Genomic DNA, 57,671 nt, shown 5'->3' with positions numbered 1-57,671 from the left:
GGCCCGAAGCGGAGGGTCTTGGCGCCTCGATGGCTCGTGAAATCGCTCGGCATCGACTTCTTCAGCTCAATAGATCGTCTGAGCTTCCACAAAACGGGGGCCGACGAGCTCGCTGGCTATCTGGCAAAGCTCCCGAAGCTCAAGACCGTCGACTTCAGCAAATCGGATCTGAGCGATTCAGGCCTCGCCCGCCTTCGCGGCCTCGACCTCCATTTCCTGATCCTATGCGAGACGAAGGTGACTGACGCAGGCATCCGCCACATCCGCAATATGAATAATCTTAATACTCTTTATCTCGATAGAACCTCGGTTGGTGATGATGCGATGGCGGGACTAGCGACCTTGCCGATGCTGGAAGTCCTCATGGTTTCCGAAACGCAGGTCGGCGATCTTGGCGTGAGATCGATCGCGAAGCTCCCGGCCCTCAAAGTCGTGAACCTAGTCAGGTCCCAGGTCGGAGACGCGGGCGCGGTCATGCTGAAGTCGATGCCCGGGCTCAGGCCGTTGGATATCTATGGGAGTTACGTAACGCCTAAAATGATGAAGCAATTGTATCCGTCATTTTATGGAGTCAGCTCGCCGCCGGGCGCCTGACCATGTCCGGCAATAGTTGCATCAAAATATAAACAAAAGTATACAAACCTACCCCTCCAACTCCTCCACTCGCTCTACCAGCTTCGCCCCGGGCCATGCCATCAGGCTTAGGCAGACCGGCCGGAGAATCTGATCCCGCCACTCCTCACCCACGCTGACTACCGCTGGCGTGGAACCGACGAAACGTGTCACTGCGGTGGCCGACGTTCCGCATGCGCGTCGGTCCGACGGGCTGGTGGCGGACCGCCAGGCCCGTGAAACCGATCACATTCGTCGCCTGGAGCTCCCCCCGCCATGGCACTGATCACGCAGCTCGACATCAAATTCGCCGGGTCATTCCAGGCCCGCCTGGCCGTCGGTTCAGACCCGAGCGCCTCTTCTCCCACCGACCCGTTCGGAACCTACGGCAAGAAGTCGGGAGGCATGGCGGCAACGTGTGCGTAAATCGAGAAGCCGTTCGACCGAATTATCCGTCTCTCGAAGCCGGTGGACCTGCGCAACCTCCAGATCTCCCCGTGGCGTGACACCGTCGTCGTGTCCGTCAACATCACCGCCGGCGGAGTGTACCAGCCGGCACCCCCGGGAAATGCCCTCATCGGGAGGCTAGGCTCTCTGGGTCCCAAGGCGATGTTCATCGAGGACGAGGGGTACGAGTTGTTCGACGCGAAATTGATGATCGACCCGTTCCTGCTCGGCCACCCGTCCCGGTCGACGCCTGGGCACGAGAACAGTCGCGCCAGACTTCAGATCGCGCCGTGGGTAACTTTCCCGTTCATCAACGTGAGATCGATCCGGGTTCGTGCGATGTCATGGGGATCGCCCTCGAAGAGATTCCGTTCGAGCACGATCAGGTCCGCCGCCTTGCCCACCTCCAAGGAACCGATCCTGTCTTCCATGCGGAGTTGGTAGGCCGCTCCCAGGGTGTTGGCATGGACCGCCTGCGCGACCGAAAGGCGTTGATCGGCCGGTTCCAGGACCGGGCTGCCGGCTTTGCCGATGAGCTGGCGCGTCACCGCGACCTGGATCGAATCGAGCGGCTTGTAGGTGGAGACGTAGCCCGCCGCCGGCCAGTCGGTGCCGAACGAGATGCGGCCGCCGCTCTCCAGCGTGTCGCGAGGACGGTAGATCTTCCGTTGGCGCTCCCCGTAGCGATCCTTGAGGAGAACCATGGTGTCGGGATCCGAGGACATCCAGTTGGCGGAGAACTGGGAGATCACGCCGAGCTTGCCAAAACGGGGGAGATCCGCATCGTCCACGTAGACGAGGTGAGCGATGGTGTGGCGACGGTCGCGGGACGGGTTCGCCGCGATCGCCTTCTCGACCGCGTCGAGCGCGGCCCGGGCGGTGGCCTCGCCGCAGGCGTGGACATGGACGTCGAAGCCCGCCGCGTCCACCGATCCGATCAGCCGGGTCCACTCGTCCCTCGAGAACGGCGAGGCGCCCACGGCCCCGGGCCTGTCCGAATAGGGTTCCAGCAGCCAGGCGGTGTAGCCCTCCTGCGTGCCGTCGCCGATGATCTTGACGACATTCAGCCGAACCAACTCGCCGGCGACCCGCGAGTGCAAGCTCCTGAGCTCACCCACGACGCCCTCGATCGGGGGCGACTTCACGAGATAGGACGCCGCCACGCGGAAGGGCAGTTCGCCCCGCCTCTCCAGGTCGAGGTAGATACCGAGGATCGCGCCCTGATCGTCGCCCACCGGCGGCACCCCGGCGTCGAAGACGGTGGTGATCCCGGCCGCGGACGCCATCGGCAGCCAGCCCTGCAACAGCCGGCCGAAGGCGGCGGCCGAGACGGGCGCGATGGCGTTGACCAGCGCAAGGACCGCGTTCGTCTCGAGCACATAGCCCGTGGGATGCCCGTCCTTGTCTCGCACGAAATAGGAGAAGCCGGGGATGGGGTCCGGCGTGTCCCTCGTGATCTTCGCCATTTCGAGCGCCCTGGAGTTCACCCACAGGCTGTGACCGTCGATGGCGAAGAAGTAGGCGGGCCGGTCGGGCATGATGCGATCCAGTTCCTGACGGGTCGGCCCTCCCGGCGGGAACATGTCCGACCGCCAGCCGAAGCCTCGGATGTCGCCGACGGGGTTCTTCCCGACGTAGCGCTCGATGGCCGCGAGCGCCTCGCGGCGGGTCGATACCTGGAGATCCACGCCGGACGTGAGGAAGGCCCCAAGGAAGGGGTGGATGTGCCCCTCCACGAAACCGGGCATGAGGAGCCGGCCGTTCAGCTCGACCACCCGGGTCCCCGCGCCCCGGAGCCTGTCCACCGCGGCGTCGGTCCCCACGGCGGAGATGGTCTTGCCGCTCACCGCCAGGGCCTCGGCCCAGGGCTGGGCCGGGTCCTGGGTATAGACCTTGCCCCCACGGAAGATGATGTCCGCCGCACCGATCGTCTGGCCCGAGGCAGACACGGCGCAGGCGGCCGCGGTCCAGGCGATCGTGCCGCCCAGGAAGCGCCGTCGGCTCATCCCAGAGGGCGAATATGCGGACGCTTCGAGCCGGCTCAAGAATTCGTTCATGTCGCAGTCGATTTCCATTGATAAAGGCCCCTGTTTCATTGACGCGCCCGGGCGCCGATGGCGTCGACTTCGGACGTTTTCCCAAGGAGACGGCCGAGCATTCTCCGCGACCCATGCTTCGCGCCTGTCGGGGCCTTGGCCGATGACATGACGCTCAGAGTGCCTTGAGATGATCAGAAGAGCGAGCTTCACCTCGGCGATTTCTTGAGCCAAGCGTGTAAAGAAGACCTCTGCTCATCCACATACGCCAGCTTCCACCGCGTCTGAATCGGCCGCTGTCGCCGCTCGCTCCCCGGTACCCGAGGTATGTGAAGCCGACACAAAACATCAGCCAGATGACCGAGAAAACAAGGCCGATCCAGATCACTTCATAAACACCAAACGAGAGGCACGACGTCGACGGGTGAGACGGATCATAGCGAACGGAGATGGACTTCGCATTTTTGATCTCCTGATAGATCGCGTCCTGGGCTTGCCGACCGCGACTCGAGCCATTTCCGAACGCGGGTTTCGAGCCCTCATGCGTTACTCCTGCGATCGCATAGGTGTAGCGGACGTTCACCCTGCAAGTTGGCCCATCGTCCCCGCTTCCGGACGATTCTTACAGCGACCGTTCGGCGAGGTGGCGAGAAACGGTCGGCTAATACGCGGCCCGACTCGACGGCCAAGCGATCCAAAGCCCCGAACCAAGAATACATGAACCGAATTAGTAAAATCTTACAATAAACAATATTTCGATATCTATTTGATTTCTCATGAAACTATCGCCGCATAACGTCAAGCCTCGGTGATCCCGGGTCGCCGAGCGAATCGCAATCGTACCATGAACCGACTTGTCCACACACAGCCCGACCGAGAGCCAGTATTCGACACCCCTCGTTGATCCCCACCAGACTCTCACCGCGTGAGGATTTCACCACAAAGGTACAAAGGGCACAAAGAAGAGGGGCCAGAGCGAACCAAGACTCTTCGGGCCTGCTTCGATTGTTCTTTGTGACCTTTGTGCCTTTGTGGTGAAGCCTTCTTCCGGATAGGGCTCGGTGGGGATCGGCGAGGAGTCTCCAGGATTCGCGGTGTTATCTCGAGTGAACGCATGGAGTCATTGTGAGTAGGCCTCGATCCACGTTGCAGCGTAGGCCAGGGGGGCGTCCCGGGAAATGCGTAAGGAGGCGTAAGATCGGCCTCGGTCGGGTATAATGAGCCACCCCCTGAGTCGCGTGGACCGAACCCTTCGAGGCCTCGTCATGGAGTCTCCCGACCCGTCGAAGAACGCGTCCCGGACCGGGGCGTCGAAGGCGGACGATGTCCCGGTCACGGCGTCCGGGTCCGAGATGGAGACCATCGACCTCGGCCGCAAACCGGTGCTCGACGCGATCGTCCCGAACCGGACCTCGGCTACGACAATCGTCGACCTCGACGAGTGCGCGCGGGACCTGACGGAGAGCGGCCTGCTGGATCGGTCGGAAGTCGACGCGTTCCGGGAACAGATCCGCTCCCGCGAAGGACCTCGAGATGCCGAGGCGCTCGCCCGAGAGTTGGTGAAGGCCGGCCGGCTGACCAGGTACCAGGCCGGGGCGGTCTTGCAGGGGAAGACGAAGGTGCTGGTGATCGGCAACTACGTCGTCCTCGACCGGCTCGGCGCAGGGGGCATGGGGATCGTCTACAAGGCCCGGCACCGTCGCCTCAAGCGGGAGGTGGCGCTCAAGCTCCTCGCCCCCTCCGTCGCCCGGGAGCCCTCGGCCGTGCTCCGGTTCCAGCGCGAGGCCAATGCCGCGGCCAAGCTGAGCCACCCGAACGTCGTCGGGGTGCTCGACGCCGACGAATTCAAAAGTCTCCACTTCCTCGTGATGGAATACGTCGAGGGGCTCGACCTGTCGCGTCGCGTCCGAGAACTGGGCCCCCTGCCCGTCTCCCTGGCGATCGAGTGCATCATCCAGGCCGCTCGAGGGCTCAAGGCGATCTTCGAGGCCGGCATCGTCCATCGCGACATCAAGCCGTCGAACCTCATGCTCGAGCCGACCGGCAACGTCAAGCTGCTCGACATGGGCCTTGCGAGGCTCGACGAAGTCGGCGGGCCCTTCGGAGCGGAGGGGGCGGACACAGCTTTGACCCAGAGCAACGTGCTGATGGGCACGGTCGACTACATGTCGCCCGAACAGGCGTTCAACCCGAGGTCGGCCGACCATCGCTCGGACATCTACAGCCTCGGCTGCACGCTTTACTTCCTCCTGTCGGGCAAGGCCCCGTTCACCGCGGAGACGCTCGTCGGTCGGATCGTCGCTCATCGCGAACACCCGATCCCGTCCCTGGCCGAGACGCGCCCGGACGTCCCTCGACGCCTCGAGAACGCCCTGAAGCGACTCATGGCCAAGTCGCCCGACGACCGCCCCGCGACGTTCGAAGACGTGATCAGCCTGATGGAGTCGTGCAAGGGAGTCGGCCTGGACCCGGAACCCGAGGAATCTAGGCATATTTTACCCTCCGAAGAGACAACTCCTCGGCAGACTCTCCCACGCTGGCTTCGCCCCGCCGCCATCGGAGCCGGGAGTTTCGTGGTCGTCGTAGGCATACTCGCCATCGGCGTCTACCTCGGCCGATCTTCCTCCGTGAAGGTTGAGGCGAAGGTCGCCGAACCTGTTCAAAGTCCCATAGTCGCGCCTCCGCCAGCTCCGGAAGCACCCAAGCCGCCCCCTCCCACCATCGCCGCCGCGAACCCCGCGACCCCGGCGCCGCCACCGCTGACCGGTTCAGAAGACCGATCGAACGGAGCGGCCCCAGAGTCTCCTGAGCCGAAGACCATTGCCCCTTCGGTCAGTGTCGGCCTCGTCCGCGAGTTCAAGGGGCATGATCGGCGAGTGAACAGCGTCGCGGTCTCGAAGGACGGCCTTCGGGCCATCTCCGGGGGCGCCGATCGAAGGATCGGACTCTGGGACGTTGCGACAGGAACCGAGATGAGGCGGATGACGTGGGAGTCACCGGTGGAGGCTGTCGCCCTGACTTCCGACGGGAGTCTGGGACTCTCGGGTCACGACGATCGGAGCGTCCACCTCTGGGATCTCCGCTCCCAGCATGACGTCGGGTCCAGGAAGCTCGATGGGCACACCGGTCCGGTCTTCGCCGTAGCCTTCGCCCTCGACAACCGCGTCGCCCTCTCGGGCGGGGCGGATCGAACGGTCCGGGTCTGGGATATCGAGGCGGGCCGAGCCGATGGAACCCCACTCGCGCACCCGAGCCCCGTCACCGCCCTGGCCTCGTCGCGCCAAAGCGCCCTGGCCGGCTGCGAGGACGGATCGTTGTGGCTATGGGATCTCAAGTCCCGCCAGGTCGTCCGAAGACTCTTGACCCCCGGTCCTATTCTCTGTCTCTCCGTCTCCTCCGAGGGAAACCGGGCCTTGACCGGTCATCCGGACGGCCTCCTCGTCGCGTGGGATCTCGAGCACGGGAGCGAGATCGGGCGGATGGTCGGGCACGGCGACCTCGTCCAATCCGCGACCTTCCTGCCCGATGCCCGACGCGCCCTGGCCGGGAGCCAGAGCGGGTTCCTCATCCTCTGGGACGTCGAGTCCGGCACGATCCTCCATCGGTTCAACGACACCGCCGGACAACTTGGGATCGCCGTCTCCGCCTCGGGGAACGACGCCGTCACCGCCGACACTGATGGGAACCTCAGGCTCTGGCGGTTGCCAAGGTCCGTGACCGCACTTCCATGACCGAGCCATCGGCGCTCAGCCGGGAGCACGTCCCGTCGTCGCGGACTTCGACGAGCTTCGTGTCGGGCTGCTACTCGGCTTCGTCGTGCGTTCTCTCCCGGCTCGGAGGATCGGCTTGACGTGGACCTGGGTCAGAACGAGCGTCGTGGCATCCGAGTCGACCCGGCTCGCATACGCGCCGAGGACGCGGAGACCCAGCCGGGAAGGGACGTCGCCGGAGGCTTCCGGAAGGATGAGGCACTCGACGCGCTCGAGCGTACTCCGGCCGAGTTGAAGTGTCGCCAGATGTGACCTCCGAGCCGAGATCATCCGCCCGTCGACCGTCAAGACGTGGACGGAAGGGTCGCCCGGCTCGGGGCGAACGCCCGCCTCGGCGGCCGCCCGAGTCGAAAGGCAGACCTCTTCGGAGTTGAGATCGACGATCATCGGCACCTCGGCCTTACCGTTGATCGTCGCGCCCACCCAGAGGGTCGACCGGTTGCGATCGAGGGGGATCGTCTCCGACTTCAAGGACTTCTCGTGTTCCTTGAGGCGGGCGGCGATCCGCTCGAAGGATGTGATTCGGGCCTTTTCGGGAGGTAGCGACTTCAGGATCTCGAGTCGAGCCGCAGCCTCCTCGGTGCGTTCCCCCTGACCGCTCCTCTCGGCTTCGACGGCATCCCGGAGTGCCACCAGGATCCGGACGTATTCCGAGCGAGCGTCCACAAACTGACCGAGCGCTTCGATCAAGGACGAGCCAGTGTGGACCTGGGCCGACTGGATGGACTCAACCCGACTCTTGGCGGCCTGGAACGCGGCGCCGATCCGGGTCCGCTCCGCGGAGTCGGTCGTCTTGGCGAGCGAGTCGACCTGGCTCTTCTCCTTCGACGCCTGGTCGGCGAGTTGCTTCACCTGCGACTCCGCCTCGTGCTCGAGCGACTGCACTCGTCCCGAGGCGACCCCCAGTTCATGCTGGACGTCCTCGGACGCGATCGAGAGTCCCGTGATCCGGCTCATCGCTTTCAGGGCGAGCCGATCCCCGGCTTTCTTGAGGAGAGAATCCGCGTCGAGCGACCCGACCGCCATGGCCTCCTTGCCATAATCCTCGCGAGTCGTCCATTCAACGCGGGGGTCACCAGGTTTCCGAAGCGACTCGACCGCCCGCCGAATCTCCGGATCGTCTTTGAGTTCGGTGTACTGGTCGCGGAGCTTCGAAACGAGTCGCACGATCTCGGCCTGTCGTCTTTCGATAATGCCCCGTGCCCGAAGGAGTTCGGCGGACTGATCGTCGACGTGGAACTGCCCTCGGACGATCCTCGCCTCGAGCGAGACCCGAGTCTCCTGGAGGCCCGTATACATCCGGACGATCAGGCCACGTCGCTCGGCCGGCGGCATCCGATCTCGGTTCCGTGGCAGGAGCGCCTTGAGCTCCTCCGCGGTCGGGAGCTTGATCCCGGGGGGAAGCAGATTGACCAACTCCTGTGGGGGAGGCGGGGGGAGCGAAGACGGCTCGAGGCCGGGCGGGAATAGATTGAGGTCCGGAGGCGAGGTGAACGACCCCGGAGGCTTGGGGATCAACTGCCACTGCTCCTCGAGCGACGCCTGCGATTTCAGGACCTGCTGGTACTTGTGCCGGGTGTTCTCCAGTCCCGTCAAGGATCCGGAGAGGTTCTCCCGAAGCTTGGCCCATGCCTTGTAACGCCTTCGAATCTCGGCGAGTCGTGCGCCGAGATCATCCTCGTCCGCGAGCCGGTAGCTCGACCCCGTCTTCACGAATCCCTTCTCGCACAGGACGTCCTCGGGCGACGGACCTTCCGCGTTCGACGGCGACGAGCACAAGACGATGGTCAGCACACCGGCGAGGAATCCGCCAACGAGGTTGACCGTTCGAGCTCCCGTCGGTCGCATGTGCGTCCTCCCCTCGTCCGCCGTCTCGCTCGCCTCACGACTCCCTGATTATACGGATCGGAGCGAACTCGATCGAAGTGGGCCCTGCAAGAGGACTCGTCCCTGCCTGAGTGTTAGGCAGGATCCCGATAGAGCCGAGATCCGAAGAACGCCCCGACGAGCCCGGCGAGCATCGTGAAGAGGCATGGTCCAATCCGCGTGAATGGTAAGGGATCCTCGATGCCGGGCCGGAGGCGTTTGATCACGGGTGCGAACCCCGACTCGGCGGGAGCCGACTTGTCCGTATCCTGAGAGCGTTGGCTCAGAGTTCTGGCGTTATAAGCCTCTAACAGGTTTCGGAGACGCCACCGGAGCGCCTGATAATCCGGGTCGGCCTGATTGCGATTTTGGAAACGGGCCCGTGCTCGATAGTACTGAGAGTCGTAGGGATTTCGCTCCGCTTCCGGGACCATCTGGTCGTTCAGATAATTGAGAAGCGACGTCGTCGCCAACAGCTCGCTGATCGGGGAGAACCAGGGGAGGAAGGTCAAACTCGCATAGACGATCCCAAAGAGTACGAAACCGAGACACCGGATCCGCTCGCGACCGCGCCGGCACGGGACGGCGAGGACGGCGATCCCGAGCACGACGAGCGTCAGAGTCAGCATGACGCTGGCCCAGACCTCGTTCGCATTACGTAACGCAGCGAGCTCCACGGCAAACAACGCCACGGCCCTCATCATCGTGACGATCGACATTCGACGCATAAAGATTCCCCCGACCTCGATCGTAACCGAGCGTCGAGGGGTTTCCCAGGGCCCGAGCGGGCAATGAGGGGCCCGGGGCGACATCCCTACGATCCAGACGTCGACGTCATTGGATGAACTCTTTGCTGTTCAGGCGGAGCTCGAAAATGGGGAGGAGTCGACACTCCGCCGCACCTCTGGTTCTCGAAAAGAAGGAGTTCAGCCCCTCGGGTTTAAGCGTCGCCAGTTGAGGCAACGACCTCACGGCGGGGCGCAAGCCGAGAGACGACGAGCCCCAGTCGTCGGATACCCTCTTCGATCGTCGCTTCGGTTTGCAGCGAGTAACTCAGGCGAATCGTGTTGCGGCCGGTGCCGTCGGTGAAGAAGGCGCCACCGGGGACGAAGGCGACGCGTTCCTCGGCGATCGCGGCGGCCAGGAGCTCGGCGCCGTCGAAGCCTTCGGGGAGGGTTACCCAGACGAACATCCCGCCGTCCGGGCGAGTCCAGGACGTCCCTTCGGGCATCCAACGCGCCAAAGCGGCCAGCATCGCGTCGCGACGGCCGGCGTAGACCGTCCTCGCGCGGAGGACTTGCTCGTCGAAGACCTGTTCGGCCACCCGATGGATCACCATCTGGTTGAGGGTGGCACTGTGGAGGTCGCCGGCCTGCTTGGCAAGTACGAGTTTCTGGATCAGTTCCTTCGCCGCACAGATCCAGCCGACCCGCAGCCCTGGGGAGATCGTCTTGGAGAAGGTCCCGCAGTAGACAACCCGGCTCCGATCGATGTCGCCGCAACGCTCGACGTCCAGGGCGAGGCAGGGTCGGGTCGGTTCCCCCTCGAACCTGAGAGACGTATACGCAGCATCCTCGATCAGCGGCACGTCGAGCTCGGTGGCGAGGTCGAGGAGTCGCCGTCGGGCCTCCTCGTCGAGGGTCTCGCCTGTGGGGTTCGCGAAGTCCGGCACGACGTAAGCCAGGGCCGGCCGACTCCCTGCGGATGCGGCCGCCTCGCGATAGGCGTCGGTCGACGGACCACCCTCGCCTGGATCGAGGATCTCGTAGCGCGGCTCGTAGGCGCTGAACGCCTGGAGCGCCCCCAGGTAGGTCGGGGCGGCGACGAAGACGGTGTCGCCTGCCCCGATCAGGAGCTTGCCGAGGAAGTCCAGGCCCTGTTGCGAACCCGAGGTGATCAGGATGTTGTCGATCCCGCAAGGGACCCCGAGGCGCCCCATGGAATCCGCGATCCACCGCCGGAGCGGGGCATAACCCTCACTGACCGAATACTGGAGCGCCTGCGGCCCCCGTGCATCGCCCAGGATCTCGGCGTAAGCGCGAGCGACGACGTCGGTGGGAAACAGCGAGGGCTCGGGGATGCCCCCGGCGAACGAGATGATCCCGGGCTGGTGGAGGAGCTTCAAGAGCTCTCGGATCTCGGAGGCCCGGATCTTCTCCGCCCGTCCGGCAAAAGCATCATCCCAATCGATCGCGGCGAGAACGGGCATAACAAGGTCTCGGATAACCCTTCGGAAAAGTGACTTCTCGCTATCGTATCAACCGTGTCAACGCTCACCAATTCCATCTCGAAGCCAGTCGCCATCTTCGATCGGACACGGCGGCCATCAGGAAGTTCGTTTCGTGAGAATCCGGTGATCTCTTGCCGGAAAATGCGGGCGAGCGTAGACTACTCTACCCTCCTTGTGCTCACCCCCAGCGGGCCCGGGAGCGTCCAGACGACCCGGCCCAGGCGGCAGGGTCGCGACGGGACCCGCCAAGATCGGTTCGCCCGGTCGATTTGACCTCGACCTCCGGCCCCGACTCGACTATCCCCGACCTCCGAGACCCGTGTTGCCATGATTCGCCTGATCGATGCGCGGAAGAACTTCGGCCACCAGACGTTGTACGACGGGATCGACGCCTCCATCGTCCGGGGCGAGCGGATCGGCCTCCTTGGCAAGAACGGCACGGGGAAGTCGACCTTGTTCAAGGTCCTCATGAACCTCGAACACCTCGACGGCGGCAACCTCGTCCGCGACCGGAAGTGCTCCATCGGCTACTTGCCGCAGGAGATCCACCCGCTCCGCGAAGGGACGATCTTCGAGAACATGCTCGCCCATCTCGGCCCCTGGACCGAGGCCGACCGCCGGCTCAAGGCGGTCATGAAAGGGCTCGAGGACGGCGACCCGAAGGCGCTCGACGATTATGACGACGCCATGGAAGCGTTCGACACCGTCGGCGGCTACGAGATGGAGGCGAGGGCCAAGGCCATCCTCCTCGGCCTCGGGTTCTCCGTGCCCCAACTCGACGCCCCCGTCGCGACGCTCTCCGGCGGTTGGGCGATGCGTCTGGCGCTCGGCGGGCTCCTCGCGTTCCAGCACGACCTGCTCCTGCTCGACGAGCCGACGAACCATCTCGACCTTCTCAGCGTCAAGTGGTTCGAGGACTTCCTCCAGTCCTACCCCGGCGCGATCCTGATCACCTGCCACGACCGCGACTTCCTCGACCGGGTGATCACGAAGACGTTCGAGCTCGACATGAGCAAGCTCCACACCTACGCCGGCAACTACTCGGCGCACCTCCCTCAGAAGGAGCACCGGCTGGCGGTCCACCAGGCGTCGTTCGAGGGCCAGCAAAAGAAGATCCGCCAGATGCAGGACTTCGTCGACCGGAACCGGGCCAACGCCGCGACCGCCTCTCGGGCCCAGAGCCGGCTCAAAGCGATCGAGAAGATGGAGAGGATCGAGGCCCCGCAGACCGACAACTCCGCCATGCGGATCAAGCTGCCCGAACCTCCTCGGAGCGGGCATGTCGTCGCCAAGCTGAATAAGATCGGGTTCTCGTACGGCACTCGCGTCGTCTACTCCGGGCTCGACCTCGAGATCGAACGGGGCGACAAGGTTGTCCTCGTCGGACCCAACGGCGCGGGCAAGACCACGCTGATGAAGCTCCTCTCGGGCCTCCTCGAGCCGACTCGAGGCGAGCGTGTGCTCGGGAGCAACGTCTTCCCGACCTACTTCGCGCAGCACCGGGTCGAAGCCCTCGACCTCAAGGGGACGGTCATCGCAAGCCTCCGCTCGGTCCACCCATCGGCCAGCGAAGGCTCGCTCCGGCATATGCTCGGTGCCTTCCTGTTCAGCGGCGAGGCGGTCGACAAGCCCGTCGGGGCCCTCTCGGGGGGTGAGAAGACACGCCTCTGTCTCGCTCGAATCCTGACCGTCGCCCATAACTTCATCATGATGGACGAGCCGACCAACCACCTCGACATCGCCAGCCGCGACATCCTCGAAGAGGCGCTCCAGGGCTACGAAGGGACGCTCTGCTTCATCTCGCACGACGAGCACTTCATCCGCGCCGTGGCCACCAAGGTCATCGAGGTCGAGGAGGGGAAGGTGACCGTCTATCCGTGCAACTACGACAGCTACCTCTACATGAAGCTCAAGAAGCAGGACGCCGACAGCCCGTTCGCCGTCCTAACCCGTGGCCTCTCGGCGAAGTCGCCGAAGGGCGACGACTCCTCCAAGCGCCGGAACGCCTCGGTCGCCTGAGCCTGATAGTCCGTCAGCTCCGAGTCCCGGCTTTTGCTTCAAGGCCGGGTTTCTGCCACGGTCGTCGCCGACCGACGGTCTCGGAATTGCCACGACTCCTATTCACATAAAGGTCTCTTCGAGCTTCTGAGGGTCGCACTGGTTGGAACAACCAGTGTCGCGCAGCGACAAGAGGCCGGCGTCAAGCCGTCGAACTCGAAGTGGGATGGGCTCAACCCGTCTTTGACGTTCGGCGTTAGAGGAAGCTGAGGAGATCAGCCCGATGGCACGAGGAGGGAACCGCCCTAAGTGCCCCACTCGGCCGGGTGCCCGGCCTCGGAACTTCCGGGAAGCGAGCCTCTTGTCGCTTCGCGACCCCGATTGTTCCAACTGGTGCCACCCTTCTTTACATATCAGTATACCGGAGGACCCGGTGGGCAATGCCCACCCTACAACTGGTCTGACGCAAAGGGAACGGGCCGAGACGGAGACCGTCCTGTGCGGTTGGTGATCGACGGCCAACGGCTCACGGCGGGACGCACCGGCGTGGGGCGTTGCCTGGAGAGTCTGCTCGCCGAGTGGGCAGTCTCGGGACCACCACTGCCGGAGAGCCTCCTGGTTCTCCGAGATGGTGGAGCTCTCGAACGACTCCCGTCCGTGCCCGGCATGCGGGCTAAAGTCGTCGGGGAAGGCTGGCCGGGGCTGATCTGGGAGTGTTTCGGACTCGCTCGCGAGCTTCGACCGGACGACCTGCTCTTCGCCCCGGCCAATCTCGCGCCGCTCCCCTGGCGGGGGCGGACGGTCCTGGTCATCTACGACACACTCCCCTGGGTGGTCCCCGAGAGCTTCTCGCGTTCCGTACGCTGGCGATTCGGCTGGCGCTACCGGTCGGCGGCCCGTCGGGCGGAACGTATTCTCGTCCCCTCGCGGGCGACGGCCGAAGACGTCGCGCGGGTCCACGGGATCGAGCCGTCGCGAATTCGCGTAATCTACCCCGCCCCGGAGCCCGAATTTCGCCCGCTGGGCCACGACTCCGACGAGGTTCTCGAGTCACGAAGTTGGGTCGGCCTCGGCGAGGAGACTCCGTACTTCCTTTTCGTCGGCAAACGGTCGGCAAGGCGTAACGTCCCGGCGACCCTCGAGGCGTTCGCACGCCATCTCCAGGGTCACCCTTCGCACCGACTGGTCTTCGCCGGCCCCGACGAGCCGGGACCGCTGCCCGGCCCCGAGGAGGGGACGATCCGCGCCGGGCATGTCGCCGAGCCGATCCTGCGCGGACTCCTGTCCGATGCAACGGCCCTGCTCTACCCGTCGAATTATGAAGGCTTCGGCCTGCCCGTGGTCGAAGCCCTGGCGAGCGGATGCCCGGTCATAACTCTACGCAACAGCGCGTTGACCGAGGCGGGCGGCGAAGCCCCGTGGTATCTCGACAAGCCTGACGCGGACTCACTCGCCCACGCCATGTTCGCGATGGCCAACGACCCCGACGAGCGTACACGACGGATCACGGAAGGCTTTGCCCACGTCTCGCAATTCAGTCGGGCCCGCTACGCTGCCGAAGTCGAAGAAGAGCTCATCGCCATGGCTGCGAAGCGTCGATGATGCGGCCTCGAAAAGAAGAACCAATCAACAGATGACGTAGATGATCGCAGATTTTCAATCTCTTTTTTAAATCTGCGATCATCTGAGTCATCGGTTGATCAATCGCATTCCCATCTTGTTCTCAACGCATCAACCGCTCCACCTCAAACCGACGAGCGGGTCGAATCCTTGAGATCGCGTCCCAAGCTCGTTGCATCCTGCCGGACTTTGCCCCGCGGCCGGACGCGAGGGCCGGCCAGGGTGTGGGGTCGGTCGATTCGGAGACGTCGACCACGGCGATGCTCGTCGATCAGGGCGAAGTAGCGTTCGAGGTGCTCGGACTCGGACCAGATCCCGTGCCGCGAGCGATAGCCGTTCTCGCCCAGGTCGTTACGCAAGCCGTCGTCATTCGCGAGACGATCGAGGCTCGCCACCAACTGGTCGGGCGAGTTGAAGACGAGGCCGCCGCCGCTCTCGGCGACGAGTTCGGGGAGTGCCCCGAGGTCGCGGACGACGACGGGCGATCGCTCGGCGAAGGCCTCGAGGACGACGTAGCCGAACGTCTCGTAGACAAGTGACGGGACGACCACCGCGCGGGCCCCTCGGAAGAGGGCGGCGACCGTCGCGGCATCGAGCCGGCCTTCGAAGTGGACGTTCTCAATGCCCTGGGCGCGTCGGCGGAGCTCCGACTCGTACTGGCCCGAGCCGGCGATCCGGAGGTCGAGGCCCGGGAGCCTCGGCATCACGTCGATGACGTCCTGGAACCCCTTGATCTCCTCGAGCCGCCCCGCCGCGGCGATGTAGGGCCGAGGGTATGACGGGGTGGGTGCCGGGCTGGCGCCTGTGTAGTCGTGGGGCAGGAAATAGGGCAGATGCGTCATGTTCGCCGTAACCCCGCGCCGGGAGTGCTCCCGGATCGTGGAATGGCTGGGGCAGATCAGCGCATCAAGGCTCGCGAGCGAACGATCGAGGAGAGGCGTTTTACGCCAGAGCTGCGGCGGACGCTTGGCCTGGACGCAGCATCGGACGCACTGGGGTTTCTCGCAGACGGTCTTGTCGAACTTCCAGAGGACGTGTTGCGGACAGACCAGCCAATGCTCGTGCGCCGTCATGAACTTGACCGCGCCCGGCGTGGGGATCCGGAGGAGGCCCGGGCCGCCGATGAGCGAGAGGTTGTGGAAGTGGACGACGTCCGGTCGGACCTCCCGGAGGATGCGGCGGATCGCCCCCAGCTTGAAATAAGGTTGGCCGAGTTGGTGCGTCGCCAGCGGCGAGAGAGGCCCGGCCGGGCTTTCCAGGGGGTGGATCACGACGCCGGGGGCCGGCTCATAAGGCCGAGGGGTCTGATCCCCGCGCGAGAGCTCGAAGGCATCTCGGCAGTGGATGACGTGAACCTCGTGGCCGTGGCGGGCCAGGGCGCGGGACAGGCGATCGACGAACGCCGCGTCGCCGCCGAAGCTATGCGTCCCGAAAAACGTCGTGAGCATGCAGAATTTCATACCGACACCCTCGTCGCACCGGAAGACTTGCCGAGGAGGCTCATATCCATCACCCAAGGCGAGAGGTTCATCAGGATGGGGGGGCACCCAGGACGTCGGCCCGCCGCGACATCTCGGGGTGATGGGGACCGGGGACAAGGTCATCCCGTAGACCGTCTCGGCGGGCAGCAGAGACGGGAAGGCCGCGAGACCAGGTCGGATCGAATCGTCCGAAGGTCTCCAACAACGCACGGGCCGATGCAGCCCAGGTGAACTGCGAGGCACGCATCCGCGCCTCACCCGCCAGCCGTTCGCGCTCCGTCGGGTCGTCGAAGACACCGCGGATCGCCCGGGCCATCGACTCGACGTCGGTCGGGTCGAAGAAGATTCCGGCGTCGCCGACCACCTCGGGGAGCGACCCCGCGTGGCTGCTGAGCACGGGGGTTCCGCACGCCATCGCCTCGACCGGCGGGAGGCCGAAGCCTTCCATCAAGGACGGCTGTGCCAGGACGTAGGCCCGGTTGTAGAGGAACGCCAGCGCCTCATCGGGTACGAACCCGGGGAAGTGGACCCGATCTCCGAGCCCTTGCCGCACGACCTCGGCGCGGAGTTCGGGGACATGCGTGTGGAAGACGTCGCCGAAGTCGCCGACCAGGATCAGTCGAGTGTCGCCGGGGGCCCCCTGGGCAAACGCCTGGATCAGCCTCGTGAGATTCTTGTGCGGGCTCAGCCCCCCCACATAAAGCACGTATCGCGTCCCCGGCTCGACCCCGAATTGAACCAACGCGGCGTCCGATTCGGGCCCGGTCGGCATCGGGCGGAACGGGGCATCGGGCCCCTCGTAGACGACGTCGACCTGGCCGGAGGGGAGCCGGAACCAGTCGATCAGGTCACGTCGGGCCGACTCCGAGACGGTGACGATCCGGTCGGCCTGGAAGACCGCCGCGTATTCCTTGAGCGCCCAGGCGACCCGCCCCTGCCAGGTCGGGAAAACCAGTTCGGGATGTGCCAGTGCGAGTGTGTCGTGCATCGTGACCACGACGTGCGGCACGTTCCAGACGGGGAAGAAGCTATATGTCGCCGGGAAATACATGAGGTCGAGGCCCGCACGGGCGACCGCCCGACCGAGGGCAAACATGTCCCGGAACCGGCGCCGACCCGACGCCGAGGCCGCCGTGCTCGGGGCCTCGCCGAGATCCACGACGATACGCTCGAATCGCTCGGGGACTTCGACGCTCGCCGCCGAAGGTCCATCGACGAAGACTACGAACTCGTGAGAGCTCGGCGCCTCCGCGAGCGCCGCCAGCGTCTGCCTCGCGAATCGGCCGAAGCCCCGGCGGTTCGCCAGGCACGTCCCATCGATCCCGATCCGCATCGCTAGCCCCTCCCTTCAGCCGAAATAAGAATCAGAGAAGACAAAACCATCAACAAACAACACAGATCAACGTGACCAAATCACAAGATCCATTAAATGAATTCAAAAAATTCATCATGTCTTTAATTCGCATTATCCGTGTTTCATCCGTGTTCGCCGTGGCCAGATCCGATTTCGATTAGGGTTCTCGCCCAGCCAGGATCATCGTGCTATGTCCGAAGGGGAGTGCGACGCCCCAACGCCCCGCGAGGGCGGCCTCGGTGGCTGAGACGACGCCGAGTAGCCGGTTGACGGCGGGATGCGGCGTCCGGATCCGAAGGCCGCCGCCCGACGGGTGTGCCGGCCCTCCTCGACCCGAGCCTGCCATCCGCCCTCGGACCTCCTGCGCGAGTGCGGGGAGCGCATTCGCAAGGCTCGCCCGACGGACGACCAACCCCGACCGATCGATGACCGCGACGAGCTCGTCCAACCGGTAGCAAACCCCCGACTCCGGCGGGGGCGTCCGTCGACCCCTGGCGTTCGAGCGGATCAGGGCGATGCCCCCCGGCCTGAGCACTCGGCGTAGTTCCGAGGCCGCTCGGAGGTCCTCACCGACCGGCACGTGCTGAAGAACGTCGAAGCAGGTGACGACGTCGAACATCCCGTCGTCGAAGGGGAGATCCAGGGCACTCGCGCGGACCAAGGGGAAATCGTGACGTGTCCTGGCGTGCGCCAACGCCTCGGCACTCGGGTCCAGGCCGACGACGGAGTCGACGCCGGGCAAGGCCGACAGCCGGCGCATGGTCAGCCCGGTGCCGCAACCGACGTCGAGCGCCTCGAGCCCGCTCCGACCGCACGTCGCTCCGCGGATCCAGCGGGAGGCGAGCCGCCACATCCCCAGGGACCACCAGTGCGCGGCCTCGACCTCGGCGAGCCGGTCGAAGTAGGCCGGGTTGTCGATCGTCAGGGTTGCGGTCATGAGGCGATTCCTCCCCGAGCTCGTCGTAAGGCCGCCCATCGCGGCGCGAGGCCGAGCCGAGCCAGCATCCTCCAACCCCCGATGGTCGCCGCGACCTCGACCGCGAGCGAGGCCCAGCCCACTCCCCAAGGGCCTCCCCAGATGACCGCCACGGGCATGGCCACGAGCGTAAACCCCGAGAGTAAAACCATCTGGTCGAGCACCCAGGTCTCGCGACGGCAAGAGACGAGGGCCGCCTGGACCAGGCTGGCCGTCAGCAGCCAGGGCAACCGTGCGACGATCAGGGCCAGCCAAGGCCCCCCTTGGGCATAGTTCGCCCCGAAGAGGAGCGGCATCCAGTAGCCGGCCGTGAGCATGAGGATCGCCGTGCCGGGAAGGCATAAGGCCCAGGTCCGGACCAGCGAGTCCTCGATCAGCTCTCGAGCTAGGCCCGCACCGGCCGCCCAGCGGCGGGCGATCGCGGGAGCAACCGAAGCCGGGACGACGAGCCCGAGTCCGACCAGGCCGAAGACGAGCCGGCGTGCCGCCGCATAGGGACCGAGCTCGGCCCCCGCCCACCACCCGAGGGCGAGGAGGTCGGCGCCATAGAGGCTCACCCGGCCGAATCGGGTCAGGCCCGTGATCGCGCCGCGACGCGCCACGACGAGCCACGCGCGACGCCGGTATCGGGGTCGCGGGATGCCGAACCGTCGCGAATGCCAAACCAGTGGCACCGCGGCGCCGAAGGCCTCGGCGGCGACAAGGCACCAGGCCGCGGCGAGGGCATCTCGAGGACCTTGGACCAGGACAAGCGCAACGCATGCGTACCCCACGGCCCGAATCGCCTGGGATAGGGCGACGACCTTCAGTCTTCCGAGCGACCGAGGGCCGACATCGGCGACGAACGCGGAAGGGACGAGCAACAGTCCCGCGACGGCAACGACTTCACCCCGCCCCACACCGACCGACGCCGCCACGACGAGGACCAGGGCATATCCGACCAGGGCACAGGCGCAACGCAACCCGATCAAGACGTCGGTCAAGGGACCGATCAATCTCGGTCGACGCGCGGCCTCGCGGGCGACGATGATATCCATCCCCCCCCGCACGATCACGAGGAGCCACGCGGCCACCGCGGACGCATACTCGACCCGTGCGAAGCTCGATGGTCCGAGCAGCCGGGCGAGGTGGACCATCACCGCAAACCCGACGGCTCCGGCGAACAGCTCCGACGCCAGGACCCAGCGCAACCCGGTCGGCCGGCTTGCCGCCGATTCGGGGGCCGTCGTTGCCCGGAGGCCGGCATGTCGGATCCGTCGAGACGTCGTCGTCATGCGGGCCCTCGACTCGTCGCCCGGAGTTCCCAGAGCGGGCCGATCGTCCGCAGGACCGCGCGAGTCGGTGGGAACGCCCTCGCCCAGGTATACGCCCCAGCGGCGACACGAAGGGCGGGTGAGAGGGCCCTCGCCCACCGCTCGGGGACCTCGGGGACGTCGACCTCCACCCCATCCAACCCCGATGCCCTTGCCAGACGACGGATCTCGCCCGCCGAGGACGTTCTCGGCGGCCAGGAGTCCTTGCCTCGCAGTCGCAAATATCCGGGAACCCATGGCTTGGGGAGCCAGCCGACGCCCCAAAGGCCGACGTGAGGATCCGTCGTGAGCGTGTAGCGGTTCGGCGACCAGGCGAGGACCTGGCCCCCGGGCTTGAGCACGCGGGCCCACTCGCGGAGCGCCGACGATGGGTCATCCAGGTGTTCAAGGAGACTGTCGGCGACCACCACGTCGAACGCGCCGTCGGCCCAGGGGAGCCGATCGGCCGAGGCCGCCACGAGCGTCGTCGAGAGGCTGTGGTCGGCCAACCGACGTTGGGCCACGACCAACCACCTCGAGGCGATGTCCACCCCCACGACCGAGCGGCCCGACCTCAAGGCGGCGACCAGGAATCCCCCGGTGCCGCACCCGACCTCCAAGATTCGGGCCCCCTCGGGAAGCCTCGCCGCCAGGGCCTCGCCCCTTGCCTCGGCCGAGGCGATGTGCCTCAGAAACCGGTCGCGACGGGCATCGACCACGTCGTCGGTCATCGCGTAGTAGGCTTCGGAGATGCCCCGGACGTCGGTCGTCCGTCCCACTGCGGCCAGCCGCTCGGCCTTGGCCCGCTCGGCCTCCAGGCTCAGGTAGCGATCCGACTCGAGGCGGAGGTCGTCCAGTCCCGCCACGGCGGGGAACGCCCGAGCGCACCCGAGACAGGCCCGGCCCTCCCTCTGCTCGATCAGCTCGCCGCCGCAGGCGGGGCAGACCAGGGCGAGATCGTCCAGGACGTTGAATTCGCTCTTTGAATTTTGAAGTAAAAACATTGATTGATCTTAGAAAACTTAACGTTTCGAACCAGCGACAGCGAGATTGGGCCCTGCTTCCCGATCCATCCGTGTGCCACAACGACTTCGCCCGGGAGGCGTTCACCTCAGGCCGACGAGGCGGCCCGACGCGCGGAGCGGAGGGCCCTCCGCATTCGAAGCCACGCCTGACAGCGCCCCGAGATCAGTCGATCGAGGCCTCGCTTGGAACGGAGGTAATAGGCGTCGATCCGCGAGAGATGATGGGCGTCTTGCTCGGCGTTCGCGAGGTCGAGCCGGGTCCCGAAGGATGCGGCGAAGTGTCGCGACGCCTCGCGGCGGACATGGATCGGGGCGACGCCGTAGGGATAGGCGAAGAGTCGGCAAGGCCTCCCGAGTCGATCCTCGATCGCCTCGCATGAGCCGCGGATTTCATCCTCAAGTAATTCGTCATCGACTCGATCGAGGCGAGCATGGGTCTTCCCGTGCGCCCCGAAGCGGAAGCCCTTGGCGTGAAGGTCTTCGATGGCCGACCAATCGAGCAGACCGGCCCGCTCGATGCCCGGCGGCTGCCCGGGCCAGTCGTTGTCGATCCCGACGCGGTCGGTGACGAGGAAAACCGTTGCCGGGACCTTATGCGCGGCGACGACGTCGGCCACGTCGAGGATCGACTCGAGCCCGTCGTCGAACGTGAGCGCGAATCCCCGCTCGACCTCGGGACGCCCCCGGGCGATCCAGTCGTCGAGGTCGACGGCCTGGAAGCCTGAAGCGGCCAGGGCGTCGAGCGTCTCGGCGAACCACGAGGGGTCGGTCGAGGTGACGCCGCCCCCTCGGTCGATCGCATGATAGGTGAGGACCGGCAGGCCGCCGTGCCTCATCACCAGGTGTCCCCGGCGACTCCAGCGGCGGCCTCGATCGGGAGCGGGGCGAGCGTGGGCTCGATCGGCAGCTCCGCGCCGAGGGCGTTGGATCGGTAGACGGCGTCGATCATCTCGGTGACCCGGCACCCATCCCAGCCGCTCGCGCCGGGCCTGGGCACTCCGGGCTCTCCCGCGCCCGCGACAAACGACTCGAGCTCGCGGACAAACGACCGCTCGCAGCCGAATAGGCCGCGGAACCGGCGCTCGGCGATCCGCTCGGCCAGGTAGAACTTGCGAATCTTACGCCCCGAGGCGAGGACGCCCGAGAGCTTCCACGGGGCGGTCTCGATATGGAGCCGTCCCTCCGCGCCTCGGATGTCGATCGTCAGGTAGCCATGCGGCAGAGTCCAGGAGGAGCGGATCTCGCCGACACCTCGGCCGAGTCCCCGGAATCGGGCCGACGCCTCCGACTCGCAACCTTCGGGCAAGTGCAGCGTATTGGTCACCGTCCCCTCGGCCGCGACGACCTCGCCGAGGAACCGGCGGACCAGGTCGCAGGCGTGCGGGCCATTGTCCATGAGGGTGCCGCCGCCGGAACGGCTGACGTCGGTGTGCCAGCTCTTGAGGAACTCGGGCGAGGCCATGTGGCCGATCTCGGCGCGGACGTGCTCGACCTGGCCGATCGCCCAGTCGCTGACGAGCTTCAAGGCGTCCTGGATCGGAGGATAGAACCGATGGTTCAGGCCGGTCGCCAGGCGAAGGCCCTTTTGGTCGGCGAGGAGCGCCAGCCGACGAGCTTCTGCCGGACTGACGGTCAACGGCTTCTCGCACATCACGTGCTTGCCGGCCTCGAGGGCGAGGCGAGCCTGCTCGAAGTGGTCGGTGTGGGGGGTGGCGATGACGACCGCGTCGATGTCGACCCGCTCGAGTGCGGAGGCGTAGTGATCGACGACCTGGGCGCCATGCCGGCGGGCGATCGCCTGGGCGGCGTCGGCCTGGCAGTCGTGGATCGCGACGAGTCGGCAGCCCCGGGTCGCCATCACGGCGGCGGCCCTCTGGCCCCCCAGGAATCCTGCCCCGACCACCAGGAACCCGAGATTGAGTCCGTCGGCTTCCATGCGTCCCTCCTCCACGTCTCGAGGAATCGTCCGTCACCCGACCTCTTGCCGCCGGGCCGTCGGAGGCCCCATCCACATCCCCAACGCCTCGCCCCAGGACCATGCGGCCAGGAGCAGCGAGAGCGTCGGGAGCGACGTGATCCAGGGGCCGAACCCCCGTCCTCGCGTCGTGAGCGCCCCGGCAATCCGCCGGAGCAAGACCGCAGGCACCATCGGCGCGGCCGCCGATTGGATCAGCCGCCGGGCCGCTCCCATGCGTCCGGCCCTGGAAGCCCCGTAGTGTCTGGCATGATCTTGCCGCTGTCGGAGCGCCTCGACCAGCCCCGCCCCGCCCTGGAACTCGACCGAGGCGTCGGGGGCCATGACCAGCCGCTCACCCCGGGCTCGGAGCTGGCGGTGGACCTCGACCTCCCAGAATCCCCGCTCCCAGGCCAGCTCAAGGCCGTCCAGGGCCGATCGCCGGTAGAGGGCGTTGTCCCCCGGCGGCTCGACTTCGCGAGAATCGAGGAGCGGCCGGAGATAGTTCACGTAGCGCAACAGATAGAGGGCTCGGTCCGCCGCGGAAAGCTCCGACGAAGGCTCGATCGGCCCCCCGACGGCCGCGGATCCGGTGGACTCCATCCGGCCTTGAAGCGCGTCGAGCCAGCCAACGGTCGGGATCATCTGCGCGGTCGAGAATGCGATGTAAGACGACTGGGCGGCCTTCAGGCCGTCGCTCCAGAGCTCGGGTGCGAGACTGCCCGCCGGCCGTCGGATGATCCGTAAACCCGGAAACGAGCGCTCGGCCTCATCGGCCGTCCCATCGCGCGACGCATCGACCAGGATCACCTCGCCGATCCCTTCGACTTCCTCGAGGAATCGGGAGAGACTGGTGCGGACGGTCGACCTGGCCTCGATCGAGGCGACGACGACGGAGACTTGCTCGGTTTCGGGTCGGGCCGCTCGGCTCATGACGACGCCGCCCCCTCTCGGGATTCGACCCGCGTGTGGGGGCCGCGGAGGGTCGGTGTGGAGAGCCGGCTCCAGTGCCGCTGGACCGCGTAGTTCGAGTGGGGGACCAGACGTCGACGAACCTGGGCGATCGGGTCGCCGAGGATCGTGATCGCGTCGAGGTCGGCCACCCCCAACCCGGCCTCGTGGGCGTAGTGGAGATAACCGATCTGGTGCGGGTCGAACCCCATGACCGCCGCCGCCACCGCGTCGACGGCGACCGCGTCGGTCCCGACGATGACCGTACCGAGTCGGGCCGGCGTGCCGTGCCGAGGGCCTTCTCGGTGCATCGCCACGAAGCCGTCGACGACGCTCACGTGCGGCTTGACCACGCGCGAGAGGGCAACCAGGTTCCGGTTCATCGCCTCGACCGAGCGGAGATAGCCTAGGTCGGCCGGCGTGAGCGACTCGAAGGTATTCCGCCCCGCGAGCGACTTCGCGAGGTTGCGGACGTTTTTCACACGTCCCATGGTCCGGGTCAGGCGATTGACGACGAGATTATCCTGCTTGAGGAACTCGACGACCGCCTTCTTCCAACCTTGATAGCCGTTCCCGCCCCCCGCGTGCCCGTGCATCATGATCCGATCGTCGGGGTGGACGCTCGAGAGCATGTTCTTGAGGCTGAGGGTCAGGATCGACGTGACGTGCGTCTTGGCCAGGGCGAGCGAGACGCGGCAGGAGGCGTCCGCGATCGTCCGGCAGACTCGTGCGACGCGCGTCGAGCCATCCACGCCGGAGAGTTCAAGCGGGACCCACGCGGTCTCGTCCCTGTTGAGGTCGACGAACCGGACGGGCCGGCCAAAGGCCTCGCGGCGGAGCCCGAAGCGATCGAACCCGGCGGAAGCATCGCTGGCCCCTTCGGCGACCGTGACCCCGGTCGCCCCCGACGCGAAGACCGCGTCGAGCGCGGCCGAGAACGTGTCGGCATGCGTCGAGGGGAGCTGGACCTGGTGGCTGACCAGGTTCGGCTTCACCAGGACCTCGGGCGTGACGCACGAGCGGAGGTCGTCGGCGATCAAGGCCAGGGCCTGTGCGACAGCTCCCCGGCGGTTGTCGGCGCGAACGACGGCGACCTTTACCGTCTTGTCCATCGCGAGGGCCTCCGTGCCCGGGCCGTGTTGGGTTGGGGGAGCGTGACGCCTTCAGCCGCCGAATCCCTCCGGACGGCCGTGCCCGCGATGGCCGGGAGCTCGCCCATCGGCGACCGGCCGACGGACAGGTGCCAGAGCCCCATCGCGATGATCACGGAGACCCCGCAGGAACAGTAATAAACGTAGTGCAGTCCGACCGCGCCGGCCGCGAAACCCACGCCTCGGCGACGGGCGAGGAAGCGATAGAAGTCGAGGTTGAGCCCGACGATCGCGAGGAGGCCCGAGGCGACCGCCACGAGCAGCCACGGCCAGAACGGCGTCGCGAGCGCGGCGAGACTCAACAAGCCGGCCGCGGCGACGCAGAGCTTCTGTTCGCTCCGGACGTTGAGGTCGGTCTCGACGATCCCCGACCGCTTGATCAGGAGCATCCAGGGGACGCCGCGCTGAAAGATGTCGGTCTTGATCATCCCCGTGAACGTCCACCGCTTCAGGTGGGTGGCCTGGACGTCCCTCGCCAGGGCGACGTGGAGCCCGGCCCGCGTGAGGCGGTAGCCGAACTCGATGTCCTCGATGGCGGGGCGTCGATAGAGCCTGGGGTCGAAGCCGCCGAGGTCGAGGAACGCCTGGCGACGGATCACTCCGCAACCCGTCCAGAACGTCCGCGCCGGGCGGGCGTCGTCGACGAACTCGCCTTGCTGGTGGACGTAGTGGTGCAGGAGGTTGCGGAATTGGCTGACCAGCCCGGGGGCCGCGGGGGCGTCGTCATACGAGCCGAAGAGGGCCGCGAGCTTCGGGTCAGCGTCGAACCGCGCGATGGCGCGGGAGATGGTTTGGGGATGGACCGCGACGTCCGCATCGAGGAAGAAGACGAGTGGCGCCTTCGCGTGCCTCGCCCCCTCGTTACGTGCTGCGGCGGGTCCGAGTGGCACCTCGTGCCTCAGGACAATCGCCCCTTGCGCCTCGGCCAATGCGGCCGAGCCGTCGGTCGAACCGTCGTCGACCACGATCAATTCATAATCAGCTTGGTCCGAAACTCGAAGCCGCTGGAGGCAGCGCTCGAAGTCGCGACCGCCGTTGAAAACGGGGATCACGACCGAAAGCGGCGGCCTCCGCGGCCCCGGGCTCGCCGGACCGGCGGGGACATCGTCCATGATCCACCCTCGCCCGTCAGAAAACGAACACGTGCCGGAATGCGTCCCCGTCCTTGGGATCGCCCGAGCACGTGCTCGAACCGCCGTCGACCGGAGCGGAGCGTAACCGATCGTGTTGTCAACTCTAAGGAGCTAGCTATCGCAACGTCCCGTCGCGGTAGTCGCGACGTGCGGCGGAACTTTAGCCGGAACCGTCCGGGCTGTCAACGCGGGCCGCCATCAATCGTTAACACAAAATCAAAGACCTCGGATCGAACGCCCATCCCAACGGATCCCCCGAACAGGAGTCCTCAGCCAACGGCCGCCTGGATCGCCTCGTGGGCCGCTTTGACGGTGTTGTCGATGTCGTCCTGGGAATGGGCGTCGGAGATAAACGCGGCCTCGAACTGGCTGCAGGGGAGGTAGATCCCCCGCGCGAGCATCTCCCAGAAGAAGCGGGCGAAGAGGGCGGTGTCGCTCCGCTTGGCGTCGTCGTAGTTGTGGACCGGGTCGGGGTTGAAGAACAGCGTGATCATGCTCCCGACGCGTTGGACGACGTGGGGGACCTTCGCGTCGGTCGCCGCGCGTCGGAGTCCGTCCTCGAGTCGGGCACCGAGGGCCTCGAGCCTCGCATAAGGCGGGTCCTCGCGGAGGATCCGCACGGTCTCCAGCCCGGCGGCCATCGCCAGGGGGTTGCCCGAGAGCGTCCCGGCCTGGTAGACGGGCCCGGCCGGCGAGACGTAGTCCATGATGGACGCCGGCCCGCCGTACGCCGCCGCGGGGAGGCCGCCGCCGATGATCTTGCCCAGGGCCGTCATGTCGGGCTTGATCCCGTAGAGCTCCTGCGCCCCGCCGAGCGCGAGCCGGAATCCGGTCATGACCTCGTCGAAGATGAGCATCGCCCCGTTCGCGGTGCAAAGCTCGCGGAGTTGCTCCAAATAACCCGGCTTCGGGGGGACGAGGCCCATATTCCCGGCGACCGGCTCGAGGAGGACCGCGGCGACCTCGCCGGGGAATTGCTCGAAGGCCTCGGCGACCGCCTCGGCGTCGTTGAATGCGCAGAGGATCGTGTCGGCCGTGGCACCCGGCGTGACGCCGGGGCTGTTCGGGGTCCCGAGCGTCGTCGCCGCCGAACCCGCCTGCACGAGCAACGCATCAACATGCCCGTGGTAGTGCCCCGACATCTTGACGATCTTGTTCCGCCCGGTAACCCCGCGCGCCACACGGATCGCCGACATCGTCGCCTCGGTCCCCGACGAGACGAACCGGACCTTTTCCAGCGAGGGGACCGCCTTGACGACCTCCTCGGCGATCGCGATCTCGCGCAACGTCGGCGCCCCGAAGCTCGACCCGGCGTCGAGCGCGGCGACGACCGCCATGCGGACCCGACGATGCGCATGCCCGAGGATCATCGGCCCCCACGACCCGATGTAGTCGAGATATTGGTGCCCGTCGATATCATAAAGGAACGGCCCGACCGCTCGACCCATGAACGGAGGCTCACCCCCGACGCCACCGAACGCCCGAGCCGGGCTGTTCACCCCGCCCGGGATCGTCCGGTTGGCGCGGAGGAACGCCTCGTGACTCTTCGGCAGCGCGTATTGGGGGACCGACTTCGCGGGGGTCGTCGCTTCCATTTTTGATCTCTCGGCTTCCATTGACACAATCGAAGCAGAAGCGAATGAATGTCCGTCCTGAAACCCGGTTTTTCTGAAAAACCGGGTTTCTGACCCGCGCGACGCCGCCAACCCCTCACGGCTATCGGCGTCGACACCCACGGTCTGCGCAGGGTGGGCACCGCCCACCGGGCCTTCGCCATCCCGGTCGGCGGTGCCCGCCCTACGAAATCAGAAAAGACCATTCACTCGCTTGCACTTCGGACTTGTAAAAGTTCTTCATCTATGGGAGTTGACGACGACATCCCGGGAGGGGTTGTCGAAGTCGAGTGGGGCAGAAACCCGATTTAAGACAATATCGGGTTTCCGGACGGCTCCTTATCCCTCGCGGAGCCAACGCGCCACATCCGGGGCGTGGTAAGTCAGGATCATGTCGGCCCCCGCTCGTTTGAAGCTGGTGAGGGTCTCCATGACGGTCCGACGCTCGTCGATCCAACCTCGGGCGGCGGCGGCCTTCACCATGGCGTACTCGCCCGAGACGTTGTACGCGGCGACGGGGACCCCGAACCGCTCCTTCACCCGGCGCACGATGTCGAGATACACGAGGGCCGGCTTGACCATCACCATGTCGGCCCCTTCGGCGAGGTCGAGCGCGACCTCGCGCATCGCCTCGTCGCCGTTGGCGGGGTCCATCTGATAAGTCCGGCGGTCGCCGAAGGCCGGGGTGCTCTCGGCCGCCTCGCGGAAGGGACCGTAATAGGCGCTCGCGAACTTGGCGGCGTACGAGAGAATGGGGATCCTCGAGAACCCGGCACCATCGAGGCCCGAGCGGATCGCGCCGACCATTCCGTCCATCATTCCCGACGGAGCAATCACGTCGGCCCCGGCTTTCGCATGGCTGACGGCCTGCTCGGCGAGGAGCGGCAGGGTCGCGTCGTTGTCCACGTCGATCCGCCCCCCCGCCTCGATCAGCGACCCGCAGTGGCCGTGGTCCGTATATTCGCAGAAACAAACGTCGGTCATCAGCAAGAGGCCGGGAGCCTGCCGCTTCACGAGCCTGACGGCTTCCTGGACGATCCCCGCTTCGTCCGAGGCGGATGACCCGGTCGCATCCTTGTGCTCGGGGATCCCGAACAACAGGACCGAGGGGATCCCCAGATCGGCGACCTCGGCGACCGCCTCTCCCAGGCGGTCGAGCGAAAGCTGATACTGCCCCGGCATCGAGCGGATCTCTCGACGCAGGTCGCGCCCGTGATAGACGAACATCGGATAGATCAGGTCGTCAACGGTGAGCTGGTTCTCGCGAACCAGGTCGCGGAGCTTCGGGTGGCTCCGGAGCCGTCGGAGACGATGGAGCGGATGGCCGTCGGCGGGCTGGAACGTCATCGCGCGAATTCCTTAGCGACACCCCAATCGTCAGCCGGGAATGGGGAAGGAGGGAGGCCTCGGCGGGGCGGCAAACCACAGCCTCCCCAGCTTACCGAGGGTCGCCCGCGCCCGTCGAGTCCCCGGACGTTCGCCTTGACGGCCCCTACGTTCTCGGCTATCACCCCGACGAACCCGTCTCGATCGCTCGGCCCCGAATGGATTCGGGAGGGTCCGCCGTTGTCTCTGCTCGTCACCGGACTTGCCGTGTTGGTGGTCGGCCTCCTCGGGCCGTCGGGCCCCGACACGGACCTGCCTGCACCCGCCCGGGTTGCCGTGCACGAGCTCGAGGTCTTCGACGAGCCCGACGACCAGACGGTCGCCTCGGGGCTGATCCACGCCGGTGACCGCATCATGGTCCGTCGGGCCGAACCCGACGGCTGGCTCGCGATCGACCCGCCCGGCGGGACGTTCCGCTGGATCGATCAGTCCTCGATCGAGATCAACGGCGCCGGGGATGCGGCCCGAGTGGTCGTCCCCAAGGCCCAGGTCCGCGCGGGGCACCCCGGAGCGCGATTGCCCGGGCCCCCGCGAGGTTCGCTCGCGAAAGGGGCCCAAGTCCAGCTCCTCGAACGCCCTCCGCTCAAGACGGGTCAAGGGAAGACATTCAAGACCTGGCGGGCGATCGTCCCTTCGGCTGGCGAACAGCTCCACATCCGCGCCGAAGGGATTGCCTGGATCCCGAAGGCGAAACCCAAGGTGAGGCTGCCCCGGCCAAGCCAGGAGGCGCAGGCAACCTTCATCGACGAGACGGTCCAGGGCCCCCTGCCCGCTCCGTCCAGCGACGTCGCCGACGAGCTCGCCCAAATCGATGCCAGCCACCGCACGGCCCTCCGCGGGCCGGTCGAGGATTGGCAGCTCGGGTCGGTCAAGAAACGCTACGAAGCGATCCTGAAGAGGACCACCGACGCGGGCTCGATCGCCGCGATCCGGGCGAGGCTCGACCGCGTCGTCCAGCAGGAGGCGACCGCGAAATCGGCCCGGACCATCGAGCAGATCCTCGACCGGAGCCGCGCCCGTAAGATCACGCTCGAGGCCGAATTGGAGCGGCTCGCCAAGGAGCAGGAGCCGCAAGAGGCCCCTTACGACGCCGAGGGGATGATCCAGCCCTCTTCCAAGAAGGTCGACGGCCACAAGGTCTTCGCCCTGATCGGCCCCGACGGCCTGACCGTCGCCTACCTCAACGCCCCCGACGGCCTCAACCCCACCCCCCTGCTCGGCCGGAAGGTCGGCGTGCGGGGTTCGATGCACTACAACGCCGACCTCCGCGCCCGCCTCATCGCCGTCCGCGACCTCGAGCCGCTCGACGAAGACCAGAGCTTCCCGAAAGATGAGCTCAGACCTTAATAATTATCAGCATATCTATCACGACAAAGACGGATCAATCATTCGACAGAGAAGGCCAAACGATCCGCAGACGACGCAGATTGGCCCATATACACTTATTGACATATTTGATTTTACCTGCGCCAATCTGCATCATCTGCGGATCGTTTTCGGCCCCTGACCTCAACGCAAAGCCTCGGCCTTCGGTGCCGCCTGCGGAGGAGCCGGGCGGCGATATTCGGGGGTCTTGGGGGCCTTCTCGACCAGTTCGTTCGGGCGGCCTTCGCGTTTGACGAGGTCGAAGGCGTCGTACAACTCGCCCGTCGCGGTCTTGGCCTCGAACGACAAGCGGTCGCCGTCGATCCGGATCGTCTGGTAGAGCTGAGTGTCCTCGGCGGCGCGTCGCATCCAGTCGCTCTTGTCGAGGTTGTACATCTTCGGGCCGCTGACGCTCACGACGTAGACGGTGCCACCTTCCGCATCGCGGGTGCTGATGCCCGTGCCTACGTTATCGTACACCCGAAGACCGCTCCGGGCGTACGTATGGTCGTGTCCCTGGAGCACGATGTCGACCTTGTATTTGTCGAAAGTCGGCTGCCAGAGGTCGCGGAGTTCCTTGTTGTCTCGGTCCTTCGCGCTCGAGTAGATCGGGTGGTGGAACGTCACGACCGTCCAGCGATTCGGGTTCTTGCCAAGGACGCCTTCGAGCCAACCCACCTGCTCCTCCCGGCGCTCGTTGGAGTTGAGGCTGACGATCCGGGTTCCCTGAAAGTCGAGGTAGTAGGCGGTCTCCTCCAGGCCTGCGGGCCCGTTCTCGGGCAGGGCGAATTGGGCACGCCAGTGACCCGAGAGCTGGGCTTTGACCGCGGCCGTCGCGGCCTTCTTCGCCGCGTCGGAGTCGTCGGCCGCGGCCTTCACCGCCACGTCGACGGCGGCCTTGGGACGCTCGTACTCGTGATTGCCGGGGGTGGGAACGCTGGGGACCATGCCGTTCAACCAACCGCCGGAGGCATGCCACTCGCCCCACTCGGCGTCGCTGTTGGCCCGGTTGATCAGGTCACCCGCGTGGATGATGAATCGAGCCTTGGGCGCATCGGAATACGCCCCGCGGATCACCCGCGACCAGAGCGACTTCACGTCGTTCTGGGCGTCGCCGAAGTAGATGAACGTGAACGGCTCGGGTTTGTCGCTCGCCGTCTTGAAGTGGAACCACTCGCTCCAGTTGACACCGTCACCGACGCGGTACGCATACAGGGTCGAAGGCTCCAGCCCCTCGAAGACGGCCGAGTGGAAGTGCGCGTGGTTGAGGTTGGTGTCGACATCCTGTGACGTCGCGTCCACCGTCTCGACCTTCTCGACGAACTTCGGCGCGGCGCTCGCCCGGGCAATCTGGGCGCTCGCCTTATTGGCCGATCCGTCCGTCCTCCAGGTCACCGCCTGACTCCGGGCCGGATCGCCGGTCCAGGTAAGAATGATCCGGTCGGGCATCGGGGTCGGCTTGTGGACCGCGACATCAGCCACCTTCTCCGGAGGATGTTCATGACCATCGTGGGCGAACGCCGAGGCGGCCAGCGTCGCGCCGAGCAGGCAAGCGAACGCGGAGGATGCGAGGCTGGGCTGTCGAGACGGCATCTTGGATCCCTAAAGGGTGCGTAGGTCGTCGGGGAGAGCGTGAACACCGAACCAAATCATGCGCGAACGCTCAGCCTGTCGCCAAGGCTTTCCGACGACGTTCGGAGATATCCAGGACCTCCCGCGAGAAGACTCGTGTCCGAGCGGTCCCGCGTCCCCCGAACCCATGATTGGCTCGGGTTTCGTCAAGGCTTGCGTGGACCTGCGTTGGGGTTTGTGACCTCGGTGGATAGAATGTCCCGCCACGCCTCTTAAGGCCGGATTCGGGAAATCGATCGAGATCGGCACCGAGCTTGCCGACGAAGGGCCCTGGGCACGCTGTTCGGGCAGTTCCAGCAGCCCGCTTGCGGCCCGCGTGGCAGAGGGTTCCGGTGAGAATAGGTGATCCCGTCCGTATCTTGATCGCTCGCAACTCAACCAAGGGCCAACTTGCCTTCGAGGTGGACCTCGATGCCCCGAACGTTACGCTGATCCACGCCTCCGCCGAGGAGGCGTTCGATCGGGCTCAGGAGGACGGTTTCGCCTCCATCCTCCTGGATGCCAGGACGCTCGATCGGTCGGGATTGGAGTTGGCCAGGCGCATCCGCGAGAGCGGCCGACAGACCCCGATCCTCTTCGTTGACACGAGCGACGATTTCCCCGTCCAGGAGGCCTACGCGCTCGCCGCGGTGGATCACATGTCCATGCCGGGCCTGCCGATCGTGCTCCGGGCGAAGGTCGCGACCGCCGTCGAGTTGTATCGCAGGACGCAGGAGTCTGTCGCCGCCGAATTGATGCTCGCACAGGTGGTCGCGCGCAACCAGGACGAACTCTGGTTGACGACGCTCTCCAGCATCGGCGACGCGGTCATCGCCACGGATCAGCGGGGGCGGGTCTCGTTCCTGAACCCCGTGGCCGAACGGCTCACGGGCTGGCCGCTGGCGGACGCCTTCGGGGCGCGACTCGACGACGTGTTCCGGATCGTCAACGAGATGACCCGGAAGCCCGTCGAGAGCCCGGCCATGCGGGCACTCCAGACCGGCGTCATCGTCGGGCTCGCGAACCACACGGTCCTGATCGCCCGCGACGGCAGCGAGCATCCCATCGACGACTCCGCCGCACCAATTCGGGACTCCGAGGGGGAGGTCACGGGTGCGGTGCTGGTGTTCCGCGACATCTCCGAGCGCAGGGAGGCCGAGATCGCCCAGGCTCGCCTGGCGGCCATCGTCGAGTCGTCCTCCGACGCGATTATCGGCAAGGACCTCGACGGCACTATCCAGTCGTGGAACGGCGGTGCCGAACGAGTCTTCGGATTTACCGCCGCCGAAGTCGTCGGTAAGTCGATCACCCTGGTCGTCCCGCCGGACCGCCTCCACGAGGAACGTGAGATCCTCGATCGACTGGGCCGAGGCGAACGCATCGAAAACTTTGAAACACAACGCATACGAAAGGACGGCCTGCGCCTCGACGTGGCGTTGACGATCTCTCCCATTCGAGATGCCGAGGGAAATATCGTCGGGGCGTCCAAGATCGCCCGCGATGTGACCGCCGCCAAGAGAGCTGAGCGGGCCCTGGCCTCGGCACTACAGGCCGGCGAGGTTGGCACCTATTATTGGGACATCAAGGCCGACCAGGTCTCCGGAGACCGCAACTTCGTCGGAATCTTCGGGGTCCTCGCCGACGAGCAAGCCTCGGCCCCGATCGGCGACTTCCTGACGGTGATCCACCCGGAAGACCGTGACCGCGTGACGGCCGAGGTCCAGAAAACGCTCGGCAACGACGCGACGTTTCGCAGCGAGTACCGTGTCGTCGGACCAACCGGTGAACGTTGGCTGCTGGCACGAGGTGCCATCGAAAGAGCCGCGGACGGCGAAGCCGTCGGCTGGGCCGGGGTCGTCGTCGACATCACCGGTCGAAAGCTGGTCGAGGGGGCGTTGGCCGCGAGCCGCGCCCGGCTTGACTACACCGTCCAGGCATCCGAAATCGGATTCTGGTACTGCGACCTGCCTTTTGACGTCCTCCAATGGGATGAACGCGTTAAGGCCCACTTCTGGCTCGAACCGGGCGCCCACGTCACGATCGAGACGTTCTACGACCGCATCCATCCCGACGACCGGGAGCCGACGCGGGCCGCCATCGATCGGAGTGTCGCGGAGAGGAGCCGGTATGACGTCCACTACCGAACGATCGACCCGACGTCCGGGGCCGAGAAGTGGATCCGGGCGATCGGGGGGGCCGCCTACGACACGACCGGCACGCCGAAACGGTTCGACGGAGTGACCCTGGACGTCACCGAGCAGCGCCTCACCGAGGCCGCCTTGCGCGAGAGCAACGATCGGTTCCACATCGTCGCCCGCGCGACCAACGACGCGGTCTGGGACTGGGACATGCGGACCGACACCGTATGGTGGAATGAAGGCGTGACCGTCCTGTTCGGATACCGCCGGGAGGAAGTCGGCAAGGACGCCTCCTGGTGGTATGCCCAGATCCACCCCGACGACCGAGACCGCGTGGTTTCCGGGATCCATTCGGTCATCGAGCACGGCCGGGCGAACTGGTCGGACGAGTACCGATTTCGCAACGCCGACGGCACCTACGCCTTCGTCCTCAACCGTGCACACGCCATCTATGCGGGAGGAAAGACGATCCGACTGGTCGGGGCCATGCAGGACGTGACCGACCGGCGACGGGCCGAGGCAAGACTCCGGGAGAGCGAGCAGCAGTACCGCACCCTGTTCGAGTCGATCGACGAAGGGTTCTGTGTTGCCGAGATCCTTTTCGACGACTCGGGGCGGGCGATCGACTACGTCTTCCAGAAGGTCAATCCGGTCTTCGAGCAGCAGACCGGACTCCTCGACCCGGTCGGGAAACGGATCCGCGAGCTGGACCCACACCATGATGAGCACTGGTTCGAGGCCTACGGCCGAGTCGCGATGACCGGGAAATCGGTCCGGTTCCAGGAATATGCCGAGGCCCTCGGCCGGGATTTCGACGTGTTCGCGTTCCGCACGGGCAATCCGTCCGCCCGGACGGTGGCCATGCTCTTCCGCGACGTCACCGACCGCAAGCGGGCGGAGGAATCGGTGCAGTTCCTGGCCGACGCGAGCGCATCGCTGGCCGAGTTGGTGGACTATCAGAGTACTCTCAATCGCATCGCTAACCTGGCCGTCGGCGGATTCGCCGATTGGTGCGTGGTCGACATGATCGGCGAGAACGGTCAGAGGGAGCGATTGGAGGTCACCGCGAAGGACGCGAAAGAGGCCCGTGCCGCCGAGGCGGCCTTGCGGGCGGCGGCCGGTGGTCTGGGGCTGGTCCCCCACGTCCTGCGGACAGGCGAGCCGGACTTGGTGCCCGACCTCGTCGAGATCGACCCGGAGTCCGCCCCACAGGGGCCGGAACGAGTGAACAAATTACGTGAACTCGGCATTCGCTCGTACCTATGCGTGCCGCTCCTCTCCCGAGGCCGCGTGATCGGCGGGATGACGTTCCTCAGCTCGTCCGGCCGTCGCCGGTTCGGCAACGAGGAGCTCCGTGTGGCCCAGGACCTGGCCGAGCGGGTAACCGCCGCCATCGAGAATACCCAGCTCTACCGCACGCTCCAGGAGCAGGACCGGCGGAAGGACGAGTTCCTCGCGACCCTGGCCCACGAGTTGAGGAACCCTCTCGCCCCCATCCGCAACGGGCTGCAGATCCTGCGGATGGAGATGCCCCACGGCGAGTTGGCGCAGACCCTTTCGATGATGGATCGGCAACTCAGGCACATCACCCACCTCGTCGATGACCTGATGGACGTCGCCCGCGTCTCGAGCGGCAAGGTGGCGCTTCGGTTGGAGCGCATCCTGTTGCAGGAGATCGTGGACGCGGCTGTCGAGACGAGTCGGCAGGCGATTGAATCGGCCGGGCACGAACTCACCCTGCGAATGACCAACGAAACCCTCCTCGTCGATGCCGACCGCACCCGCCTGGTTCAAGTCCTGGCGAACCTCCTGAACAACGCCGCCAAATATACGCCCCAGGGCGGCAGGATCATGGTGAGCATCCTACGAGACCGCGCGCAGGCGGTGATCCGCGTCGCCGACACCGGCGTGGGAATCCCACCCGAGATGCTGCCCAAGATTTTTGACATGTTCACCCAGGTGGGAACATCGCTGGAGCGTTCGCAAGGGGGACTGGGAATCGGGCTGACGCTGGTCAAGCGATTGGTCGAGATGCACGGCGGGACCGTGGCGGCGGCGAGTTCCGGCGATGCTGAGGGCAGCACCTTCACCGTGCGGGTCCCCCTCGCCACCGAGGCGGCGACGCTCGCGTCGAGTACACCCGCCGAAACGCCTCGACCTCTCGGGCAAGATCTCGACATCCTGGTCGTCGACGACAACCGGGACTCGGCCGAGACCCTGGCCCGGCTTCAGCGGTTGCGAGGTCACCAGGTGAAGGTCGCTCACGACGGGCCCGAGGCGCTTCGGCTGCTCGCCAACTTCCGACCGCAGCTCATCCTGTTGGACCTGGGACTTCCGGGGATGAGCGGTTACGAGGTCGCCCGACGCATCCGCGAGAGCACGGAGCTGCGAGGGGTGACCCTGGTGGCACTCACGGGATGGGGTCAGGAAGAAGATCGGCGGCGGACCCGAGAGGCCGGCTTCGACCACCACTTGGTCAAGCCGGCCGACCCTGATGAACTCGAACGGATCGTCGGCAGCATCCGGCCGATGGATTGAAACCGTCCTCCATGAATCGTCCCGGGATGTCCCTATTCCTCGAAATGGGCGAAGAGGTTGTTCAGCCCCTCGGCGAGCGTCGGATGGGCGAACATATCATCACGCAGGCGAGAATATACGAGCCTGCCCATCATCGCCAACTGCACCATCGACATCACCTCGCCCCCCTCGATCCCGAGCGCCGCACACCCCAGGATGAGGTCCGTCCGGGCGTCCACCACCGCCTTGATAACGCCCCTCGCCTCGCCGACCTCGATGGCTCGAGCCACCCCGGTCATCGGCAACCGCGCGACCCGGACCGAATACCCCTTGTCGCGTGCCTCGCGTTCGGTCAGCCCGACCCGACCGAATTGCGGGTCGGTGAAGACTGTGAACGGCACGAGTCGCCCGGTCGTCGTGCGGCCCGCGTTGTGGAGTAGGTTTTCCCGAAGGATCTGATTGTCGTGGTGGGAGACGTGCGTGAACGCCGGGCCGCCGTTCACATCGCCGGGCGCGTAGACGCCGGGCACGTTGGTCTGCAATCGCTCGTCGACGACGATAAAACCCCGATCATCCGCCCGCACTCCCGCCGCGGAAAGGTTCAACGTCTCCGTATTCGGCGTCCGTCCGGTCGCGACCAGCAGGTGCGATCCGCTCAGCACTCGACCTTGCCCGTTCACCTCGACCGTGAGTCGAATCTCGCCTTCACCGCCGTCGACTTGCGTGGCTTTCGCATTCAGGATGAGCTCGAGTCCGTCCTCGCGGAGGACCTCGGCCAGCGCCTCGGCCATGTCGACATCTTCGCGCGGCAGCAATTGCCCACCCTTCTGAACGAGGGTGACACGGCTCCCGAACCGTCGGAACATCTGTGCGAACTCGGCCCCGATATATCCGCCACCGAGGACGAGCAAGTGTTCAGGGACCGCGCCGAGTTGCATGATCCCCGTGGAGTCGAGCCAGGGCACGGTGTCCAAGCCAGGGATCTCCGGACGTGCCGGACGGCAACCGGTGTCGATGACGACGAACTCCCCGGTGAGCTCCCGAGTGCCTCCATCGGTGAGTTGCACACGGACCGTGTGCGGGCCGGTGAACGAGCCTTCTCCGCGAATCAGCTCCAACCCCTCCGTGGCTTCGAGCTTCTTCTCGCTCCCGGAGCTGAACTTCTCGACGATGGCATGAGTCCGGTCGCGGACCACGTCGAGCCGGACGTCGACCTCTCCCGTATGCACCCCATACTCGGCCGCCCGGCGGGCCAGATATGCTACCCGGGCGCTGGCCGCCATCACCTTGGTGGGGGTGCAGCCGGTGTTGACGCAGGTCCCGCCGATCTTCCCCCGTTCGATCAATGCGACCCGTCGGCCCGCCCTGGCGAGCGACCGCGAGAGGGGATTGTTCGCCTGCCCCGCGCCGATGAGCACCGCATCAAACGCTTTTGGAGCCCCTGCCATCGCCCCTCCCCATTGCAGCATACCGTCAGGATCGCCTGTTTCGGACGAAACATCTGCAATCCAGCTGCCAAATCGACTCCAATCCGGCGGCAACGTCTGCCGTGCGAACGGATTTCTTTGGAGAGTCGTAGGGTCGATTGCGTCGCCAATCTCAATGCCCACGATCGAAGTGCCGGGCTAAGGCTTGAACTCATTCACGAGAGCCGCCACATCCGCGGAAATCGCGTCGCTGAAATAGCGACATCTCGAATCGGCGACATCGAATACTGCACATCCGACTACTTGCGAACAGACCTTTCGCTCGAAGAGAGCTCGCTCCTGGCTCCCCGTCGTGCCTCGCCGCCCTGTCGACCCCTTCGACATCAACTTACGTCTACCGGCGCCGAGGGGTATCTCGCCATTGTCGACTTCCAGGACCTGGGTGAAACTGAAGCCAGGCTCCTCGGCGGACGGGGAGGTCCGGAATTCGGTGTCATGGCGAGTCTATTGAAAAGTATCGATGCCTTCGAGTTAGCATCTTTTCAATACAAGCCCGAAGCGCGAGCGAGTGAATCTCCCTCGATTTCTCACGGTGGAATTCACTCGCTCGCGCTTCGGGCTTGTAAGGACTCATTCCAAGTACCGAGAGCAGCCAACTGAGGAGTCGGGCAACCGGTCCGAGTGACACAAATCGGCACCGACTCTACTCCAGAGGATCTCATGAAACTCCCACTATGGCCCCTCCGCAACTCGCTAACACTCATTGTTGCGTTGGTAGTCCTCGTGGGAATCGGTTTCATCCAGATCGACGTTCGTCGAACTACGAACTGTGGAGGTAACAACGCGGCACCGAGTGACGTGCGTAACTACTGGCACATCGCTGAATCGGCGGCCGCAGACTCCCCCAACCGCGGGTTCACCGTCGAATCACCGACCGCTCGGCAACGCGAGTCGCTAACCCAGATTGCGAACGATTTTTGGATTCGACCCGCTCGTTTCCTCGTCTCCCGAGCGCCCTATCGGAAGGGCCGGACCGGCCCTCGAAGGCTCCTCATCGTCTGCGACAAGCCATTCCGAACTGTCCCGGAGCGATTCCCGTGGCCCGCTCCTCCAACACATGCCGCGGCCTTCTCCGACGGCTCGACCCGATTGATTTCGACCGACGAGTTCGAGAAACTCGACCGTACTTCGCTCGTCCCACTCGACGAAGTCCTGAAATCATCAAAACCTTAGAATCCCCTGGACTGGAAGCCGAGGGGATATCACTTTAGTGCATGTGATCCTTCGAGGCCGGGATCGGTTTGCCTTCGAGGATGGCCTGGATCTCTTTGCGAATCGTCTCCTCGGTCTGGACACCGACGTGGGTCGCCTGGACAACCCCCTTCGCGTCGATGAGGACGAGGGCGGGAATGGCCTCGACGTGGAAGCTCTCCCCGATCGTACCACTCGGGTCGAGAGCCACCAGCCCCACCTTGTTGCTGGACAGACTCACCTTCTTATCGGTGAGCGTTTGCTCGACGAGCGTGCGTAACTCGCCGAGCTCGCGCGGCTTCTGATCCACGCTCTGGGCGATGACGAGGACGTCCTTGCCGTCCTTCGCTAAAGAGTCGATGAGCTTCTGGATCTCGGGGAGCTCTTCGAGGCACGGGGGACACCAGGTCGCCCAGAAGTCGATGAGGACGACCTTGCCGGCGAGGTCGGCCTTGGTCACCGTCCGCGTCTTGCCGGGGCCGTCGAGCAGCGTCATGGTGAACTCGGGGGCCGGCTTGCCGACGAGTTCCATCAGCGCGGATTTCGGCTCGGGCCCGGCGGGCCGCTCGAAGGGCTCGACCTTGGTGAACCCGGTCGGGGCCTTGAAGGCAAAGGCATCGTCGCCGGGCGTTGCGGTCGAGACCGTCCCGGCGGACCAGCCGATGCGATCGACGGCGATCGACTCGCCCGCGGGGGCGTCGGCCGAGAGGGCCTTGGGGTCCACGACCCAGTCGATGGAATGGAGAAGCTTGGTCGCCGGATCGATCAAGATCCGGAAATCGGGGCCTTGCAACGTATCGACCAGGACCGAATGGAGCGGTTTCCCGCCGACCTCGCGGTCGGGCTCGGCCTTGATCGACGCGCCGGCATCGACGATTCCCTTGACCGTGGCGGCGTCGGTCATGAAGCCGAAGACCAGCGCCGAGGTTGGCGCGGCCGGCCCACCGAAAAGGACCGAGCCGAGCGGCCCCTCGCGGAACGTCTCAATGGAGATCGCGGTCGGCGAGGGGACTGCCGTGTACTTCTTGAACGGGCCGACCACCGTAGTCAGGATCTTCCCGTCACCGACCACGCGGACCTCGCCGGTGTCGACGTCGAGCTTGTTCGGCTTGACCAGCTTGACGTGCATCGGCAAGGCCTGCTTCACGGTCTGGCCGTGGATCGTCAACGCGTGGACGAACTCGCCCTGATCGACGTAGGCGGGGGCCTCTCGATAGGCCTTCTCCACATCCCCCAGGAGCTTGACGGCGGCGGGGTCGCTCGAAGGAGGGAGGGGTACTTCGGCGGCAGCACCCGAGTTCGCGAGCATCGCATAACCCAGCCCCACGAAGAGGGCCCAGGCCGAGAGCGTAGAGCCGTTCGTGCGGCCTCCGGGCAGCATGTGCCCCATCTTGTCCCGCTTGGCGGCGAGGTACTTCTGACGTTCGACCTCGTCGGGTGCGATGATCGGGACCTGTCCGACGACCTCGAGGCCGTGCCCCTGGATCACGAACGCATCGACCTTCTTCGGGTTGTTCGTCAAGAGTCGGACCTTCGTCAGGCCGAGGTCCCGGAGGATCTGCAGCCCGACCCCGTAGTCGCGCAGGTCGGCGCGGAAGCCGAGGGCCTGGTTGGCTTCGACCGTGTCGAGGCCCTGGTCCTGCAGCTCGTAAGCCTTCAACTTCTCGATCAGGCCGATGCCCCGACCCTCTTGCTGGAGATAGACCAGGGCCCCCACCTCCTCGCGGCCGATCGTCTCGAGCGCGAGGTGGAGTTGGTCGCCGCAGTCGCAGCGAAGCGACTCGAGCAGGTCGCCCGTGAAGCAGGACGAGTGGATCCGCACAAGTGGGGCCTCGACCGATTCGAGATCTCCCATGACGAACACGACCGGGTTGTTCTCGGGCTCGTGCTTCACGCCGTAGACGATGATCTTGCCCCGGCCGTATCGGGTCGAGAGCTTCGGTTCGGCCAGGCGATAGACCAGCTTTTCCTGACGCCGACGGTAGGCGATCAGCATCTCGATGGAGACGATCGGGAGCTTGAACTCCCGGGCGATCTCGTGCAGCCGCTCGCGGCTGGCCATGTGAGTCCCGTCGAGGATCTCGATGAGCACCCCGGCAGGCGTCAGGCCCGCGAGTCGCGCGAGGTCGACGGTCGCCTCGGTGTGCCCGGCACGCCGAAGCACGCCCCCTTCCTTGGCGATTAGCCCCGGGACGTGCCCGGGCCGAAGGAGGTCGCTGGGCCGTGTCTCCGGGTCGACGATCGCCCGGACCGTCCGTGCCCGCTCCTCGGCACTGATCCCGGTCCGGCACGACAAGTGGTCGACCATCACCGTGAACGGGGTCCGGTGGGGCGCCGTGTTGCGCTCGACCATCGGGTGCATCTCGAGCCGAGCTGCCAGGTCCGGCATGATCGGCACGCAGAGTTGACCCCGCCCCTGTGTGATCATGAACTCGATCGTCTCGGGCGTGATCCGGTCGGCCGCCGCGATGAAGTCGCCTTCGTTCTCGCGCTGTTCGTCGTCGACGACGATCACCACCCGACCGTCGGCCATCGCCTGGACGGCGTCTTCGATCTTCGAGAACTCGTTGGCCATCTCAACCTTCTCCTCACGCCGCCTCGCGACGCGACGTTGCCTCGCCGTGCTCACCCCATTCTAGTCGAGTGGGATAGCCCCCGCGCGGTCGATGTGGCTCTAACTCGCGAACAGCCCCGGCAATCTCATTGGCGGGCGTCGAAGGCGAGGCTACAATAACACTTAAGGACTGTGACCAAAGCCCTTCGGTGTGGAGACCGAATCATGCCGGCGCTTTCAAAGACCGAAGCCGCTGAGTCACTGGCGAGGGACGTCGAGCAGGCCATGCCCGGTGCCCTCGCAGAGTTCTATGCCGAACTCTGACCGGAGAGCCCCATTCCTCCCCAGATCGCAGCCAGCGAGTTGGCCCGACATATAAGGGACGGCCTGGAGGCGGAGGAGATCGTCGACCTCTGGAACGTCGTGTTCCCCACCGACCGGCACGTCTGGTACGACGAGGGATCAAGGGTCATCCATTACAATGAGGAGATGGTCGGATCCTCGGACTAGCGGCGAGTTCGACCTGCCCTCCATCCTTCGGAGTGAGCCTTACCCTCAACCGCCCTCCAGCATTTTCAGGAAGACGTCGCACGGGCCAGGCCGATTGTTGCCCATGCTGACACGCTCCGGCACGACACCGACGGCCAAAAGCGCCTCCGATCCGACCTGCTGCGGAGCGGATCGATGTTCGCCGTGGCTGCGCTCGACGCTTACTATTGTGATGCATACACCGATATCGTCGCAGCCACTGCCAGTTCGAAGAGCCGACAACCGGCGATCGTGCTCCCGGAGTGGGTCTACGACATCAAGTTCCCGATCCGGGCGATCCTCGACGAATACGATCACGAGAACTGGCGAGGGCGGATGGCGGCCAGGAAGATGATGGAACGTGAGACCGTGATCAGTCTGCCTCCCGTACAAACGCTCTTCAACAGATTCTTCCGCAAGGGGCAACGTTTCTTCCGAGGCCTCCTCGAAAATTGGATGTCCCGCCCGGTTGCGAAGGTTCGGCTCTTCGGTATCCGTCCGGCAGCTTACGCCGCGAGGGCTCCCCAGGACAAACACCTTGCGCGTGAGGTCGCGATCGACCAGCTTGAGGAGCGATTCCGTACGATCTTCCAACGACGACACGACCGTGTCCACAACTGTGACCGCCCGCGAATGGCCCCGCAACCGCTCGACAAAGGAAGCACCGTTTTGAAGGTCATCCAGGACATCGAATTCCTGGTGCATCGAAGCGACGAGCACATCAACATCGAATTCCGACAGTTCCTCGTCGACGCCAAATGCTCTGCAACGACGATCGCCCGGGCCGGGTACTGAGCCCCTCACCCACGTCCACGCATGTCATCGAACCGCTGAAATCGAGTCCCGCCGAGATCCGACGAGTCTTCGTCGGCCACCGTCTCACTATCGGGCGACCCGAACTTGGGAAGAACCGGAACACCCGCACAGGCGATCTCCGAAGAAAAACGATCCTCGAGCCTGAAACGGCCGTAGAATGGAGTAACGGGAGGCCCCATCCGTTCGCTCGACCTCCCGTGGAGGACCCATTCCATGGGCTCAGTCATGGTCGACCGGACCACGTCGCAAACCGCGCTGGACCGTCGTGCGCAGGAGATTGGCCGAGACCTCTTCGCCAGGATCGGCCGGGGTTCCGCCCCTTGGGAACGGGGGTGGTGGGATGACCGATTGATGAATCTCACGCTGGACGATCCTGCGGTCAAGGTCCAGCTTTTCCGGTTCATCGACGCGATGCCCGCCCTGAAAGACGCCGGAACGATCCGGCGCCACCTGGCGGAGTATCTCGGCGAAGCCGGCACGAATGTCCCCGGGTGGCTCCGCCTGGCGGTCGGCCTGGCGCCTGAGGGGACGCCCGGGGCGAGCCTCCTCGCGGCGGCGTCGCGATTCGGCGCAGGCCATATGGCACGTCGCTTCATCGCTGGCGCGACCCCCGACGAGGCCCTCGAGACCGTCCTCCGGCTGCGTCGGCAACGGATCGCGTTCACCGCGGACCTGCTCGGCGAGGCGGTGATCAGCGAACACGAGGCCGAGACCTATCAACAAACCTGCCTCGAGGTGATCCGGGGACTCTCCGGCCCCATGGCCCACGCCCCCGAGGTCCCGCAGATCGACCGCGACGACCAGGGTGCGATCCCTCGCGTCAACCTCTCGTTGAAGCTCTCGAGTCTGACGCCCAGGTTCGACGCCTTATACTCCGAAGCCACCTCGAGGCGGGTTGCCGAACGACTCCGGCCGATCCTCAGGGTCGCCCGCGAACGCGGGGCGTATGTCCACGTCGACATGGAGCAATATGCTTACAAGGATCTAACGCTCGCGATCTTCCGCTCGGTCCTCTCCGAGCCCGAGTTCCGCGACTGGCCCGACGTGGGCGTCGTACTCCAGGCCTACTTGCGCGAGACCGAGGGCGACCTTCGCGCGTTGTTCGACTGGGTCGGACACCGAGGAACCCCGGTGACGATCCGCCTGGTCAAGGGGGCGTACTGGGACTATGAGGTCGTGCTCGCCCGGCAGTCGGGCTGGCCGGTCCCCGTCTTCCTCGACAAGTGGGGGACCGACGCGAGCTTCGAGCGTTGCGCCCGGTTCTTGATGGAACACAGCCGACAGCTCCGCCCGGCGATCGGCAGCCACAATGTCCGGAGCCTTTCGTACGCGATGGCCGCCGCCGAAGCCTTCGGCGTCCCGGCGAACGGCTACGAGCTCCAGACCTTGCACGGCATGGGCGAGCCGATCCAAAGGGCCCTGGTGGACCTGGGCCGTCGGGTCCGGGTTTATACGCCTTACGGGGCGATGCTCCCGGGGATGGCGTACCTCGTGCGCCGGCTCCTGGAGAACACATCGAACGAGTCGTTCCTCAAGGCCAGTGTTGCCGAGAATGCCCGGGTCGAAGACCTGTTGCGAGATCCCGAGGAGGTTGGAGCCATGTGGGGCCGGAACCGTCGTCCCAAGGCCGGTCCGCTGACGTCGGGCCTGCCGCCATTCTCGAACGAACCGCCGACCGACTTCTCCCGTCCCGAAGCCCGCAACTCGATGCGCAAGGCCCTCGAGGAGGTCCGGGGCCGCCTCGGGAAGAAACATCCATTGATCTTGAAAGGTCGCTCGGTAGCGACGGGGCTCGAATTCGCCTCGACCGACCCGGGCGACGCCTCGAGGGTGGTCGCCCGCTTCGAGCAGGCCCGGCCCGACGAGGCCGACAAGGCGGTTGCGCTCGCCGTGGCGGCGTCGCGGACCTGGTCGTCGAAGCTGGCCGCCGAACGCGCGTCGGTCCTCCTCCGCGCAGCGGAGATCATGCGGGCACGGCGGTTCACCCTCGCGGCCTGGGAGGTCTACGAGTGCGGCAAGCCCTGGCGCGAGGCCGACGGGGACGTCGCCGAGGCGATCGACTTCTGCAACTTCTACGCCCGGGAGATGCTCCGCCTCGATGAGGGCCGTCACCGCAACGTCCCGGGCGAGACGAACGCCGTCGACTGGATCGCACGAGGGGTCGCGGCGGTCATCGCCCCTTGGAACTTCCCCCTCGCGATCCCGACCGGGATGACGGTCGCCGCGCTTGTCGCGGGCAACGCCGTCGTGCTCAAGCCGAGCGAACGTTCGCCGATGATGGCCCAGCTCCTTTCGGACATCCTCGGCGAGGCTGGCCTGCCCGAGGGGACCTTGTCTCTCCTACCCGGCTTCGGCGACGTCGGCCAGGCCCTGGTGGACGACCCTCGGGTCGACGTCATCGCCTTCACCGGATCTCGAGACGTCGGACTGGCGATCCATGGCAAGGCCGCCCAGCCCTGGAAGGGACAGGACCACGTCAAGCGCGTGATCGCCGAGATGGGAGGCAAGAACGCGATCATCATCGACGACGACGCCGACCTCGACGAGGCGGTCGTCGGCGTCCTCCAGAGCGCCTTCGGCTATGCAGGCCAGAAGTGCTCGGCGTGCTCACGTGTGATCGTACTCGACGGTGTCTACGACGTCTTCGTCGCCCGACTCGCCGAAGCCGCGAAGGCCCTTCCCGTTGGCCCTGCCGACGACCCCGAGACGGCCGTCGGCCCCGTCATCGACGCCAGGGCCCGCGAACGGATCGAGGAATACAAGGCGATCGCCGCCGGGGAAGGCGACGTCGTCCTCTCCGTCGACGTCAGCCCCCTGGCCGGGCGCGGACATTTCGTCGGCCCGATGATCGTGGCCGGCGTCCAACCCCAGGCTCGAGTCGCCCAGGAAGAGATCTTCGGCCCGGTCCTGGCCGTCCTCCGCGCGCAGGACCTCGACGATGCCCTCCGCATCGCCCAGGGCACGGCCTACGCCCTGACCGGCGGCCTCTACTCGAGGAGCCCCGCGCACATCGAGCAGGTCCGGCGCGAGTATCGTGTGGGCAACCTCTACATCAACCGGCCCATCACCGGCGCCCTCGTCGACCGCCAGCCCTTCGGCGGCTTCAAGCTCTCGGGGATCGGCACCAAGGCCGGAGGCTCCGACTACCTCCTCGAATTCCTCCTCGCCCGTACCGTGACCGAAAACACGCTACGTCGCGGGTTCGCTCCCGACACCGAAGACTCAGCCACACCGGAGCCAATGCAGGCAGGGCGTAGCACACATCCTCACGCCCAGGCATAGTCGGAGGGGGTGGAGCCCTGAACCTAGCCCAGAAGCAAGGCCGAGTTGCGGAAGAAGTGATCAAATTTAGAAGATCAGAGAGATAGAGCCCAGCTCATTCTTTCTTCTCGCTTGCGACCGCCTTTCGATACTGATCGAGGCGGTCCTTCATGCCGTTGTCGTCCACCCCGGGCGCGAGGAGGCCGACGGCCTTTTCCTGGGTCTCGACGGCCTTGGCGGGGCTGCCGGAGTCGAACTGGACCTTGGCGAGCGTGTCGAGGATGGCGGGGTCTTTGCCCTCGGTGAGGGTGTTGGCCCGCTCGGCGGCCTTGAGGGCGAGCTTGATGTCGCGTTTGTCGAGTGGCAGAGGGCTGCCGGGGTCGACGATGAACCAGGCGATCGCGTTCAGCCCGTTCGGCTCGTCGTGGAACAGGGTGTCCACGAGCTTCGCGCCATAGGACGAGACGAGGTCGGCACGACCGCCTCGGATCAGGATGCCGATCTTCTGGACGGCCAAGGCCCGCTCGAGCGAGGGGTCGTCGGCGAATGCCTTATCCAGAGCGGCAATCGCCTCGTCGAACTTCTTGTCCTTCAGGAGTGGTCGCAGGGTCTCGCCGAGCGCACCGATCTTACCCTCGAGCGCCTTTTCCTCTTTCCTCTTACCGAGCGCCGCGGCAAGGTCCCACTTGTCGGTGATCACCTTCTCAAGGACCTTGTCCATCTGCATGGGGTGCCCGATCCAGGCGATCTTCCCCTTCCGGACGATGAATGCGGTCGGAATCCCCGCCTCCTCGGATGCGTCCATCCAGGCCATGGCCATCTTGCCCGCCTCGGCCTTCTCTCCCTTGGGGACGTCGTCGACGGCGACGCTATAGTCCATCTTGTCGCCCATTTCCTTAAGGAACGGCTGGACCTCCGTCGGGTCGGTCTCCCAAACGCTGATGCCGAGGATCGAAACCCCTCGATCCTTGTAGGCCTTCTGGAGCTCAGTCAAGTGGGGGATGCTCACCCGGCAAGGTCCGCACCAGGTCGCCCAGAATTCGACGACGTAGGTTCGATCCGGGTCGAGCTTGTCGACCTTCTCCCCCTTGATCCACGACGAGACCGCGATCGGGGGCGCATCGTCACCGATCGTGAGTGGGGCTCCGCTCGCGTCTGCTCCCAATCCGATGACGCTCGCGAGTGACAGGGCCAGGCCGATCGCCCATTTGCACATGGTTCGGACTCCGCTAGAAAGTTGCCGGTCGCGATCGATCACACGTCGCTTTCGACGACTCTAACGGACCGTCCGCCTCCGCCGCAATCACGGGCACCCCCTTCCATGGAAGGGGGTTGGGCCAGAGTCGAACGAAGTCCAAATCCGGGCGGGCGTTGCTCCCTCTTCGGCAAGTCGACGGCCGAGCCCTCCGGACCGAGATCTCCTCCTCATTCTTTCGGAAAAAGCCGGCCGTTCGCCGCGGCGAACGCCGAAAACAAGAGCCGAAGGCCGTCGGAGACGAGAGCCCTCGGGCCGTGGCCGGAAAGATGGGATGGAGCCGCGAGGGCAACTCAGCCCGCTTGTCGCCGCGGTGGCCGGCGCTGTCGAGGGGTCGTCGTGTGGGCGAAGCGGGCGCGGATCGGAGACTCGAGCGCCTCGTAGTCGCGATACCGCATCCGCATCCCTTCATGCCGAGTGTTCCCGGTGACGACGATCTCGGACCCGCCCGAAAGGCTCGCGTCGACCACGGTCGTCAAACCGTAGAGCCGGCCGAACGGAGGAAGGGCGCCTCGCTCGCAATCGCCGAAGATGCGCTCCACCTCATCCTCGCTCGCGATCTCAACCTTGCGACCGCTCAAGGCCTGGGCCAGCCGGACGAGATCGATCCGACTGGTCGCCGGCAGGACCGCCAGGGCATAAGACTCCTCGGCCCGGACCAGGACCCCCTTGGCCACACAGTGGCCGGAGACGTGAATCACATGCGCCAGTTTCGTCGCCGAAGGCACGGGCGCGTGCAAGAGGGGTTGGAACCAGACGTGTTGGCTCTGGAGATAATCGCGGATGGACATCAGGGTGCCTCCTAACCTGGGGGTTATTCACAGTATAAACGATTTGGGCGAAATAGGAAATTTGTGCCTAAGAATCTTGCGAGGGCGGTCGAAACGACGGGACGGGTCAACCTCTCGGCCAGGTGGTGGTTCACAGTCCGAGAGGAATCGTTCGCAGGTATAGAAAAGCGTTTGAGAATCCCTCTGAAGGAGTTATGATGAAGGGGGACGTGGCGTGTTGGATGATCGCTTCGGCGCTTGGTCTCATGGAAACATGGGGCGGGGACATGCCGAGGAGGAAAGTCCGGACTCCGCAGGGCGCGGTGGTGGGTAACGCCCACCGCCCGATTTCGGGAAGGGAAAGTGCCACAGAAAACAGACCGCCGCGGTCGACCCAGTCGCCGCGGTAAGGGTGAAACGGTGAGGTAAGAGCTCACCAGCAGGCCGGGTGACCGGCTTGGCTCGGCAAACCCCACCGGGAGCAAGACCAAATAAGGGAGCAACGGGGCCGGTCCGGTCGAAAGATCGGGTCACCTCGGCGGATTGGCCCGATCCGCTACGACTCCCGGGTAGGTCGCTGGAGACGCCGGGCGACCGGCGTCCGAGAGAAATGATCATCCGAAAACATTTATGTTTTCGACAGAATCCGGCTTACAGGCACGCCACGCCCCTTGCCTGCCCTTCGTTGACAACGCCTATCGACTCGGCCCGTTTCTCGACGCCTCTTCCGCGTTGGCACGAAAGATGAGTGTCTTCATTCCGTCGCTGCAGAACTCCGTTTAGTTAGGTCGTCCCTCCAGGCACCCGACCAGATTCGCGGAGGATCGAACTTGCCCCCCGACCTACCGCCCGCTATGATGGATGCATCTGGTCATGGAGTTAATACCTCCGGTCTTCGCCGAGATACGGGCGAGGAGGAGCAGGACATGGATACGGAAATGGTCGTGACAGGAGCGATCGTGGATTCCTGGGTCGAGCCCGCAAGGGCCTCCGGCGTGGGATCGCGGCTGGTCCTCCAGGTTGCCCCTCGTGGCCGACCGAAGGACCTCATGATCGTCGAGGCCGAGGCGTCGCTTGTCCCCGACCGGGGCTGGCTTGAAGACCTCGGCGAGAACCTCTGCCACGGGAGCCCCGTGGCCGCCGTCGGCCGGCTGACTCTGAGCGGATTCTTTGCGGCGACGCAGCTCCGCCTCGCTCGTTAATCCTTCCCCCACCCTCCTCTCCCAAGGTTGGAGCGTTCCCTACCCCACCTCACGTTCCGGGCCGTCCGATCCGCGACCTCGATTTCGGCCGACCACCCGGGCCAAGTCGGCTCCGGCTTCCTGACGGATGCCCCGGACCCTTGGCCGCCTGCTCCCCTCTCCTGACGCCAGAGCATCCTTGCGTTAGAGATCTAGGTCCATCGCTCGGCGAGCGATGAGTCGATCGGGTATCCGTGCCCCGCGTTGGCCCGCCGTTCTTGATGAAGTGACGTCGGTATTGAGGGCCTCCTCAAACGATCCGCGCAAGGGTCTCCGTACCTAAGGGGGATGCCGGTCGTTCTCGGTCACGCGACGATCAACGTCCATGGCGGGCGTCGAGGTCGAGGTCATCGCCGTGACGGCCGGTCTCGAGGACGAGTCCATGGCGAATCGGTCGATATGCTGGGCGTTCCTGTTCGGTCTCGCCACGTCTCTGCCGGCTGCGGGAGCCGAACCACTCGAGTCTCGGGTCGATCGCGTCCTCGCGACCAAGAAATACGAGAGAGCCCATTGGGGCTTGCTCGTCGTCGACGCCACCACAGGGTCGACCCTCTACGAGCGAAACGCGGACCAATTTTTCTGCCCGGCCTCGGTGACCAAGCTCTTCACGACCGCCGCGGCCCTGGCCGACCTGGGTGCCGACTATCGCTTCCAGACGCCGATAGTCCGCCGGGGTGAGGTCGGCAAAGACGGCACGCTCAAGGGTGACCTGATCCTGGTCGCGCGAGGCGACCTTAGCCTCGGGGGAAGGACCGGTCCCGAGGGGACCCTGCTCTTCCGAGACCACGACCATACGTATGCGGGAGGCCACTTCGAAGGAGAGCTCGTCCCGGTCGACCCCCTCTCCGGGCTCGACCAACTGGCGAGGGAGGTCCATGCCGCGGGGATCAAAACGATCTCCGGCGACGTGCTCGTCGACGACCGCTACTTCGACTCGAACGAGAGCTCGGGCAGCGGCCCCTCGCGCGTCGGTCCGATCATCGTCAACGACAACCTCATCGACGTCCTGGTGACCCCCTCGGCCAAGGCTGGGGAACCCGCTTCCGTCGCAATGATTCCCGCGACGTCGTTCGCCTCGATGGAGGCGAAAGTCGAGACGGTAGCGGCCGGGGGCAAGCCCCGCCTGGAGGTCCGCTCGCTGGGATCGCGGCGGTTCTCGGTCCGCGGCGAGCTCCCCGTCGGCCATGCGCCCGTGGTCAAGATCTATGAGGTCGAGGAGCCGGCCGCGTTCGCCCGTACCCTTCTGATCGAGACGTTGCGGAGACGAGGGGTCGCGGTCGAAGCCGCGGCGATCGGCAACAACCCGGCCGACCGGCTCCCCACGAGCCCCGAGGTCGCCGCACTTCCGAAAGTTGCCGAGTACACCTCGCCCCCGCTCCGTGAATATTTTCGCGTGATCCTCAAGGTGAGCCACAACCTCCACGCGAGCACCCTCCCGTTGCTCGTGGCGGCGCACCACGGCGAGCGGACCCTAGAATCCGGCCTCAAGCGTGAGGGGGAACTCTTGAAGGACCTGGGCGTGGACGTCTCGACAATCTCGTTCGGCGGCGGCGCCGGCGGCTCCCGCGCGGACCTGGTCACCCCCCGGGCAACAGTCGCGCTCCTGCGATCCCTCGCCGCCCGCCGCGACTTCCCCGCATACGAGGCGGCACTCCCCGTCCTCGGCCGAGACGGCACCCTCGCCAAGTCCGTCGCCTCCGACAGCCCTGCCCGAGGGCACGCCCGTGCCAAGACCGGGACCTACTGGGTCGACAACGGCCTGAACGGCAAGTCAGTCCTCCTCAGCAAGGCGCTGGCCGGTTACATGGAGACCGCCTCGGGCCGGCCGCTCGTCTTCGCTTTCTTCCTCAACAACGTCCCTCTCGACGTCACCGACTCCGAAGTCACCGACGCCACCGCCGCCGCCGGCCGACTCCTCGGGACCCTCTGCGAAGTCTTCTACACCTCCGACTCCAAGGACACCCCCAAGCCCCCCTCGGCGCCAACGGCTCCGTAGCCCTCGATCCTGCGAAATCGACCCAGGACGAATGGCTCGGAGTCGATACCCCGAGGAGTATGCAGCAAGCGACATCCCGAGAACCGGGGCACTCCTGCCCCGGCTATAGGGATGTCGGCGGGGATTCGAAATTTCGAAATTCGAAAAATACTTATCCCGACTGTCCGCTCGATATTGTTGGAGCGACCTACTGTAAACGTCGCGCGTTACACGGAATGGAAGGCGAGCGAAGTGTCCACGGTAGTCGCTAGCTATTGACACGTACGTGATTGGAACACGGATTCGGCACGCAGACGCGGCGTGCTTCGGTGTAATCGACCACAGCGATCACGCATACGAGTCTCCAACGCACCGCTACCGCCACTTCCGCGTGGCGAGTTCGACCCTGTCCTGCTTATTCCTCCCCCTCCCCTTCCGAGCATCGAAGTCCCAAGACTTCTGTTGAATCCGCTGGACCGCATGCCTCGTTAACGAGTCGGTGAGCCGCCACGGGTTTCGGCCCCATGGGCGAGAGATGGGAATGAGCGACCCGCTCGCTGGCAGGCCGCCACCTTTCCCTCTACCATTTTATCACGGTCGCCCGAGTTGAGGCGACAGCCTCGAACCTTCCGCATATTACGGGGCCGGCGCGTCAGGCTTTCCTGGCCTTCGGTTTCTTCGCAGCCTCGCCGACGCCGGTCTTCTCCCGCAGTTCGTCGATTTTCATCGAGGCCTCGGCCTTTGTCATGTCCTCGGGGACCTCTTCTCCGGCCTTCCTCGCGAGCGTGTGGACATAAGAGTCCTGCGCCCCGGTCATCGGCTCCTCGCCGGTGGTCCATTCGGCCGGGTCCTTGATCGCGCCGTTCTCGGTGTCGGGTGCCTTCCGGTCGCTCATCGGTCCAATCTCACTCTTTGGCCCACGCCGCCTCCCGCATCGACGATGCTCTCAAGAGGCGGCGAATGTGGACCAAAGTACAGCAATGCGCGTGCCGAATGGTCACTCGGTCGGGCGGTCGCGAGTGGGCCCATTTCTCGGACAGATAACCTTCGAATTCCCGCCGTGGAACTCGCCCGATTTTCCGAACCAACCTGTTTCCATTAATATATTTACTTAACCGCACAAATAAACGATTACGACTGCCGATGCGGCCGTTTTCAGACAAGGAAAAATATGATGCGACGTCTCGAAAACTACGTTCGGGAATACGGGCCAGAATTCGGCCCGATCCTCTATCGCGCGATCCGGAGCCAGGCTGCGCAGGCAGGGGTGAGTACCAGGCTCCGCCGCACGATCGACGTGCTGACGGGGAAGACGCCTACTCCCGTCAAGCGGGAAAAGCCGTCTCCGCTGTTCGAGACGAAGAACGCCGACCCGACGATCGAATCAACGCCATCCGTCGCAAACGCTGCGTAAAGCGAACCGCTCCCGGAGGCCATGGAAGGTCCCGGGATTTTAGCGTGCGCCCACCTGCAATTCGTTGGGCTTCGGCGAGCCGATCAACTGGACCACCACGGCTAAATCGCCTCGATGGCCCGCACCCAGACACCGCACTTCCCTTCCATCAGGCTGGCTTGATCGGCTTGCCGAGCATCACCCCGAACTTGCCGTGGAGGACGTCGAGACGGTAGAGCTGGGCCGGGAAGGCCAGCATGTCGTGGAGCAACTCGGACCGCAGGAAGTTCCGGCCTCCCGGGCCGCCATCGTGGGTGTGCCGGGCCTGGACGTCGGGGAAGGCCTCGAAGATGAAGAACGTCGTCTTTGAGTAGCGAAGCGCAAACCAGGGTCCGGTCCCGGGCTCCTGGTCGACTCCGGCGTTGATGTCCCGCAGGAAGGCCTGCAGCAGGTCCTCCTTACCGGGCTTGGCCTCAAGATGGATGTAGTAGGCCTTCGGCCCCGGCGTGTCATCGAGCCCGTGGACCACGAAGCCGGGATGGGCCGGATCGTCCTGTGACCAATCCGGGCTCGGGTTCGGGTTGGGCGGAAGACTCACGCCTTCGCCTGCGTCTTCAGCCGGTGTGTGGCTCATTTCGCCACTAAACCAGTTTGGCGGCATACCGTCACGATCGCGAAATGCGACGTCGCCGCATTCCTGATGATAGTCAGCCCCACGGCGCGACCCAAAAAATGGAGTTTCCGTCGAGGAGGCGGCCATCATTATCTGTCATATCTGCAATGGCAGTGGCTGTCTACTCTTCACGAAGTCCCGCGAATGGTGCCCATGCCCTTACTGAGGAGGTTCTGGGGCGACCGTTCAGCACGCCCCTGCATTGATTGGGCCGGGAACGAGAAAGCATAAGCAGGCATGAACCAATTTCACACGGCCCACGCCCGGCGGCTCTAGGACGATTGCTTTCGCTCAAGCCCAGCCAACCGTGAGCCGATACTAACAATGTGCCTTGCCCGCGCCCCGCGCCAAAAATTTATGCTGTCCGGCGGCTCGACCGCCCGACATTGCAGCCGCCGCGAGCGGCAGGCAACGCACCCACAACCGGAGCCGGGTAGGCAACCCCTACCCGGCTTTCGGTGTTTCTGGTGATCGCTCTCGGCTCAAAACTCCCGTCTCGCCGTCGCCTCGCAAGCACCCCCGGCCATTACGACGTAGGGACCCACGCTGTTTTCGAGCAGTCCACTTGCTCCGGCCGACGGGCGTCGCTGGGGCGTCGATCTCCTGAGAGCTCCCGATCTATCGCTGACCGTTCGCGCCATGGGAGAGTAGCGCGAGCAAGGCGTCAAGATCGACAGGTTTGGTAAGGTGGAAGTCAAACCCCGCTTCCCTGGAACGGCGTCGATCTTCCTCTTGGCCATAGCCGGAGACGGCGACGATCATCGCATCCTCGCAGCAGGATTCTTTCCTGAGCTTGGCGGCGACCTCATAGCCACTCATGCCCGGCAGGCCGATGTCGAGCATGATGAATTCCGGCTCGAACTCTCGGGCGACATGAATGGCTTCGTGTCCGTCGTGGGCAGTCGCGACCTCATGACCGACGAGTTTGAGCAGCCGAGCCATGCCCCGAGCCGTATCCACGTTGTCGTCAACGACGAGAATCCTCGACTTGCGATGCACTTGATCCTTCTGGCCGTTACCCGTCGCCCCTGCGAGGATCGGCTCCTGCACGCGCGGGAGGTGGATCACGAATTCGCTTCCCTTTCCGGGCCCTTCGCTCTGAGCCGTGATCGATCCCCCGTGCATCTCCACGAGTTTCTTGACCACGGTGAGGCCGATTCCCAGGCCCCCTTCGGATCGTGCCAGCGACCGATCTCCCTGGGCGAACAGCTCGAACATCTCCGGCAACCTCTCAGGCGGGATGCCCACGCCGCTATCCCGGACGCTGATGACAACCTCAACGTCCTCCACTCTGGCCGAAAGCCAGATGTGGCCCGCGTTCTCGCTGTACTTGGCGGCGTTGTTCAGGAGGTTTACGACGACCTGTTCGAGTCGGGTCGGGTCTCCGTCGACCCAAAGATTGCCCCGGTCAATATCCAGCTCGAGCGTGTGCTTTCGCTCTTCAACCAGCGTCCTGACCGTGGCGGCCGCGCTCTCGAGAATTGGCGTGGCCTCGGTCACATCCCGACGAAGGACGATCTTGCCGCGGGTGATTCGCGAGACATCCATCAGGTCGTCGATAAGCCGAGACAGGTGCTGCATCTGCCGGGTGATAACCCCATTCGACCACTCCAGGTGCTCTCTGGCCTCTGATTTCGAAGCCAGCTTTACGGCATTGCCGATCGCCGCGAGTGGGTTCCTCAGCTCATGGGCGAGCATGGCGAGGAACTCGTCCTTGCGCTCGTCGTTGCTTCGCAACTCCTGATATAGCCTCGCGTTCTCGATTGCGATCGCCGCGAGCTGCGACAACTGGACCAGGATCGCTTCGTCCTCGACGGTAAAATGACCCTCCTGCTTGTCCGAGATTTGAATGAGGCCCATGCTCTTACCGTTGCGCCCCACGAGCGGTGCGGCAAGCCAGCCGTTCACCGTTTCAAACTCTCCATGATCCGCCCTCCACATCGGATGGACATCCAGATCTTCCTTTGTCAGGCGAACCGCCTCGTTATTCGAGACCATCTCCTCATAAAACATCAATCTGTCGATACTCGGCGGATGGGATCCTTCGGGATGTTTGGCGGAGTTCGAGACGACGTTGATCGGTTGGGGGTGGCTCGGATTGAGCATCATGCTGGTCGCGGCCTGGTGTGCCTCGATGAGTAGGCGAGCCTCAGAGGTCACGACCCCAAGCACGGAATCGACGTCATGGGCCGAATTGATGCGTGTGGCGATATCGGCCAGTCTCTGGAGCTGCGAGGCCCTCCGCTTCGTAGACTCCTCCGCTTCCTTCGCGTCCGTCGCGTCTTTGAAAACCTTACCGAAGCCACGGAGCTTCCCGTAGTCGTCGTAGAGGGCGGTCATCACGCCATCCGCATAGAAACGCGTCCCCCCCTTCCTGAGGTGCCAGCGCTTGTCCTCCGCCCGGCCCGTCGCCGCCGCTTTCCCCAGTTCCTTCTCGGGGACACCATCCGCCCTGTCCTCGGGCGTAAACAGCAGATGTGCCGACTGCCCGATCGCCTCGACGGGAGAATAGCCCGTGATTCGCTCGGCCCCTCCCTGCCATTCCAGAACCATTCCTTCCGCGTCTGCAATGACAACGGCGTAGTCCTTGATGTTCTCGACGAGGAGATTGACCCGCTCGGTCTTCGATCTCACTTCCTGCTCCGCACGCTTTCGCTCGGTCAGGTCGATGCCTTGGGCGAGGATGCCGGTGACATCGCCATCCGTGTCGCGAAGAGCCTGGTACACGAAATCTAAGTACCGCTTTTCCATTGGACCGTCGGGCGAGCTCTGCAGCCAGATGGCGACGTCTGTGCCGACATAGGGCTGTCCCGTGCGATAGACCGCGTCGAGTAGTTCGACAAAACCCTGTCCCTTGATCTCCGGCAACGCCTCGAGAACCGGCTTGCCGAGGATGTCTCGGTGTCCGACGAGCTGGCAATAACGATCATTGGCCATTTCGAAGATATGTTCAGGGCCGGTGAGGACGCACATGAAGGATGGAGCCCGCCGGAAGACCTCGACCAGACGCTCTTTTTCGGTCTGGAACTCTCGCAGGAGCCGCTCCCGATGTTGCTCGGCCTTCATGCGGTCGCTGATGTCGTTGAAGAGGACCGCCACCTTCCGGCCTTCGTCATTGCCATATTTTATCGCGGAAACCTCGAACCAACGGCCCAGCACTTTGACCTCATGGATCATTCGCAGCGGTTCTCCGGTCAAAGCCACCTTGCCGTAGGCGTCGATCCAAAGCGTCTCGTGCTCGGGGACGGCCTCCAGCACGGTCTTGCCCGTCACATCGCGCAGCCCGGTGTGCTTTTCAAATGCCGGATTCATTTCCAGGAACCGGTAATCCACGGGCCTATCGGCCTCGAAGAGCACGTCGATGACGCAAAAACCTTCGTCGATCGTGTTGAAGAGCGCGCGGTAACGCTCTTCGCTCGCCTTCAGATCTTCTTCGGCGGTCTTGCGTTCGGTGATGTCGCTGATGGTGCCGTCGAAGCTCAGGAGCCTCTCGCCATCGTGATTCGGCTTGCCTTTGGCGAAGATCCAGCGGATATCCCCGTCGGGACGCCCCACGCGATATTCAATGGCGTAAGGTTCGGGATCGATGGGCCGAGTCGCCGCGGCGACGGCGGACCGCACGCGCGCCTGGTCCTCAGGATGGATCACAGCGACTGTCTCGTCGTAGCTGAGCTGATCCCCCGAGATGCCGAAGATGGTCCGGAAACGCTCATCCGTGATGAGGACGGAAGTCGCGGGGTCGAAATGCCATGCCCCAAGACCGGTCGATTCCAGCGTCAGCCTCAACTGCTCCTCGCTGACCTTAAGTGCCTCCTCGGTACGCCTACGCTCGGTGACGTTGCGGAAGTAGACGGATAATCCGTCGACTGCCGGATAGGCGTGGACCTCGTACCAGCGGTCGTGGTCGGGGTAATACGAAGTGAAAGAGACGGCGACTCTTTCGTCGACGGCCTTGCGATATGACCTCTCAAACTCGCTGCCCGCCACGCCGGGGAAAGCTT

General features: G+C 65.2%; 37 protein-coding genes, 1 other RNA gene and 2 pseudogenes (2 of these 40 cut by a window edge). 14 read left to right on the top strand and 26 right to left on the bottom strand.

All coding sequences use genetic code 11. The features are described 5' to 3' along the window. Both ACYOEI_RS23430 and ACYOEI_RS23425 read left to right on the top strand, forming a co-directional pair. Positions 1 to 594, top strand: the 3' portion of a protein-coding gene (locus ACYOEI_RS23430; protein WP_462852052.1) for a leucine-rich repeat domain-containing protein. Its footprint begins 135 nt before the window's first position; the window shows 594 of its 729 coding nt (coding positions 136–729); its start codon lies off the left edge, out of view; it ends in the stop codon at positions 592 to 594. Between the two features lie 294 nt (positions 595 to 888). Further along, positions 889 to 1,038 carry a hypothetical protein gene (locus ACYOEI_RS23425; protein WP_462852051.1) on the top strand — a complete coding sequence of 50 codons (150 nt, stop codon included), beginning with the start codon at positions 889 to 891 and terminating at the stop codon, positions 1,036 to 1,038. 299 nt (positions 1,039 to 1,337) lie between these two features. On the opposite strand, the gene ACYOEI_RS23420 is transcribed toward ACYOEI_RS23425, so the two are convergent. Beyond that, complete coding sequence (locus ACYOEI_RS23420) at positions 1,338 to 3,116, bottom strand: amidohydrolase (protein ID WP_462852050.1); 1,779 nt, start codon at positions 3,114 to 3,116, stop codon at positions 1,338 to 1,340. 154 nt (positions 3,117 to 3,270) lie between these two features. Further along, positions 3,271 to 3,699 (bottom strand): annotated as a pseudogene (locus ACYOEI_RS23415) (DUF3592 domain-containing protein); the annotation flags it as partial. A 661-nt stretch (positions 3,700 to 4,360) separates the two neighbouring features. On the opposite strand from ACYOEI_RS23415, the gene ACYOEI_RS23410 reads away from it, so the two are divergent. Continuing rightward, positions 4,361 to 6,826, top strand: coding sequence for a WD40 repeat domain-containing serine/threonine protein kinase (locus ACYOEI_RS23410; RefSeq protein WP_462852049.1), 2,466 nt, complete (start codon positions 4,361 to 4,363; stop codon positions 6,824 to 6,826). A 15-nt stretch (positions 6,827 to 6,841) separates the two neighbouring features. On the opposite strand, the gene ACYOEI_RS23405 is transcribed toward ACYOEI_RS23410, so the two are convergent. The 3 genes from ACYOEI_RS23405 to ACYOEI_RS23395 all read right to left on the bottom strand — a co-directional run bounded on the left by ACYOEI_RS23405 (position 6,842) and on the right by ACYOEI_RS23395 (position 10,940). After that, positions 6,842 to 8,713: a retropepsin-like aspartic protease gene (locus tag ACYOEI_RS23405; RefSeq protein ID WP_462852048.1), complete on the bottom strand. Its 1,872-nt coding sequence runs from the start codon at positions 8,711 to 8,713 to the stop codon at positions 6,842 to 6,844. Positions 8,714 to 8,826: 113 nt separating this feature from the next. Next, on the bottom strand, positions 8,827 to 9,459 hold the full coding sequence (locus ACYOEI_RS23400) for a hypothetical protein (protein ID WP_462852047.1): 633 nt from the start codon (positions 9,457 to 9,459) through the stop codon (positions 8,827 to 8,829). Positions 9,460 to 9,671: 212 nt separating this feature from the next. After that, positions 9,672 to 10,940, bottom strand: a complete 1,269-nt coding sequence (locus ACYOEI_RS23395) for an aminotransferase-like domain-containing protein (protein WP_462852046.1) — start codon at positions 10,938 to 10,940, stop codon at positions 9,672 to 9,674. A 348-nt stretch (positions 10,941 to 11,288) separates the two neighbouring features. On the opposite strand from ACYOEI_RS23395, the gene ACYOEI_RS23390 reads away from it, so the two are divergent. Both ACYOEI_RS23390 and ACYOEI_RS23385 read left to right on the top strand, forming a co-directional pair. Further along, positions 11,289 to 12,980, top strand: coding sequence for an ABC-F family ATP-binding cassette domain-containing protein (locus ACYOEI_RS23390; protein WP_462852045.1), 1,692 nt, complete (start codon positions 11,289 to 11,291; stop codon positions 12,978 to 12,980). Between the two features lie 477 nt (positions 12,981 to 13,457). Continuing rightward, on the top strand, positions 13,458 to 14,561 hold the full coding sequence (locus ACYOEI_RS23385) for a glycosyltransferase family 4 protein (protein ID WP_462852044.1): 1,104 nt from the start codon (positions 13,458 to 13,460) through the stop codon (positions 14,559 to 14,561). 143 nt (positions 14,562 to 14,704) lie between these two features. Here ACYOEI_RS23385 and ACYOEI_RS23380 read toward each other — a convergent pair whose 3' ends face one another. From ACYOEI_RS23380 to hemB, 12 genes are all read right to left on the bottom strand, one after another. Continuing rightward, positions 14,705 to 16,039, bottom strand: coding sequence for a glycosyltransferase family 4 protein (locus ACYOEI_RS23380; RefSeq protein WP_462852043.1), 1,335 nt, complete (start codon positions 16,037 to 16,039; stop codon positions 14,705 to 14,707). Positions 16,040 to 16,109: 70 nt separating this feature from the next. Then, on the bottom strand, positions 16,110 to 17,393 hold the full coding sequence (locus ACYOEI_RS23375; RefSeq protein ID WP_462852042.1) for a glycosyltransferase family 4 protein: 1,284 nt from the start codon (positions 17,391 to 17,393) through the stop codon (positions 16,110 to 16,112). Between the two features lie 178 nt (positions 17,394 to 17,571). Continuing rightward, positions 17,572 to 18,351, bottom strand: a complete 780-nt coding sequence (locus tag ACYOEI_RS23370; protein ID WP_462852040.1) for a class I SAM-dependent methyltransferase — start codon at positions 18,349 to 18,351, stop codon at positions 17,572 to 17,574. Next, the gene (locus tag ACYOEI_RS23365) at positions 18,348 to 19,664 is read right to left on the bottom strand and encodes an oligosaccharide flippase family protein (protein WP_462852038.1); all 1,317 of its coding nucleotides are present in this window, start codon (positions 19,662 to 19,664) and stop codon (positions 18,348 to 18,350) included. The genes ACYOEI_RS23370 and ACYOEI_RS23365 overlap by 4 nt, the downstream gene beginning before the upstream one ends. Continuing rightward, positions 19,661 to 20,686 (bottom strand): methyltransferase domain-containing protein, encoded by a 1,026-nt coding sequence (locus ACYOEI_RS23360; RefSeq protein ID WP_462852035.1) that lies wholly within the window; start codon positions 20,684 to 20,686, stop codon positions 19,661 to 19,663. Before ACYOEI_RS23360 ends, ACYOEI_RS23365 begins: the two co-directional genes overlap by 4 nt. A gap of 107 nt (positions 20,687 to 20,793) precedes the next feature. After that, on the bottom strand, positions 20,794 to 21,543 hold the full coding sequence (locus tag ACYOEI_RS23355; RefSeq protein WP_462852033.1) for a polysaccharide deacetylase family protein: 750 nt from the start codon (positions 21,541 to 21,543) through the stop codon (positions 20,794 to 20,796). Beyond that, positions 21,543 to 22,643: a Gfo/Idh/MocA family protein gene (locus tag ACYOEI_RS23350; RefSeq protein WP_462852031.1), complete on the bottom strand. Its 1,101-nt coding sequence runs from the start codon at positions 22,641 to 22,643 to the stop codon at positions 21,543 to 21,545. Before ACYOEI_RS23350 ends, ACYOEI_RS23355 begins: the two co-directional genes overlap by 1 nt. 33 nt (positions 22,644 to 22,676) lie before the next feature. Next, on the bottom strand, positions 22,677 to 23,594 hold the full coding sequence (locus ACYOEI_RS23345) for a glycosyltransferase family 2 protein (RefSeq protein WP_462852029.1): 918 nt from the start codon (positions 23,592 to 23,594) through the stop codon (positions 22,677 to 22,679). After that, on the bottom strand, positions 23,591 to 24,724 hold the full coding sequence (locus ACYOEI_RS23340; protein WP_462852027.1) for a DUF362 domain-containing protein: 1,134 nt from the start codon (positions 24,722 to 24,724) through the stop codon (positions 23,591 to 23,593). The genes ACYOEI_RS23345 and ACYOEI_RS23340 overlap by 4 nt, the downstream gene beginning before the upstream one ends. Next, positions 24,709 to 25,875: a glycosyltransferase family 2 protein gene (locus ACYOEI_RS23335; RefSeq protein ID WP_462852026.1), complete on the bottom strand. Its 1,167-nt coding sequence runs from the start codon at positions 25,873 to 25,875 to the stop codon at positions 24,709 to 24,711. Before ACYOEI_RS23335 ends, ACYOEI_RS23340 begins: the two co-directional genes overlap by 16 nt. 290 nt (positions 25,876 to 26,165) lie before the next feature. After that, a complete protein-coding gene (hemL, locus tag ACYOEI_RS23330; RefSeq protein ID WP_462852025.1) occupies positions 26,166 to 27,491 on the bottom strand; it encodes a glutamate-1-semialdehyde 2,1-aminomutase in 1,326 nt (441 codons plus the stop codon). A gap of 357 nt (positions 27,492 to 27,848) precedes the next feature. Next, positions 27,849 to 28,856 (bottom strand): porphobilinogen synthase, encoded by a 1,008-nt coding sequence (gene hemB, locus ACYOEI_RS23325; protein ID WP_462852023.1) that lies wholly within the window; start codon positions 28,854 to 28,856, stop codon positions 27,849 to 27,851. A 219-nt stretch (positions 28,857 to 29,075) separates the two neighbouring features. Here hemB and ACYOEI_RS23320 point away from each other — a divergent pair, with 219 nt between their 5' ends. Continuing rightward, the gene (locus tag ACYOEI_RS23320) at positions 29,076 to 30,242 is read left to right on the top strand and encodes a hypothetical protein (protein ID WP_462852021.1); all 1,167 of its coding nucleotides are present in this window, start codon (positions 29,076 to 29,078) and stop codon (positions 30,240 to 30,242) included. A gap of 162 nt (positions 30,243 to 30,404) precedes the next feature. Here ACYOEI_RS23320 and ACYOEI_RS23315 read toward each other — a convergent pair whose 3' ends face one another. Further along, positions 30,405 to 31,853, bottom strand: coding sequence for a purple acid phosphatase family protein (locus tag ACYOEI_RS23315; RefSeq protein ID WP_462852019.1), 1,449 nt, complete (start codon positions 31,851 to 31,853; stop codon positions 30,405 to 30,407). Between the two features lie 371 nt (positions 31,854 to 32,224). On the opposite strand from ACYOEI_RS23315, the gene ACYOEI_RS23310 reads away from it, so the two are divergent. Beyond that, on the top strand, positions 32,225 to 36,547 hold the full coding sequence (locus ACYOEI_RS23310) for a PAS domain S-box protein (protein ID WP_462852017.1): 4,323 nt from the start codon (positions 32,225 to 32,227) through the stop codon (positions 36,545 to 36,547). Positions 36,548 to 36,579: 32 nt separating this feature from the next. Here the strand turns inward: ACYOEI_RS23310 and ACYOEI_RS23305 are convergent, their stop codons facing one another. The 3 genes and pseudogenes from ACYOEI_RS23305 to ribA form a co-directional block, all read right to left on the bottom strand. Next, a complete protein-coding gene (locus ACYOEI_RS23305; RefSeq protein ID WP_462852015.1) occupies positions 36,580 to 37,974 on the bottom strand; it encodes a mercuric reductase in 1,395 nt (464 codons plus the stop codon). Between the two features lie 1,246 nt (positions 37,975 to 39,220). Next, positions 39,221 to 39,736 carry a TlpA family protein disulfide reductase gene (locus tag ACYOEI_RS23300; RefSeq protein ID WP_462852133.1) on the bottom strand — a complete coding sequence of 172 codons (516 nt, stop codon included), beginning with the start codon at positions 39,734 to 39,736 and terminating at the stop codon, positions 39,221 to 39,223. Positions 39,737 to 40,576: 840 nt separating this feature from the next. Continuing rightward, positions 40,577 to 41,779: pseudogene (gene ribA / locus ACYOEI_RS23295) on the bottom strand (GTP cyclohydrolase II); the annotation flags it as partial. Positions 41,780 to 42,121: 342 nt separating this feature from the next. On the opposite strand from ribA, the gene ACYOEI_RS23290 reads away from it, so the two are divergent. From ACYOEI_RS23290 to ACYOEI_RS23280, 3 genes are all read left to right on the top strand, one after another. Further along, the gene (locus tag ACYOEI_RS23290) at positions 42,122 to 42,268 is read left to right on the top strand and encodes a hypothetical protein (protein ID WP_462852013.1); all 147 of its coding nucleotides are present in this window, start codon (positions 42,122 to 42,124) and stop codon (positions 42,266 to 42,268) included. Between the two features lie 174 nt (positions 42,269 to 42,442). Beyond that, entirely contained in the window at positions 42,443 to 43,081 is a 639-nt protein-coding gene (locus ACYOEI_RS23285; protein WP_462852012.1) for a hypothetical protein, read from the top strand. A 234-nt stretch (positions 43,082 to 43,315) separates the two neighbouring features. Next, a complete protein-coding gene (locus tag ACYOEI_RS23280; protein WP_462852010.1) occupies positions 43,316 to 46,384 on the top strand; it encodes a proline dehydrogenase family protein in 3,069 nt (1,022 codons plus the stop codon). A 94-nt stretch (positions 46,385 to 46,478) separates the two neighbouring features. On the opposite strand, the gene ACYOEI_RS23275 is transcribed toward ACYOEI_RS23280, so the two are convergent. Then, on the bottom strand, positions 46,479 to 47,579 hold the full coding sequence (locus ACYOEI_RS23275) for a TlpA disulfide reductase family protein (protein WP_462852008.1): 1,101 nt from the start codon (positions 47,577 to 47,579) through the stop codon (positions 46,479 to 46,481). Between the two features lie 332 nt (positions 47,580 to 47,911). Continuing rightward, entirely contained in the window at positions 47,912 to 48,409 is a 498-nt protein-coding gene (locus ACYOEI_RS23270) for an aminoacyl-tRNA deacylase (RefSeq protein ID WP_462852006.1), read from the bottom strand. Between the two features lie 209 nt (positions 48,410 to 48,618). On the opposite strand from ACYOEI_RS23270, the gene rnpB reads away from it, so the two are divergent. The 3 genes from rnpB to dacB all read left to right on the top strand — a co-directional run bounded on the left by rnpB (position 48,619) and on the right by dacB (position 51,625). After that, an RNA gene (rnpB, locus tag ACYOEI_RS23265) (RNase P RNA component class A) lies at positions 48,619 to 49,058 on the top strand. Between the two features lie 256 nt (positions 49,059 to 49,314). Beyond that, positions 49,315 to 49,590 carry a hypothetical protein gene (locus tag ACYOEI_RS23260; RefSeq protein ID WP_462852004.1) on the top strand — a complete coding sequence of 92 codons (276 nt, stop codon included), beginning with the start codon at positions 49,315 to 49,317 and terminating at the stop codon, positions 49,588 to 49,590. A gap of 364 nt (positions 49,591 to 49,954) precedes the next feature. Next, positions 49,955 to 51,625 carry a D-alanyl-D-alanine carboxypeptidase/D-alanyl-D-alanine endopeptidase gene (dacB, locus tag ACYOEI_RS23255; RefSeq protein WP_462852002.1) on the top strand — a complete coding sequence of 557 codons (1,671 nt, stop codon included), beginning with the start codon at positions 49,955 to 49,957 and terminating at the stop codon, positions 51,623 to 51,625. 631 nt (positions 51,626 to 52,256) lie between these two features. Here the strand turns inward: dacB and ACYOEI_RS23250 are convergent. Continuing rightward, positions 52,257 to 52,499, bottom strand: coding sequence for a DUF3072 domain-containing protein (locus ACYOEI_RS23250; protein WP_462852001.1), 243 nt, complete (start codon positions 52,497 to 52,499; stop codon positions 52,257 to 52,259). 276 nt (positions 52,500 to 52,775) lie between these two features. Here ACYOEI_RS23250 and ACYOEI_RS23245 point away from each other — a divergent pair, with 276 nt between their 5' ends. After that, positions 52,776 to 53,018 (top strand): hypothetical protein, encoded by a 243-nt coding sequence (locus tag ACYOEI_RS23245; RefSeq protein ID WP_462851999.1) that lies wholly within the window; start codon positions 52,776 to 52,778, stop codon positions 53,016 to 53,018. Between the two features lie 148 nt (positions 53,019 to 53,166). On the opposite strand, the gene ACYOEI_RS23240 is transcribed toward ACYOEI_RS23245, so the two are convergent. Both ACYOEI_RS23240 and ACYOEI_RS23235 read right to left on the bottom strand, forming a co-directional pair. Beyond that, positions 53,167 to 53,631 (bottom strand): putative quinol monooxygenase, encoded by a 465-nt coding sequence (locus tag ACYOEI_RS23240; RefSeq protein ID WP_462851997.1) that lies wholly within the window; start codon positions 53,629 to 53,631, stop codon positions 53,167 to 53,169. A 657-nt stretch (positions 53,632 to 54,288) separates the two neighbouring features. After that, positions 54,289 to 57,671: the 3' portion of a hybrid sensor histidine kinase/response regulator gene (locus tag ACYOEI_RS23235; protein ID WP_462851995.1), read on the bottom strand. The gene runs 886 nt beyond the window's last position; 3,383 of the gene's 4,269 nt are visible here — the last part of the coding sequence; its start codon lies beyond the right edge, outside the window — the gene reads right to left on this strand; the stop codon is at positions 54,289 to 54,291.

The sequence above is a fragment of the Singulisphaera rosea genome (genome assembly GCF_054877945.1).
Note: the sequence above shows the minus strand (reverse complement) of the source record. Positions and strands in the feature narration are given on the sequence as shown.

Excerpts from the sequence above, each read along its gene's own strand:
- ACYOEI_RS23340 (WP_462852027.1), bottom strand. The coding sequence starts at position 24,724 with ATGGACAAGACGGTAAAGGTCGCCGTCGTTCGCGCCGACAACCGCCGG.
- dacB (WP_462852002.1), top strand. The coding sequence starts at position 49,955 with ATGGCGGGCGTCGAGGTCGAGGTCATCGCCGTGACGGCCGGTCTCGAG.
- ACYOEI_RS23270 (WP_462852006.1), bottom strand. The coding sequence starts at position 48,409 with ATGTCCATCCGCGATTATCTCCAGAGCCAACACGTCTGGTTCCAACCC.
- ACYOEI_RS23360 (WP_462852035.1), bottom strand. The coding sequence starts at position 20,686 with ATGTTTTTACTTCAAAATTCAAAGAGCGAATTCAACGTCCTGGACGAT.
- ACYOEI_RS23335 (WP_462852026.1), bottom strand. The coding sequence starts at position 25,875 with ATGGACGATGTCCCCGCCGGTCCGGCGAGCCCGGGGCCGCGGAGGCCG.
- ACYOEI_RS23245 (WP_462851999.1), top strand. The coding sequence starts at position 52,776 with ATGATGCGACGTCTCGAAAACTACGTTCGGGAATACGGGCCAGAATTC.
- ACYOEI_RS23250 (WP_462852001.1), bottom strand. The coding sequence starts at position 52,499 with ATGAGCGACCGGAAGGCACCCGACACCGAGAACGGCGCGATCAAGGAC.
- ACYOEI_RS23305 (WP_462852015.1), bottom strand. The coding sequence starts at position 37,974 with ATGGCAGGGGCTCCAAAAGCGTTTGATGCGGTGCTCATCGGCGCGGGG.
- ACYOEI_RS23260 (WP_462852004.1), top strand. The coding sequence starts at position 49,315 with ATGGATACGGAAATGGTCGTGACAGGAGCGATCGTGGATTCCTGGGTC.
- ACYOEI_RS23315 (WP_462852019.1), bottom strand. The coding sequence starts at position 31,853 with ATGCCGTCTCGACAGCCCAGCCTCGCATCCTCCGCGTTCGCTTGCCTG.
- ACYOEI_RS23390 (WP_462852045.1), top strand. The coding sequence starts at position 11,289 with ATGATTCGCCTGATCGATGCGCGGAAGAACTTCGGCCACCAGACGTTG.
- ACYOEI_RS23285 (WP_462852012.1), top strand. The coding sequence starts at position 42,443 with ATGTTCGCCGTGGCTGCGCTCGACGCTTACTATTGTGATGCATACACC.
- ACYOEI_RS23370 (WP_462852040.1), bottom strand. The coding sequence starts at position 18,351 with ATGACCGCAACCCTGACGATCGACAACCCGGCCTACTTCGACCGGCTC.
- ACYOEI_RS23355 (WP_462852033.1), bottom strand. The coding sequence starts at position 21,543 with ATGAGGCACGGCGGCCTGCCGGTCCTCACCTATCATGCGATCGACCGA.
- ACYOEI_RS23275 (WP_462852008.1), bottom strand. The coding sequence starts at position 47,579 with ATGTGCAAATGGGCGATCGGCCTGGCCCTGTCACTCGCGAGCGTCATC.
- hemB (WP_462852023.1), bottom strand. The coding sequence starts at position 28,856 with ATGACGTTCCAGCCCGCCGACGGCCATCCGCTCCATCGTCTCCGACGG.
- ACYOEI_RS23395 (WP_462852046.1), bottom strand. The coding sequence starts at position 10,940 with ATGCCCGTTCTCGCCGCGATCGATTGGGATGATGCTTTTGCCGGACGG.
- ACYOEI_RS23280 (WP_462852010.1), top strand. The coding sequence starts at position 43,316 with ATGGGCTCAGTCATGGTCGACCGGACCACGTCGCAAACCGCGCTGGAC.
- ACYOEI_RS23405 (WP_462852048.1), bottom strand. The coding sequence starts at position 8,713 with ATGCGACCGACGGGAGCTCGAACGGTCAACCTCGTTGGCGGATTCCTC.
- ACYOEI_RS23350 (WP_462852031.1), bottom strand. The coding sequence starts at position 22,643 with ATGGAAGCCGACGGACTCAATCTCGGGTTCCTGGTGGTCGGGGCAGGA.
- ACYOEI_RS23375 (WP_462852042.1), bottom strand. The coding sequence starts at position 17,393 with ATGCGGATCGGGATCGATGGGACGTGCCTGGCGAACCGCCGGGGCTTC.
- ACYOEI_RS23300 (WP_462852133.1), bottom strand. The coding sequence starts at position 39,736 with ATGGAACTCGTCGGCAAGCCGGCCCCCGAGTTCACCATGACGCTGCTC.
- ACYOEI_RS23420 (WP_462852050.1), bottom strand. The coding sequence starts at position 3,116 with ATGAACGAATTCTTGAGCCGGCTCGAAGCGTCCGCATATTCGCCCTCT.
- ACYOEI_RS23425 (WP_462852051.1), top strand. The coding sequence starts at position 889 with ATGGCACTGATCACGCAGCTCGACATCAAATTCGCCGGGTCATTCCAG.
- ACYOEI_RS23240 (WP_462851997.1), bottom strand. The coding sequence starts at position 53,631 with ATGAGCCACACACCGGCTGAAGACGCAGGCGAAGGCGTGAGTCTTCCG.
- ACYOEI_RS23400 (WP_462852047.1), bottom strand. The coding sequence starts at position 9,459 with ATGCGTCGAATGTCGATCGTCACGATGATGAGGGCCGTGGCGTTGTTT.
- ACYOEI_RS23345 (WP_462852029.1), bottom strand. The coding sequence starts at position 23,594 with ATGAGCCGAGCGGCCCGACCCGAAACCGAGCAAGTCTCCGTCGTCGTC.
- hemL (WP_462852025.1), bottom strand. The coding sequence starts at position 27,491 with ATGGAAGCGACGACCCCCGCGAAGTCGGTCCCCCAATACGCGCTGCCG.
- ACYOEI_RS23365 (WP_462852038.1), bottom strand. The coding sequence starts at position 19,664 with ATGACGACGACGTCTCGACGGATCCGACATGCCGGCCTCCGGGCAACG.
- ACYOEI_RS23380 (WP_462852043.1), bottom strand. The coding sequence starts at position 16,039 with ATGAAATTCTGCATGCTCACGACGTTTTTCGGGACGCATAGCTTCGGC.
- ACYOEI_RS23410 (WP_462852049.1), top strand. The coding sequence starts at position 4,361 with ATGGAGTCTCCCGACCCGTCGAAGAACGCGTCCCGGACCGGGGCGTCG.